A 55,748-nucleotide genomic window follows, 5' to 3' on the forward strand; every position below is an offset into this window, starting at 1 on the left:
CCTTTGCGAGCAAAAATGGACTGATACACAATGGCATGGGACGGCGAAAAGCCGTATTTGTCGGCCCGCTCGCTGGAAAAGGCCATGCCCTGCAGGACATCCAGCTCGCCCTCGGCCAGGGCCTGGCGCATGCGGTTCCAATCCCCCAGGCGAATGTCTACCTGCATGCCCATCACTTCCGCAATGGCGCGGGTCAGCTCTACGTTGTAGCCATCGGGCTCGCCGTCTTCATTGAGAAACTCATAGGGCGGGTAATCATGATCGCCACCCACCCGAATAACACCGTTTTTGTACGGCTCCGCCGCCATGGCGACGCCCAGGGCCAGCCCCCACAGCAACAGGCACGTCCAGAGCCGTTTCATGTTTTCGGCTCCGCCCGGCCATAATTTTGCTCACACACCTGCCAGAAGGCTTCGGCGGTGTCGGACAAGGGCCGACTGCAGCGATAGAGGCACACATTGAGCGGCAGCTGCCAGCTTACCCCGCCACAGATCACCAGAAAGCCCTGGCGCAGTTCCTCCCGAATGGCAAAGCTCGGCACCCAGGCAATGCCCATGCCCTGCATGGCCATCACCTTGAGGCTGTCGGCCAGGGGCGACTCAAACGCCTGGCGCAGGGTGACCCTGCGCGGCCGGCTGCGCAACAACCGCTCCACACAGCGACCGAGAAATATTTCCCCGGGGTAGCCCAGGTAAGGCAGGGTGGCCCCGTCGGCGGCGTCCAGGTTGAAAATGGCCCTGCCCTCTTCGTCTGCCCGGCACACCGGTACCAGCTGTTCGGTTTGCAGCTCAAAGCGGTGAAAGTGCGCCGGGGCCAGGGAGGGATCCTCAAAGGCCAGCAGAAAATCGCAAATGCCGTTTTTCAGGGCCTGCACGCTGTCATCCACGTTGGCCACCAGCTGGCGGGTGCTGATGCCCTCCAGCTCCTGACGAAATGACTGCAAAAAGGCGGGAAACAAGGACAGCGACAGGGTGTGAGACACGGCAAAGTCGATGGTGTGGGCGCCGCACTGTTTCATGGAGCGCAGGTGGCTGATGCTGTCGGCCAGCTGGGTGACCAGGTTCCGGGCCGTAATGCGAAACAGCCGCCCTTCATCGGTGAGTTGCACCGGCATGCTGGTCCTGTCGACCAGCTCGCAGCCCAGGGCGGCCTCCAGCGCCCGAATGCGCCGGCTGAAGGCGGGCTGGGTCATATGCCGCTCCTCGGCAGAACGGGAAAAGCTCTGGGTATGGGCCAGGGAGAGAAAGTCTTCCAGCCATTTTGTTTCTATGTTCATGCACCACCCTTGGCTCAGTCACCCGCAGCGTCGGTCATCATACTGACCGGTTCAGGCGGCATTATATCATTCGACGGCGGTGTTTCTCAGGGCAATATTGCGCCATGCCAACCCCGCACCGGGTATAACAAACCGGCATAACTGCGCCATCTCATTGATATTACAACCCCTGCTCAGCTGTTATGCAGGCCGGACATAGGGGGTACCCAAACGGCATTGTCGGTGCCATGCCCGACTGTTTTAGGCTGCGAAAAACAGCCTGGAGACCCCCTTATGAGTTCCCTTATCGGCATCCTTGGCGGCATGGGCCCGTTGGCCACCGTCGACTTCGTTACCAAAATCATCCACCAGACCCCTGCCACACGGGATCAGGATCACCTGCCCCTGCTGGTGCACTCGGTACCCCAGATCCCCGACCGTACCGCCTGCCTGATGGATAACAAGGAATCCCCCCTCGAGGCCCTGTTGCTGGGACTGAACACCCTGATCAGCGGCGGCGCCGGCTGCATTGCCATTCCCTGCAATACCGCCCATTACTGGTATGAGCCCCTGGCCCGCGCAAGCCGCGTTCCCATTTTGCACATTGCCCATGCCTGCGCCGAGGCACTGGCACGGGAGCAGGTCACCTCCGTTGGCCTGCTGGCCACCGACGGCACCCTGAAGGCCGGCTTTTATGCCCGACACCTGGCGGAGTTTGGTATTAGCATGACAATACCCGATGCGGCGCTGCAGCAACGGGTGATGGAAGGCATCTATCTGGTCAAGTCCGGCGCCGTGGATCGGGGCGCCCGCGTACTGGACGACTGCATGGCCGAAATGCTGCAACAGGGTGTGGAGCGGGTCATTCTGGGCTGCACCGAAATTCCCTTTGCGCTGGATGCCATCGGTTCGGCTCATGCCAGCCTTGGCATGGATGCCACCAAAGCCCTGGCGGCCGCCTGCGTGCAATGGCATGGCGCCCGGCAGATGGCGGTGGCGGCGTAAGGACAGGAAGATGGTTCGGAGCGGGCTGACAGCCCGCCCCGGCGTCAGTCTACGGAATATTTCTCCACTTCCCGACGCCAGCGGTTTTCCAGGCTGTCCAGCTGGGTCGCGCCATATATGGCACGGTCCGCGCCGGAATACCAGGCCCACAACTGATTGCCAAAATCGTAATGCCACCATTCGCTGGGCAGGTTGGTAAACCCGGCCGCCGTCATCACGCCATACAGCAGGCGACGGTTGTTAATGACCTCTATCTCCCTGACACCGGGGGCAGCAATCTCCTCGAAGGCATGGGTATGTGACCAGGCGCTGGCTTCATCAAACTGGGTCCCCATATCCAGCATCAGTCCCTGGCGGTCCACCAGGGTAACATCGACCGAACCGCCGGTAAGATGGGGGCTGGGCGCGTCCGCCCGGGTACTGGGCAGCGAGACAAACTCCCGGGTCATCTGTTCCAGCTCGGCTGCCCCCTTATTCGGCAGGCGGGTTTCGAGGGCATTATACAGGGTGTCATACAGATACTGTTGCACCCCATAAGGCCGCCAGCTGTCCAGCAGCAACAGCGATATGCCGGCGGGCAGTGCCTGGGCGGCCTGCAACAGCCGTTGGTAGACACCGGTGCGCACATGGCATTCGGGCACGGCATTCGGTATGCCCATCTTGTAGTAGGCCGGATATACCTGTAGCGGCGCCGGTGCCAGGCTGACCGGTACCAGCGGCTCCTGGCACTCTGCGATGGCTATCTTGATCACGTCCGGCCAAAAGGGATCCGGGGTCAGGGGTATCCGGGTCTTCATGCGTAACCTCCCAGGACTCCCGGCAACCACAGGGTCAGTGCCGGAAACAGGATCAACAGCAGCAGCACACCCAGGGCAAGCAGCACAAAGGGCCAGATGGTTTTAAACAGGGCGGTGATCTCGAGCTTGCTGACCGCCGCGGCCACAAACACGCAGGCGCCCATGGGCGGCGTGATCAATGCGATGGTGATATTCAGGGTAATCACCACGCCCAGGTGCACGGGGTCGATACCCGCGGCCATGGCGACCGGCACAAAAATAGGTGTCAGCAACATCAGCGCCGAGACTTCTTCCATAAACATGCCGGTGACAAAGGTGATGGCGCTCAACAGCAACAGTACCAGCACCGGCTGTTCGATAAAGGGTTCCAGCAAGGCCACGAATGTCTTGGGCACCTGGGCATAGGACAACAGCCAGCTGATGGCTGCAGAGGCCGCCATGATCAGGAAGATGGCGCTGGTCAGGCGGGCCGTTTCAACCAGAGCAGACCAAAAACGAGCCAGGGAAAGCTGACCCGCCACCAGACCGACCATTACCACGTAAAGCACCGTCAAGGCGCCGGACTCGGTCGGTGTTACCACCCCGAGCACGATGCCGCCCACGATGATTACCGGTGCGAGCAGCGCCGGCAGGGCGCCCCAGCCGGCTGACCACAGCCGGGCCAGGGTCGGCTTTTCACCCGATACGGGCAGCCCGGCTCGCCGGGCATAGACCCAGTTCATCATCATAAAGGCGCATCCCAGGATCACGCCGGGGACCACCCCCGCCAGAAACAGGGCGCCGACCGAGGTATTGGTCAGCGAGGCATAGAGGATCATGAAGATGCTGGGGGGAATAATGGGGCCTATCAGCGAGCTACCGGCGGTCAGCCCCGCCGCATAGGGTGCCGAATAGCCTTCTTTCTTCATCGCCGGCACCAGCAGGGAACCGAGTGCCGAGGTATCCGCCACCGCCGAGCCATTGACCCCGGCGAAGAACACGCTGGACACCACATTGACATAGCCCAGACCGCCACGCCAGTGGCCGACCAGGGTCCTGGCCAGGGTCATCAGCCGCTGGGTCAGGCCGGCGCTGTTCATCAGGTTACCCGCCAGGATGAACAGGGGAATCGCCATCAGGGAAAAGACATTGATGCCGCCAAAAAATTGCTGGGGCAGCATGCGCCCTATCATATCCGCATCGATAAAGAAAAAACCGACCACGGCGGTAAGCAGCAGTGTCAGGAACAGGGGCACACCCAGCAAGATATGCACGATAAAGGTGGCAAACATCGCCAGGGTCATAACTGCAAATCCTTTCTTTCGAACGGGCCACGCAAGATGGCGAACAGAAACAGCATAAGGAAACCAAGCGGCATGCTCAGCATCGGCCAGGTTCGGCTGATACCAAGTCCCATGGTGGTAAAGCGGCCGACGGAAAACGCGTAATGCCAGGAAAACCAGGCAAATGCGCCACTGATCACCACGGTAAGCAACCACTGGTAGAGTTTCAGCGCCGAGGCCCACTTCGACGGCAGCTTCTGTTCCAGCAGGTTGATGCGCATATGTTCATTACGAATCCACACCACACCGGCCGTCAGCAGCACAGTGCCGATAATCAGAAATCGGGAAAGCTCATCCATCCAGATGGGTGAGCGGCCTGCCAGGTATCTTGCGGCCACCCCATAGAGCAGCACCATGAGATTGCTGGCGATAAGCAGGCCTGCCAGGGTTTCCGACACGCGACTCAATACACGAAGGGTTTTTATGATCATAACAACAAGGCGGTGCCGGGCACCGCCACCTTATCGGAAGGTAATTAGTTGGATTTCACATCCTGCAGGGCCAGATCAATCCATTTCTGGTCGATATTCTGCTCCTGCAGCCAAGTGACATAGGAAGGCTTGGCCTTTTCCTGGAAGGCCGCCAGCTGTTCCGCCGTGGGACGGTAGACTTCCATGCCTTTGTCGGACAGGAACTGGACGCGCTCTTCAACCTTGGACTCGACCGACTGACGGTTAATCTGATTGGCTTCTTCTACCGCTTCGGTCAGCGCCGCCCTCTGCTCTTCGGTCAGCGAGGCCATCAGCTGATCATTGGCCACCAGGAACTGATCGGAATACTGGATGTTGGCCAGGGTCAGGTATTTTTGTACTTCCTGCAGGCTGCCCAGGATGATGTACATGGGCGGGTTCATCTGGCCATCGGCTACGCCCGTCTTCATCGCCATGTACACTTCGGTCCAGGGAATCGGAGTGCCGGATGCGCCAAAGGCTTCGTACAGTGCGACCTGGCTCTTGTCCATGGCCCGGAAGCGCAGTCCCTTGAAATCATCGGGGTGACGGATGGGCCTCTTGTTGTTGGTAAACGCCAGGAAGCCGCCTTCTTCGACTACTGCCAGCAGGCGGGTGCCGGTACGCTGGTAGAATTCTTCCTGAGCAGCCTTCCAATACTCACCCTGGTCAAAGAAACGGCGCGCCTCGTCAAAGTCCTTGAACAGGAAAGGGATGGCACTCACGTAGATTTCGGGAAACAGCGGCGATACGCCAGCAAAGGAAGCGATATTCAGGCTGGGCATGTTCATGACCTGCTCCATGCGCTGCTCCTCTTCACCCAGCATGCTGTTGGGATACAGCTTGAGCTCCAGCTCACCCTGGGTTTTTTCTTCCACCAGCTTTTTCAGGTTGGATGCAAACAGGTGCACCGCATTCTTGTCGGCATCGGGCGCACCATTATAAGACAGGTCAATGGTGGTTGCCGCTCCGGCCAGACCACTAATCAGCAAGGCGCCGGCTCCACATGCCGCGGACATCAATTTTGTTAACGGTTTGATTTTATAAGTCGGCATAGCCTCGATCTCCATATCCAGATTGGGTGTTGTAATACGACTCCGCCAGATTAGGCGTTGTTGTGTTGACTTTTCAATGCCAAAAGCATTGCAATAAAGTCAACGCGATATTTAACACCATAATTTATTCTAATTAAAGAATAACATCCCATCGTGGAGATGATTGATCAGGGTTTCGGCCGACACTGTCAGCTCGCGCCCCTTATGGCTGACGATATGCGCACTCGCACCCGACAAAACCGGATGTGGCACAGGAACACAGGCTATTCTTCCCTGCTTTGTCTCGCTGTTTACCGTCAGCCGCGGCATAAAGGCCACGCCCATACCGGATAGCACAAAATTCTTTAAAACTGCGACAGAATTGGTTCTTAATTGGGGTTCAAAACGGATATGTTCCAGCTCTTCGACCAGGCTGATCAGTTGCCCCATGCCGAATTGCTGATCGATAAGGGCCAGGGGATACCCTGATATTTGTCGGATGGACAGTGGCGATAGCCTGGTGAGGGGGTGCTTCGGGGGGGTTATCAGCTCCAGCGGCTGACGGGTGACGACATGGGAATACAGCTCGGCGTCGGGCGAAGGCGCATAGACCAACGCCAAATCTACCCGATCTTCCTTTACCAGCCTTGTTGCCTCGTTGGCACCCGCCATTTCCACACTGATCTGAATCCCCGGATAGCGCGCCATAAAGGCCTGTAATGGGGCGGAAATCAGATCGGCAATAAAACCTTCCCCAACGGCGAGACTGACACGTCCCCGTTTCAGGCTCTGCAGTGCCTCGATGCGCGACAGGGCAGCGTCCTCACTCGCCTTCTGCTGTCGAAACAGTGCGACCAGCTCTTCACCGACCTGAGTGAGCACAAACCCCTGCCCACTCCGTGTGCCAACGGCTGCCCCCAGCTCCTCCTCCAGCTGCGTCAGCTGGCGGCTAATGGCTGAAGCATCAACATTCAGATGGACGGCGACTTTACGCAATGAGCCGAAACGTGCGACTTCGTTGAGATATTTCAATGCCCGGGGATTAAGCTTCCACATATCAGGATTCCATGATGGCCTGTCTCTAATGGTGAATAGTCATATACAAGAAAAAGCGCCTGGTCCAGGCGCCGTCACCATATCCCGTCATGACAGGCAGGCCAAGCTCATTTACCTGGCATATCCAAGTCGCCATGGGTCGCCGCCGGTTATCCGCCCATAGGTTCCGTGCGAATATCACCCTGTTAACGACCGGAACTGAAAAATTTACTCCTGCTGCTGACCTGTATTCCGTCTTCCCTTGTCGCTCCCCTAACGGTGGCCACAAAGGTTAACTCCATAACGGGCGAATCGAGCTCATAGGGATCCACCGACAAACTGATCGGCAGGTGCTGTACTTCGCCCGCCGGCACGGTAATCTCGGTGGCACCAATCCATGTCAGCTCGTCCGGCCCCTGTACACGCAACAGGTAGCTCTGCTCCGTCTGAGTCTTGTTCGAAAGCTTGAGGGTATAGGTATTTTCTACCAAACCTTCACCTGTTTCCCGGTACAGCTGGTTGCGATCCCTGAGCACATCCAGTCCCACTGGCATGATATTGGCCGCCATGTAGACCAGCGCCACCAGCATCACGACCATCACGGCGCCATAACCGATAAGTTTGGGCCTGGCAGTGCGCGTCTGCCGATGCTGTAACGCCTGCTCGCTGGTGTAGCTGATCAGGCCTTTTTCGTAGCCCATATTGCCCATGGTTTGATCACAGGCGTCGATGCAGGCGCCGCAGTTGATGCATTCATACTGCAGGCCATCGCGGATATCTATGCCGGTTGGACACACCTGTACACACAGGTTGCAGTCGATGCAATCACCCAGCCCCTGCGCCTTGGGATCGGCCTTGCGGGGACGCGGACCCCGACTTTCTCCGCGCTGAGCATCATAACCAACGATAAAGGTATTTTGATCGAACATGGCCGATTGAAAGCGGGAGTAAGGACACATGTGAGTACACATTACGGTGCGCATCCAACCGGCGTTAAGATAGGTGCACAGGGCGAAAAACAGCACCCAGAAAACGGGCCAGAAGCCGGCCGAGAAGCTCAGCATGCCCAGGCCCAGTTCGGTGACCGGCACAAAGTAGGCGATAAAGGTAAAGCCGGTATACAAGGACACCAGCAGCCAGGCCAGATGTTTGCCGGTTTTTCGCCATAGTTTGTTGAACCCCCAGGGAGATTTGTCGAGCTGCCGACGCTTGTTGGCGCTGCCCTCGAATTTTTCCTCAAACCAGATAAACAGGAAGGTCCATACGGTCTGCGGGCACAGGTAGCCACACCAGACCCGCCCCAGAAATGCCGTCATAAAGAACAGGGCAAACGCCGCCACCGCAAACAGCAGCGCAAGCAAGGTCAGATCCTGCGGCCAGAGGGTGGTACCAAAGACATGAAAACGCTGTTGGACAACATCCAGCAATATGGCCTGCCGCCCCTGCCAGCTCAGCCAGGGCCCCACCAGAAACAGCGCCATGAAAAACCAGCCCAGTTGCTTGCGCAGACGCTGCCAGCGGCCCTGCTGGGCACGCACATAAACATGCCCCTGATCGATAGGCCTGACAGGTCGTTTTTCTGGCGTGATGTTTTTTATGTCGATCCGGAGAGGTTGTTGGCTCATTTTACTCACAATTCAGATGAACGGGCCGGGTAATGCGGCTTCGGCCAGTCGTTCGGGAATGAATGGGGGGGAGTAAAACACAGGGCGCAACCAGGCGGTATAAACAGTTGCCGTCAATTCAGCTATAACAGTTTGATTTGCCCGTGGTAGCGTCGGGTCGATATGGTGCTACGGGAAACTGTGACTCAATCACCGTCACCCTGAATAATCAGTTCGGCCAGCCTTTTGATGGCCGACTCGCTTCGACTGTCCCAGGGGCAGGACGCATTCAGGCGGAAACAGTGGCGATATTGCTCGCCGGCCGAAAACATTCTTCCCGGCGCAATGCTGATGCCATCCTCCAGGGCATGCCAATAAAGCCGGGTCGTACAGATGCCGCCCGGCAGCGTTATCCATAAAAAATAGCTGCCATCGGAATAATTCACCGCTGTGCCGGGGGGGAAATAGCGTCTTATCGCCTGATAAAACGCATTTTTCCGCTGTTCCAGAAGCCGCCGGACGGTACGCAGGTGTTTGTCATAGCTGCCGGTCATCAGGTAATCGGTCAGGGCCAGCTGCATGGGCGCACTGGTCGACAGGGTACTCATCAGTTGCAGTCGCTGTATGTGCTCGGCATGTTTGCCCGCCGCGACCCAGCCGATACGAAACCCCGTTGCCAGGGTTTTCGAAAACGACGAACAATGCAGTACGTTGCCGCCGCTATCCCATGCCTTGGCGGGGAGCGGCCGTTCCGCACCGAAGTACAGCTCGCTGTAGACGTCATCCTCGATGAGCCCTACCCGGTGCTGGGCCAGCAGCTTCACCAGCCTTTGTTTATTTTCCCGGGATAGGGTGCAGCCGAGCGGGTTCTGGAAGTTGGTCATCAACCAGCATGCCTTTATCGGATACTGAATGAGCGCCTGCTCCAGGGCATCCAGATCTATCCCCTGCTGCGGGTGTGTCGCAACGGCCACCGCCTTTAACCTGTTGTGTTCAATCGCCTGCAGGGCCCCATAGAAGGCAGGAGACTCAACCACCACCCAGTCACCCGGCCGGGTCAGTGACTGCAGGCTGAGATTGAGGGCTTCCAACGCCCCCGAGGTGATCACTATCTCGTCGGGCGAGATATCCATGCCCTGGGCTGCATAACGCTTGGCAATACTGCGGCGCAGGCGATCACTGCCCGGAGGCAGATTGACGATGGTACTGGCAGGCGTCATGTGACGGGCCACCCTGCTCAGTGAACGGGCCAGTTGGTGCTGAGGGAACAGCGCCGGATCGGGAAAGGCAGAACCAAAGGAAACAAACTCCGGCGACTTGCTGGTCTGCAGGACATTAAAAATAAACTCGTTGATATCGATGTCTTCCGCCAACAGCAGTTTTTGCTCGGGTTTTGTATAAGTGCCCGCTTCTTTTTGGGGGGCAACAAAATACCCCGATTGGGGCCGAGAGATGATCCAGCCCTGGCTTTCCAACAGCTGGTAGGCATTTAATACCGTCATCAGGCTGAATCCGGACTGCCGAGCCTTTTGCCTGAGCGACGGCAACTTTTCATCGACCTGCCATATGCCGGCCTGGATCTGCTCCCTAAGTTGCAGCGCCAGCTGTTCGTATTTCGCCATGCTGTTATATATAAATAAACATTAGATTCTTACTGTTATACATGCTTTTCCCGGGAAGCGACATGCCGCCCGACACATACCCGGGCCACCATCATTGGGCCAGCGACTGTACCAGGTGATCGAACTCTTCCTTGAGGGCAACCTGAAAATGCCGGCACAGCCGGGAGACCAGGTGGAATTTCGGCAACACTATGGCCACCTCGAATTCAACCTGGGGAGAAAAAGGCCGGAACACCACGGCATTGTCACTTCTTTTGCTGTATTCCATGGCGGTGACCGGATCGATCAGCGCATAGCCGACCCCTTCGTTGACCAGGGCAATCGCCGAAGGGAACAACTGGGTTTCGGCGACGGTGTTGAGCGGGCAATTGTGTTTGAGAGACAGGCTGCGCAGTTGCATGGTGGTCTGATGGGCATCCCCCAGGGTGATCACCGGCCGGCCCACCAGATCCTCGATGGTGATTTCCTGCCGGTCGGCCAGTTCCGAACCGGGTGGCAGCGCACAGAGCACCCTGAAGGTATAGGGAAAGATCTGCAGCTCGTTTATCGCCTGGGGCTTTTCCACTATACCCAGATCGAAATGACCGGCGGCAACCCACTCCTCCACCTTCCTGGAAGGGAAGGTCTGCAGGGACAGCTTGACCCCCGGGTTACTGCGCATAAAGCCGGCGGCAATCCGGGGGGCCACCACCGCCAGGCCGGGCATGCAGCCAATCTGCAGCTTGCCGACCCGGCCGTGCTTCAGATCCTCGGCCAGCTCCTCGAGGTTGTTCAGCGCATTGAGTACCCGCTCGACCCCTTCGGAGAAGGACTTGGCTTCTATGGTCATCTCGGTGCCGTAATGGTTCCGTTTGAACAGCATAAATCCCATGTCGCTTTCCAGGTTGGCAATGGCCGAACTGACCGCCGGTTGCGTCAGGCCCAGCCGGCGCGCCGCCTTGCTGATGCTACCGCTATTGATAACCTCTTGAAATATATACAGTTGTTTCGCATTTATCTTGGGGATCATGGGTAGCCTCGCCGGCAATCTCTATGACTGCATAGGGGTAAAGATTTCTCTTATACATTCATCAAAAAGTATTATTTGATGTTATACCCAGGCAATTAACATAATCAATACAAGCTCACCACAAACAAGGGACGTAGGAGAGAGTTATGCACTATCTGGATACCATGGGCCTGCTGGCCTACTTTATATTGCTGGGATACATAGGATACCGAAGCGTCAAGAAGGTAAACTCCAGCGCCGACTTTGCCGTTGCCGGCAACAAGATAACCTGGCCTATCCTGTTCGCCACCCTGGCGGCCTCCTTCCTCGGTGGCGGCGCTTCCATGGGCCGGGCCGGCCAGGCCTTCGATCATGGCTATGCCTTTATGTTCGCAGCCAGTGCCTTCCCGATTGCCACCGTGCTGGCGGGGATCTTCATTGCCCCCAAACTGAAGCGCTATATCGGCGCCCATACGGTGGGCGACATTATGGAACAGCAGTTCGGCCGTTATGCCCGGCTGATCACCGGTATCTTTTCGCTGATATTCTGCATCGGGATCCTGGGCGCCCAGGCGCTGGCAGTCGGCACCGTATTCAATGCCATCATGGGCATCGACATTACTACCGGCATCCTGATCGGCATGGGGGTGGTGCTGCTATATTCCACCATTGGCGGCATGTGGGCGGTGATCCAGACCGATGTGGTGCAGTTTCTGATGCTGGCCATCTTCATGCCCATCACCCTGCTGATCGGCATCAATGAAGTGGGTGGGGCAGAGCAGCTGATTGCCCGCTTGCCCGACAGCCATTTCAGCATCATGGGCGATTACGGCCCCGGCATGTTCCTGAGCCTGTTTATCGCCTTCCTGCTGGGTGAAACCCTGGTTCCACCCTATACCCAGCGCGCCCTGGCGGCACCGGATTCCCGCAATGCCAAAATCGGCTATACCATCTCTGGGTTATTCGGTTTCCTGTTCTATTTCGTCAGCTCGACCATTGGCCTGATTGCCCTGATCCTCTATCCGGATATCAGCCCGGATCTGGCCATGCCCGAGCTGATCAGAGCCGCCCTGCCCCTGGGCATCACCGGCCTGGTGCTCGCCTCCCTGCTCGCGGTGGTGATGTCGACCGCCGATTCCTATCTCAACTCGGCGTCGGTGATCTTCGTCAAGGATATCTACCAAGGCTTTATCAACCCCGATATCGGCGAAAAGCAGAAGCTGTGGATTGAACGCCTGGTGAACCTGGCGATCGGCATCGGCGCCGTGGTGTTCGCCCTGTACGCGACCTCGATAATCGATGCCCTGCTGATCAGTTATTCCCTGTGGGCACCAACCATACTGATCCCCTTTGTGCTGGGTGTGCTCTTTGACCTTAAATGCAGCAAGTCGGCTATCGGTGCCATCATCGCCGGCGCCCTGGTCACAATTGTGTGGAAATGGGGCCCCTGGGATCTGAGCGGCATGACCGGCCTGTCGGCGTTGGTCGCCGGGGTATTAGCCAACCTGCTGGTCTTCACCCTCATTTACCACAGCTTCAAGAACAGCCGGGCCACGCCGTTGGTCACCAAAAACAGCTAACAAGGAGTACCGTTATGCATTGGTTCGAACTCGTTATTTATGCCATTTCCGCCACCTGCATCCTGACGGCCCTGGCCATCGGCGTGATGTCTTACCGGTTCTACAAGGAAAACTAATGAGCAGGGGGGCGTCAGCCCCCTATCAGGGCCTGTTGTCCTGTTGCTGCCATTCACGCCAATCAGGTGGTCTTATTACCATGAAACATATCATCGTTGTCGGCGCCGGCATGGTCGGCCTGTCCGTGTCCGGGGCATTGCTGGAAAAGGGTTATCGGGTGACCCTGCTCGACGAAAATCAGCCCGGTTCGGGCACCTCGTCGGGCAATGCCGGCCTCATTGCCAACTACGCCACCACGCCGCTGGCCAACCCCGACAGCCTGCGCGCCTTGCTGACGGAGTTCACCCGCAGCAAGCGCGCGCTGTCGATCGATCCCCGTTACCTGCCCGCCCTGACCGGCTTTGGCCGCGCCTTCCTGCGCGCCACCGGCAGTGGCCCCTTTGCCGAAAACAAGCGGACTCTGGTCGAGCTGGTTGCCAGGGGAACCCTGCTGCAACAACAGTTGCTGGATAAACTGGGCTCGAATGAGCTCTATCAGACCCGAGGCTGCCTGCAGATCTATCGCCGGGATACCCCCATGGGCCCGCAGCTGGCCGAGCTGGCGGCCGCCAAACAGCGGGATGGGGTGCAGTGCGAAGCCCTTGATCGGGAGGCGCTGCTGAACCTGGAGCCGGGACTGAACCCCCAACAGCTGGCAGGGGGGCTCTGGTATCCCGACACCTGGTCACTGCGCCACCCCCGGCAGCTCTGCATACGGCTCCACCAGCAGCTGCTGGCGCAAGGACTGGATTACCGGCCGCTGGCGGCTGAAAGCGTCAGCGAGACCGGTGGCCGCGCCCTGATACGGGCAGGCGACCAGGAGCTGGCGGCCGATGCCGCGGTGCTCTGTGCCGGCATGGGCAACCAGCAGCTGCTGGCCCCCCAGGGCATCAGGCTGCCGGTGGTCAGCGAACGGGGCTATCACCTGATGCTGGACGACAGGGATCTGGTGCTGAACCGGCCCGTCGGCTGGCTCGACCGCTATTTTTATGCCACCCCAATGGCCGAGGGCATCCGCATCGCCGGTACCACTCAATTTGCCAGGCCGGGCGCGCCCGTGGCGGTCGATAGGCACCGGCATATGCAGGAATGGGCCGCAAGCCTGTTCGGCCGCCCGGTCACAGTGACCTCGCGCTGGATGGGGGTGCGCCACAGCACCCCGGACTCCCTGCCCGTTATCGGCGCCCTGCCGGAGCACAAACATGTGCTGCTGGCCTTTGGCCATGGCCATCTGGGCATGACCCTGGGGGCCATCACCGGCCAGCTGATCGTCGAGGCCCTGGCCGGCCGCCAAACCGACCGGCTGGCCAGGGCCCTGTCGCCGGCCCGCTTCCTCTGAATCACCGGCACTCCTGCTGCACAGGCAGTCTCGGCGCAGCTCCGTATTACCCCTGTGGCGCCGTCTGTACCATCGACTGCCGGGTACTGAACGCCTGATACCAGCCGGCCAGCTGCGGGTAATCGTCACGCCAGGCAAGTCCGGAGAAACGGAGGTCCAGGTAGCCGAGCGCGCAGGCCAGGCTGATGGTGCCGATATGCAACTGTTCGACAAATGCCGGAACCTGCTGTTCCAGTTGCGCCAGGGCACGGCTGATCTTGCCCATCTGACCTTGCTGCCACTGTTCCCAACGCAGTTCTGCCGGCCTGGTAACCTGCTCATAACGTGCCAGCAGGGCCGCATCCAGTATGCCGTCGGCCAGGGATTGCAGGGTCAAGGCCGGCCAACGCCCTGCATCCGCCGGGAACAAACCCGCCCCCTGCTGCGCATCCAGGTATTCGCAAATCACCCGGCTGTCATACAACGCCTGGCCGTCATCGGCGATGGCGGTTGGCACCAGCCCCAGCGGATTATGGGCGGCGATGACCATATCTGCCTGGATCGGGCTGGCCTGTCCGGCAAGCTGCTCCAGGCTGTCGAAACAGCCGGCCTCATGGGCGACCACCAGCACTTTGCGCACAAACGGAGAAGTCGTGGAGGAGTAAAGCTGCATCTTAATGTCCTTATTATTTATGGGGGCTGTTTGGAACTTCATTTAAGAGCTGCCGGCGGATAAGCGGCAAATGCTTTTCAACCCGATGACCGGGGCCTGCGGCGTGCTTGCCGCAGACTAGTTCATTTATCCTGCAAATCGTGCCCTGCGCTTACTCGGTTTTACCATAGTTGGGAGAGCGCGGACCATAGAGGATACCGTTGGGGCGGGCCGCAGAGAGCAGCCGGGCACTGGTGATACCCGCAACCTGGTGTCCCTTGTCGGTCAGGGTATTGGCTATCTGGGTTACGACCGCCTGCACCAGCAGGCCGACCAGGCCCCCGCCGGAGCTGGACTCCTGCTCGCTGCTGGAGGCGGTGGCGGTGCCTGCCCACAACAGCTGGCCGGTTCTTGAATCGACCAGTTTCGCCTCGGCGGTCACCCGGGTATCGCTGCTGATCACCATATAGGTAGTGCCATATTCGATCACATCGAGATAGAGGACCGCATCGGCACCAAAGATTTCATGCAGCTTGGCAACCGGCACCCCCTGGATTTCTTCCGGATTGACCAGGCCATTCTGGCGGAAGGTTTCGTCCACCACCGCCACCGGCAGCACATAATAGCCCGACTCCGCCAGCGGATAGGTGACCTGCGACAACAGGCTGTAGCTGGCCTTGATATCGGGCGATTGGTTGACCGGCGGCAATACCAATATCGATCTGGGCCGGCTCTGTTCGAAGGCGCTATAATCGTAGGGTTCCGGGGTCACGCAGCCGGCAAGCAGGGCTGTCAGCGCCACACCGGCCAGTCTTGAAATAGGCTTCATTGTGACCTCTCCTTACCCTGTTTCAGCAGGAAATCCATAAAAGGGGCTGACTCGGGGAACAGCGCTTTTTCGGTGGCGAACTGATTCAGGGCTTCTTCCTCTCGGCCGGTATTGGCATACAGCAGGCCGAGGTGGGCATGCAGCCCGGGCGGCACGCGGGTCCCCCTGGCCCTGGCCTGTTCGATATTCTCTTCCAGTGCCGCCACCTGCTCTTCAGGACCGATTTCGTCCTGTTGATAATACTGATACAGGACGGGTTGAAAATTATCCCATTGATAGAGGGTAGTCGGGCCGCTGCAGCCTACCAGTAGGCCGGCCGCCAGCAGCACGCTGCTTGTCTTGTTGCACAAGTTCATGGCCGATTCCATTGCTTATTGAACGGGTTGCCAGGCGCCGCTGTCGATGCCGGCCACCAGGTTGTTGACTGCCTCGCGCATGGCCAGATCCAGCACCTTGCCGTTCAGGGTGGAGTCATAACTGGCGGTACCGCCAAAGCCGATGATTTCCCGGTTAGACAGCTGGTACTCCCCCGCCCCCTGGGATGAAAAAACCACTTCTGAGGTTTGCACATTCACTACATTCAGATGAACCTTGGCATAGGCGATTTGCGACTTGCCACGGCCCAATATGCCAAACAGCTGATGATCGCCTACCGACTTGCGACCAAACTCGGTGATGTCACCGGTGACCACGTAATTCGCCCCCTTCAGGGTCTGGCGTTGCCCCTTGATGCCGGCCTCGGCCTGGATTTCAGCCATATTGGTGCGATCCAGCACATTAAAGCGATTACTCTGCTGCAGGTGGGTCACCAACGTGGTCTTGGCCTGATTACCCAGACGATCGACACCATCGGAGAAAATACCACGCTGGTAGCTGGAGCGATTATCGAATTTCCCCACCGAGATGGGGCTGCGCGGACCATGGTATTGGCTGCCGTAGCTGGCGACCTTTTCGATGCCCAGTGAACGGGAGGTTTCGGTGGCGCAACCACCGAGCAGGGCCACCGAGACCAGGGCTGAACAAAATACCGTTGTTTTTTTCATTATGGGTAACATTCTCCAGTCATGACATATTCGAATCGGTTGTGTTTTGCTAACAGCGGCCAAACATGGGGTACATCACTGGCCGGCCTCATGCAGAACACCAGGCGCTAGCATATCAATTTGGCCGGGGATTTAGGCATCATTATTGACCCAGGGCACCAGGGAAGATGGCCCATCCCTGTCCGCAGACGAGTATACTACCGCCATGACGACCGGCTATCCGCCGGGTAGGTCCGTCGGCTGCGGGGAAAGCATCGATGACGCCAGCAGGGTATCAAAGAGCGCCTGGGCGGCCACGGATAATTCGTGTTCCGTCCTGGTCAGTATGCCGACCTGCCTTTCGATCACCGGATCATGCAGCGGCACACAGCGCGCACCCAGCTCGTTCATCTGCCCGATGCACAGTGCCGGCACCACGCTAACTCCGAGCCCGGCGCCCACCATCCGACCGACTGTGGCCAACTGATGGCTTTCAAAGGCCACCGGTAATGTCAGATGCCATTCCTTAAGGTGCTGCTCCAGCATCAGCCGTACCGCCGACGGCCGTTGCAGGGTAATAAAGGGGTGCTCCAGCAGCTGCCGCCAGTCTAGCTCCTGCCGCCCGGCCAGTGCCGAATCCGCCGGCACCACGGCCACGAAGCGATCCAGGTACAGGGGGGTAAACTGCAGGCTGGTAGACGGCGCCGGTTCGAAGGCAATACCCAGCTCTACATAGCCATCCTGGACCATTTCGATCACCTGTTCGTTGATCACATCATTGACGGTCACATTGATATCCGGATAACGGTGGCGGAAATCCCTTAACAGCGCCGGCAGCAGGTTGCCGGCAAATGACGGCATGGCGGCCATGGCCACCCGTCCCTGCTGCAGGGTAAAACGCTGCCGCAGTTCATCCTCGACATTGTCCCAGTCGGCCATCAGTCGCCGCGCCAACGGCAGCAATGCCTCCCCTTCCGGCGTCAGACGCACATGGCGGGTGGTACGACTGAACAAGCGCCCACCCAGGCTGTCTTCCAGCGCCTTGATGGTCAGACTCAGTGCCGACTGAGACAGATGCACCCGCTCGCAGGCCTGGGCAAAACTCAGGGTTTGCGCCACCGCAATAAAGGCGCGGAGCTGCTTTGCCGTCATGGGATCGATTGCCTCCTGTTCGTTGGCGGCCGGGACAGCTGCCCAGCTCATCACCAGATTGTTTTAATAAACCAATTAATCAATGAAAAAAACAAACTTAACAAATTAATAACCCAGCCGGATACTCTTTTACAACAATCCGGTGTCCGGTAGTACATAAAAAGAGGAAATGGTATGGCAGGTTTCGATAAGCGAGTGAACTCCTACGCAGAAGCCCTTGCGGGCCTTGAGGATGGCATGACCCTTCTGGCCGGCGGTTTCGGCCTGTGCGGTATCCCCGAAAACCTGATAACCGAGATCAGGCGCAAGGGCACCCGGGATCTGACCGTGGTATCCAACAACTGCGGGGTAGACGGCTTTGGTCTGGGAATACTGCTGGAAGACCGGCAAATCCGCAAGATGATTGCCTCCTACGTCGGCGAAAACGCCTTGTTCGAACAGCAGCTGCTCAGCGGTGAACTGGAAGTAGAGCTGACGCCGCAAGGCACCTTGGCCGAAAAGATGCGGGCCGGCGGCGCCGGGATCCCCGCCTTCTATACCGCCACCGGTTACGGCACCACCATCGCCGAGGGCAAGGAAGTCCGCGAGTTCAACGGTCGCCCCCATATCCTCGAGCAGGCCATCACCGGCGACTTTGCCATCGTCAAGGGCTGGAAGGCGGACCATTTCGGCAATGTGGTCTACCGGCATACCGCCCAGAACTTCAATCCGTTGGCGGCCACCGCCGGCAAGGTAACCGTGGTCGAGGTCGAGGAAATCGTCGAACCCGGGGAACTGGAACCCAGCCAGATCCATACCCCCGGTATCTATGTGGATCGCATCATCTGCGGCCAGTTCGAAAAGCGTATCGAAAAGCGCACCCTGCGCGGCTGAGCCTGCAGGCCACCGGCACCCATCCATTGAATCAGTAAAAGAGGCAATATCATGGCACTTTCCCGCGAACAAATGGCCCAGCGCGTCGCCCGCGAATTGCAGGACGGTTTTTACGTTAACCTGGGGATCGGCATTCCCACCATGGTCGCCAACTATGTCCCGGACGGCATGGAGGTCATGCTCCAGTCAGAGAACGGCCTGCTCGGCATGGGCGCCTTCCCCACCGAGGAAGAGCTCGACGCCGACATGATCAACGCCGGCAAACAGACGGTCACCACCCGTGTCGGCGCCTCCATCTTCAACTCGGCGGAATCCTTCGCCATGATCCGCGGCGGCCATGTGGACTTGACCGTGCTCGGCGCCTTCGAGGTGGACGTCAACGGCAATATTGCCTCCTGGATGATCCCGGGCAAGCTGGTCAAGGGCATGGGCGGCGCCATGGATCTGGTAGCCGGTGCCGACAACATCATCGTCACCATGACCCACGCCTCGAAAAGCGGAGAATCCAAGCTGCTGCCCCACTGTACCCTGCCACTGACCGGAGCCGGTTGCATTAAACGCGTGCTCACCGACCTCGCCTACCTGGAGATCGAAAACGGCGCCTTTATCCTCAAGGAGCGGGCTCCCGGGGTCAGCGTGGAAGAGATCAAGGCCAAGACCGCCGGCAAACTGATCGTGCCCGATCTGGTACCGGAAATGACCTTCGCCGACTGACGTGACCCAAGGAGAAACCATGCAAGACGTTGTTATCGTTGCCGCCACCCGTACGGCTATCGGCAGTTTTCAGGGGGCCCTGGCCGACATCCCGGCCCATCAGCTGGGTGCCACCGTGATCCGCCACCTGCTCGAACAGACCGGGGTGAACCCGGCCGAGGTGGATGAAGTCATCCTCGGCCAGGTACTGACTGCCGGCGCCGGCCAGAATCCCGCCCGCCAGGCGGCCATCGCCGCCGGCCTGCCGGTTACCGTGCCGGCCATGACCCTGAACAAGGTGTGCGGCTCCGGTCTCAAGGCGCTGCAGCTGGCCACCCAGGCCATCCGTTGCGGCGATGCCGACATAGTGATCGCCGGCGGCCAGGAAAACATGAGCCTGGCCCCCTATGTACTGCCCAAGGCCAGGACCGGCCTGCGCATGGGCCATGCGCAACTGGTAGACAGCATGATCCAGGACGGTCTGTGGGATGCCTTCAACGATATCCACATGGGGATCACCGCCGAGAACCTGGTGGAACAATACCAGCTCAGCCGTGAGCAGCAGGATGCCTTTGCCGCCGCATCCCAGCAGAAAGCCATGGCCGCCATCGAGGCGGGCCGTTTCCGCCAGGAGATCTGTCCGGTTTCCATTCCCCGGCGCAAGGGCGAGCCACTGCAGTTCGATACCGACGAACAACCCCGCCCCGGCATCACCCCGGAATCGCTGGCCACGCTGCGGCCGGCCTTCCGCAAGGACGGCAGCGTCACCGCCGGCAATGCCTCCAGCCTGAATGACGGGGCTGCCGCCGTGCTGCTGATGAGCGCCAGCCGGGCCCGGGATCTGGGCCTGACCGTGCTGGCCCGAGTCAGTGCCTGCGCCAGCGCCGGCGTGGAACCGACCATCATGGGCATAGGTCCCGTTTCCGCCACCCGCCGCTGCCTGGAAAAAGCGGGCTGGACCCTGGAGCAGCTAGATTTGATTGAAGCCAACGAGGCCTTCGCCGCTCAAGCCCTTGCGGTGGGCAGTGAACTGGGTTGGGATCCGGAACGGGTCAACGTCAACGGCGGCGCCATCGCCCTCGGCCACCCCATCGGTGCCTCCGGCTGCCGGGTGCTGGTCACCCTGGTGCACGAGCTGGTCCGCCGCGATGCCCGACGGGGGCTGGCCACCCTGTGTATCGGCGGCGGTCAGGGCGTGGCCATGGCCATCGAGCGGCCTTGAAGCCAGGTTCCCGTACCCTACATTCATAGCGCTGAACTTGTGCCGCAACATCAAGAAGGCCAGCGGATATCACTGTCGGCGGCCAGTGAACTGAAGCTAAGCAGCTGCTGCCGGGCCAATGCCTGCCGGATCTCGCCGCCATCCCGGGGATAACCGGATGCTGGCGGTTGTAGTGGGGATTTAAGGCCGATCCAGCAATGACGGCCGCTCTGCTTGGCCGCATAGAGGGCCAGGTCGGCCACCTTGAACAGGGCCTGCCATCCGGGCAGCGATGGCCCCGCCGCACCCCACGGCAGGGTAAAGAAACCGATGGAGCAGGTCAGCGCGAGCGGAGCATGCTCAAGGCCGAAATGAAAGCGGGCTACCCGCTGGCGGATCCGTTCGGCCATGGCGCAGCCGATCTGCTCATCGACATTCTTGCAGATGAGTACGAACTCTTCGCCACCGTAGCGAACCAGGGTATCCTCCTGGTGACTCAGTTCCTGCAACAGGGCCGCCATCTGCCGCAGTACCAGATCGCCGATGTCATGGCCGTGCACATCATTGATTCGCTTGAAGTGATCCAGGTCCAGCGCCATCAGCAGCCAGCCGTGGGTATCTGCCGCTTGCATCCCACTTGCCAGGTACTGCTCCATGTAGCGCCGGTTTTTCAGCGACGTCAGGGCATCGGTCAGACTGGCATCCATAAATTGTTGCCGCTCCGTCTCCAGCTGCCCCACACTGGCTTCCAGCTTGCCCGCCATCTGGTAAAAGCTCCTGGACAGCTGACCCAATTCATCCTTCCGTTGCATCGGCCTGCATAAAGGTTCGCCATTGCCAAGGGCTTCGGCCTGCTGTTGCAGCTGTACTATCGGCCTGATCAGGGTCAACTGCAGGAAGCCATAGGCCACCAGCGCGACCAGGCAGCCGATGCCGAGGATGATGACAACGGCATAATTCATCAGCCGCAGCACCAGCCCATAGAAGGGCCGATCCTTGCGAATAATCAGGCACAGTTCCCGCTCCGGATTGTTGAGCAACGGCATAAATCCGTGGGCCAGGCTTTCCGTATCCGAAAGAAAGGTCACCCGCGACGCCCCGCTGCCGGCGGCCTCCACCCGGAATTCGAGTGGTAGCCGGATTTGCTCGACCAACGTCTGCCGGTAAACGGCATCGACAAATTTGCCGAAGAACAGGGTACCGCGGGAGCTGCCCTCGCCACCGGAAGGCAGGATCGGACTCGCCGCCAGTAGCAGGGGGCCGGCCGGGGTATCCAGGATCGCACTCCCGCCCTGACCCAGCACCCCGTTGAAGGGATGGTTCGCTAACAGTCGGGGCTGGTCCAGCAGCTTGCTGGCTGCCACCCGCTCCGCTGCCGCCGGCCCGGCCGACACCAGATTGAGGATCCGACCATCGCGGTGGCTGATCAGCAAGAGGTCTGCACCGATATTGTCCAGCTGGATACCTATCAGGTTCGACGCCGTGTAGGCGGAATTGAGATCCTGCACATAATGATAGGTGTCATCCCATACCCCCCAGTCGAGGGCAAAGCTCTGTAGCCGATTGAGATCACGCAGTATCGCCTGCTTGACGCGTTCCAGATCCTGATAGCGATACGTCACCTCGGTCGCTTCGATCTGAGGCAGGATAAACAGCCGAATGGTCAGCCAGATAGCCAGGGTAATACCGCATAACAGCAGTAGCAGCCCCAGGATCAATTTACTGTGGATTCGCATAAATAAATCCTCGTTTGGAACCCACATCATATCAATAAGCCGCCCACTGTTAAGCCGGATTGTCGAAAAATGAGCCATCAGCGGGAGCCGATGCCGACAAGGTGATATCCGGGTATACGGCGAGTCGGTGGAGCAGCGCCCTTTGTCCGAGGTTGGCATGGACATTAAAAAGATCGAATGTTTAGTTCGATAGGTATTATTGCCAACGTTCGAGGCAGCTTGTCGGAAACATCGGCGATGTATAAGGTAAAAAGCGACCATGTCGCCGGTAATGGCAATGATTGGTGTGACCCTGCTCGCAACGCCTGTCTTGCCGGCCGTTTCAAGGTGTGGAAATTGTCTTCATCATGGAACATTTAGGTTCCAGCCGACGAAGGTCGCCCTGGCAGGCCTTGCCAGGAGGCAACGCCTATATGGTCACCTGCCCTGACCGCCGGATAGCGTCCGAAACCCGGCGCACGGCGTATTTTTTATACATTTGCCAGCTTATAACCCCGGCCAGGAGGTTCCCCGCCATGGCCCCGAACAACAACCCGCGCAGGCCGTACAGCTCGGAGCCTATCCAGATCAGGGGCAGGTAGCAGCCTAGCAGGCGCAATGCCGAGATCGCCAGGGCCAGCCTGGGCATGCCCAAGGCGCTGCACACGGACACCATGATCATGCAGATCCCCAGGGCACCATAGCTGATCGGTACCCACCACAGGTATTCGGCGAGGACGGACGCCGTTATTCCGTCACTGGTCAGTACGCCACTCAGGGGAACAGATACGGCGCCAAGCAGGGTGGCCAGCGCCAGCTGCCACAGCAGCACAAATTTCACCGCCTTGCCGACCAGTTTCCGGATCTGTCCGAGATCCTGACTGCCGCGCAGCCTGCCGATCATCGGCGGCATCGCCATGGTCAATGCCAGGACGACAATGATGGAAAGCAGCTCGATACGGCTACCCAGCCCCCAGGCAGCCACCGCATGGTCGCCGTTCACGGCCACTATGGCCGTCGCCACCATGGCCGACAGGGGGGGGATCAGCTGGCTCAGCATGGCGGGTGCCATAAATGACATCAGACGCCTCAAGCCTGCGATGATACGGGCCGCATTGTTCGGCAGCCGGAGCAGTCGCCGGCGAACCATGCCGGCGAAGATGATGAGGCAACCCGCCCCGAACGCACAGCTGCTTGCCCAGGCCGCGCCGGCCAGGCCCATATCCAGGACGAAGATAAATACCGGATCCAGCACCACATTCAGCAGGCTGGTCAGCACCATTACCATACCCGGCAGCAGGGTTTCCCCGTGGGCCCGGAAGATGCTGTAGCCGAAATACAGCATGGCGCCCAGCCAGCAGCTGACCAGCCAGGGCAGCCAGTATTCCCGCACCAGGGGGAAGAGGGCTTCGCTGGCGCCCAACCTGAAGATGATCGCCTGTTGGCCGGCCCAGAGCAGCAGGCACAGCACCAGCACCATCCCCCCACCAGTTACCATCACCAAGCTGCCGAGTTGTCTGGCCTCGCCCTGCTTACAGGCCCCCAGGGCGGTCGAAATGATCGTCGTGGTGGCGATGCCCAACCCGACCTGTATGCCTATGATGAGCTGGTACACCGGGATGGTGAAGCCCACCGCAGCCAGTGGCCCTGTGCCCAGCTGGCCGATGTAGGCACTGTCCACCAGCTGACTGCTCATGATGGCCAGCACGCCAATCAGCATTGGCCATGTCATGCGGTATAACTGTCTGCCAAGAGACTCGCTGGATTGACGCATTATTTACCTGTTGCTCGGGGGCGGGAGTTACGAAACGGATCGGCTGTCTCTTCCGGTCGCCGACGCCAGAAAAAATGCACCGGTTAAGGTGCATTTTTCATATTTGGCTTGGGTGCCCGCTGTTAGTCGCGGGCTTCGCGCAGCTCGGCCAGGCGTTGTTCGAGGCGGTCGATGCCATCGTTGTCGCTTTGCAGGATCTGGCGGGCAGGATCCTGGCTGGACCGTAGTTCGGCGGCCTGGACGGCGCCGACGGCAAACAGGGACAACAGGGCAATGGCGGGCAGGATTTGATTACGCATAATGATTCTCTCTCAATGTTGTTAACAGGATTTGTTGCTACCCCTCCATGATATTCGGGGCTTGATGAACTTTTAATCAACATTACTTGATTAAAACCATCAATTATTTTGAACATCCTGTCCGGTACGATCAGCGGCCTTGCCGATGGTGTTGCCGCGCTCGCCGCGGCAAGATGAAACGTTATCGGGCTCCCGGCATTCCGGGTGCAAGATGTAAGGAGCGGGCCTGCTCAGGCCCAGGTGACCAGTTGCGCCAGCTCGCGGCGGGTCTTGGGGTGTGCCGGCGCGCCGGCGCGATAGCCGAAGGCAACCATCACCGCCGGTTGATAGATGGCCGGATCAATACCGAAATGCTGCTCCAGCACGGCGCTGGCCTTGTTCATTTCGAATCCTTCAATCGGGCAGGAGTCGATGCCCATCAGGGCGGCGGTGGTCATCATGTTGGCCAGCGCAATGTAGGCCTGGCGGGCCGACCAGTCGGTGATCTGGCGGTCGCCTTCGATGCCGAAATCCTGCTCCTGAAATTTCTGATAGGCGCCGTTGATAAAGCCGATCACCTCGTCCGGCAGCTGCTTGACCTCTTTCATGTGTCTTTGCAGGTAATCGGAGTGATGCTTCATGGTGGCGCCGGTATGGGCCAGGAAAATACCAAAATGACTGGCGGTGCCCAGCTGGCCGGCGGTTCCGTTGAAGGCGCCGTTGGCTCCCCAGGTGAAGTCGCGGAACAGCTCGCGCTTTTCCGGGTTCTGCACGATCAGCAACTGCCAGGGCTCCATGCCGAACGAGCTCGGTGACAGGCGGGCAGACTCGAGGATGGTGTTGAACTCGTCGTCGCCGATCTTGCGCTCGGGGTCGAAGACCTTGGTGGCATGGCGGAAATGGAAGGCCTGGAGGATCTGCTCCTGGATATCGGCGCTGGCGAACACGGTGTCTGTTTGGTCGGTCATGGTGTGGACTCCTTGGTTGATGGGCCACACAATAACAACTTCCTTTTTCCTGAACTATCGAGCAAAAACCAAAAACATTATCCCGTTTTTCAGAATAATGTGGCCGCGACCGCTTAGGCGCCCCCGCCTTCCTGATTGTCGATACAGATATTGCCGCTCTCGTCGAGCAGGCAGCCGTAACGGGAGCTATTGGTTTCCACGATGCGTTCTTCCATAAAATCCAGAAACGCCTTGACCCTGGCGGGCAGCAGGCGGCCGGGCGGGCGCACCGCCCAGATGTTCGCGTCGGGCCAGATCCGGAAGCCGGGCAGTATGGGAACCAGCCGACCCGCCTTGATGTCCTGCCCCGCATGCCACAGGGAAGTCAGCCCTATGCCCAGTCCCGCCAGGATCCACTCGCCAATGGCGTCCCCCAGATTGACCGATACTGGCCCGGAGACCCGGATCTCATGCAGGGTGCCCTCCTTGTCGACCAGCTTCCAACTGCGGTTTTCGCCCAGCGGCAGGCAGACATGCTCGGCCAGATCCTGCGGCGTTGCGGGGTGCCCTGCCCGGGCCAGATAGTCCGGTGACGCCACCAGTAGCAACGGATTGCTATCAACCTTGCGCGCCAACAGGCTGGACGGTGCCAGGGCGCCGATACGGAAGGCCAGATCGTAGCCCATCTCGACAATATTCACGACCGCGTCGGTCAAATGCAGATCCAGGCTTACGTCGGGATACAGGCGCAGAAATTCCGGCACAAAGGGCACGATATGGGAACGTCCGAAAGAGGCCGACGCCGTTACCCGCACCACGCCCGAGACAGACTTGGTGGTATGCGACAGCACATTGCGGGCATCTTCAACATCATCGAGGATGCGCCTGGCGTGCTCCAGCAGGATCTCGCCATCCGGTGTCAGGGATACGGCCCTTGTCGTCCGGTTGAGCAATTTGACCCCCAGCTCGGCTTCCAGGGCCTTGATCCGCTGGGTGGCATTGGTCGGAGACAGACTGAACTCGGCCCCCGCCCGACCGATGGCACCCAGGGTGGCCACGCGTACAAAGAGCTCCAGGCTTTTCAGATCAAAAGACAATGTTTCCCCCATTATCGAGCGGCATGCGTCGCCGTGATCCAGCTTCTGGTCGTGAACCGGGCTGTCCTGACGGCCTTTTTCGGGCACGAAATGCCATCCATTCCGCCTGGCCGGGATGCCCGGTGGTGCAATTTCACCCTGACCTTGGTGGCGGCCTTCGACCCATGATGCTATACAAGGTATCCCGAGCGGATCACCTGATAAGAGACAGGGTGGATAAATCCCCGCTCAGGCCGACGCCGCCTTCACCGGTTGCTTGATGATGACCATACAGGCACGCTAATGATCCCCCCGTCGCGGTAACCTGAGCGAAATGACGGTGGTGACCAGCAAAAAGAGCGCGGAGATCCACAGACAAGCCTGCAGCCCCTGGCTTCCCTGGCCGGCAAGCTGAAACACCCAGCCCGACAGCAGGGTGCCAACCAGCCGCCCCATGGCGTTGGACATGTAATAGAAGCCCACATCCAGCGAGACGCCGTCGTGACCGGCATAATTGACAATCAGGTAGCTGTGCAGTGACGAGTTCACGGCAAAGACGGCCCCGAACAGCAACAAGCCGCCGATCAGTACCCACGCCGGATCCAGCCCCCCCATCAGTCCCAAGGCAATAAGGGCGGGCAACAGGGTCAGCGCCGCAACCCAGGCCGTGGCGCTGCGGCCATCCGGCACCCCTCCGGCTGCACGGCCGGTAATGCGGGGGGCCAGGGCCTGCACCGCACCGTAACCCATCACCCACAGCGCCAGAAAGCCACCGGTCTGGCCGTGATCCCAGCCCAGCGTCTGGGACAGAAACACCGGCAGGGCCACCACAAACCAGACATCACGGGCGCCGAACAAAAACAGGCGCGCCGCAGACAGGATGTTGATGGCCCGGCTCTTGGAGAAGAGGTCACGGAATTTCGGCTTGTGCTTCGCCTTGCCCAGATCCTGCTTCAGCAATACCAGGCTGAGCAGCCAGACCAAGGACAGGGCCCCGGCCATGGCGCCCACGGCACCGGCAAAGCCAAGGGCCATCAGCAAGACGCCGCCCAGGAAGAAGCCCGCCCCCTTGAGGGCGTTCTTGGAGCCGGTCAGGATCGCCACCCATTTGTAGAGCGTGCCCTGGGCCTGCTCGGGCACCAGCATCTTGATCGCGCTTTTGGCGCTCATCTTGTTCAGATCTTTGGCGATGCCCGACACCGCCTGGGCGGCCATCACCCAGGGCACGGTCAGCCAGGCGGTTGGCACCAGCAGCATCGCCAGCGCCACCACCTGCAGCCCGAGGCCGATGTTCATGGTGCGGTTAAGCCCCAGATGCGCCCCCAGCCAGCCGCCCACCAGGTTGGTGATCACCCCGAAGATCTCGTAGAACAGGAACAGCAGGGCAATCTCCAGGGGGGCATACCCCAGACCATGAAAATGCAGCACCACCAGCATGCGCAGGGCGCCATCGGTCAGGGTAAAGGCCCAGTAGTTGCCGGTGACCACCAGATACTGGCGAATGGCGGGGGAAAGCCGGGTCAGCATTTACGCACGCCCCACCTTCAGCGCCAGCTCGGCGGTACGGTTGGCATAGCCCCATTCGTTGTCGTACCAGGCGTAGATTTTCACCTGGGTGCCGTTCACTACCATGGTGGACAGGGCATCTATGATGCTGGAACGGGGATCGGTCTGGTAATCAACCGACACCAGGGGGCGCTCCTCATAGCCCAGAATGCCGCTCAGATCGCCCTCGGCCGCCGCCTGCAGCAGGGCATTCACCTCTTCCGCCGTGGTTGCCCTCGCCACTTCAAACACGCAGTCGGTGATGGAGGCGTTGGTCAGAGGCACGCGAATGGCGTGGCCGTTCAGCTTGCCTTTCAGCTCGGGAAAAATATGGGTGATGGCGGTGGCCGAGCCGGTGGTGGTCGGGATCAGGCTGGTACCACAGGAACGCGCCCGGCGCAGATCCTGGTGAGGGGCGTCCAGAATCGTCTGGGTGTTGGTGATGCTGTGAATGGTGGTGATGGCACCATGCTTGATGCCCAGCTGCTCATGAATCACCTTGACGACGGGCGCCAGGCAGTTGGTGGTGCAGGATGCCGCCGTGACAATGGGGTGCTGCGCCGCGTCATACAGGTGGTCGTTCACCCCCATGACGATATTCAGCACGCCCTCTTCCTTGACCGGCGCCGTGACCACCACGCGCTTCACCCCCTGATCCAGGTAGGCCTGCAGCACCGCCTTGCTCTTCATTTTGCCCGAGGCTTCAATCACCAGATCACAGCCCGACCAGTCGGTCTCGGCAATGGTCTTGTTGCGGCTCACCGCAATGGACTGACCCTTGAGCACCATGGTCTCGCCGTCGGCGGCGGCCTGGTGGTGCCAGCGTCCGTGTACCGAATCAAAGTTGAGCAGGTGCGCCAGGGTCGCGGCATTCCCCGCCGGATCGTTGATTTGCACAAATTCAATGTCCGACTGTTCAAAAAGCACCCGCATGGTCAGGCGCCCCATGCGCCCAAAACCGTTGATTCCTACTTTAATGGTCATTATTACGCTCCTTGGGAAAGGCTGTATATGATACGGCAACAAGCAAATCGGGATTAAACCGGCTCAAACCAGGGCCGGGTTTTATTCACAAAATAAACCAGCGACAACATCACCGGCACTTCCACCAGCACCCCTACTACTGTGGCCAGGGCCGCGCCCGAGTGCAGCCCGAATAATGAAATGGCCACCGCCACCGCCAGCTCGAAAAAGTTGGAGGTGCCGATCATGCAGGCCGGGGCGGCCACATTGTGGGGCAGGCGCAACCAGCGGGCCGCTCCGTAGGCAATGATAAAGATGCCATAGGTCTGGATCAGCAGCGGAATGGCGATAAGGCCAATGGCTTCGGGCTGGGCCAGAATGGTCTCTGCCTGAAACCCGAACAGCAGCACCACGGTCGCCAGCAGCCCCAGCACCGACCAGGGCTTGAGCAGGCGCAAAAAGCGGTTGAGGCGGGCGCCGTCTCCCTTGCGCTCCAGCCGGTGGCGGGTCCAGGCGCCGGCCACCAGCGGCAGCATCACATAGAGCACCACCGACCACAGCAGGGTTTCCCAGGGAACCTGAATGTTGCTGACACCCAGCAAAAACGCGGCGATCGGCGCAAAGGCGAAGATCATGATGATGTCGTTGACCGACACCTGTACCAGGGTGTAGTTGGGATCCCCTTTGGTCAGCTGGCTCCAGACAAACACCATGGCGGTACAGGGCGCCACCCCCAGCAGTATCATGCCGGCGATATATTCACCGGCAGTGTTCGGATCCACCCAGTCGGCAAAGAACACCCGAAAAAACAGCCAGCCCAGCGCCGCCATGGTAAAGGGCTTGATCAACCAGTTGATGATCAGGGTGAGCAACAGCCCTTTGGGTTTTGTGCCCACCTCCCGAATGGCGCTGAAGTCTATCTGCACCATCATGGGGTAGATCATCACCCAAATAAGCACCGCCACCACCAGGTTAACGTGAGCCAGCTCCATGCCCGCAATGGCGCCGAACACGTCGGGAGCCAGACTGCCCAACACCACCCCCGACACAATACAAAGGGTCACCCACAGGGTCAGATAACGTTCAAATATTCCCATCTGTCCCGGGCTCCTTATAGGGCGCGCTGACTGACGCGCGCGGAAAGCTGCTCGGCGCTTTCCACCCGCTCGGAGTAGCGGTTCGTCAGATAATCGCTGCACCCCCGGGTCAGCAGAGTGAATTTCATCAGCTCCTCCATCACATCGACAATGCGGTTGTAATAGGAAGAGGGCTTCATGCGATCATTGTCGTCAAATTCCAGAAACGCCTTGGCCACGGAAGACTGATTGGGAATGGTGAGCATGCGCATCCAGCGTCCCAGAATGCGCATCTGGTTGACTGCATTGAAACTCTGGGAGCCGCCGCACACCTGCATCACGGCCAGGGTTTTACCCTGGGTCGGGCGCACCGCACCGATGCTGAGCGGAATCCAGTCAATCTGTGCCTTCATGACAGATGTCATGGCGCCGTGACGCTCCGGTGAACACCACACCATGCCCTCGCACCACTGCACCAGCTCGCGCAATTCCTGCACCTTGGGGTGGGTTTCGTCGGCATCATCCGGCAACGGCAGGCCACTGGGGTTGGAGGTGCGTGTTTCGGCCCCCATCGCCTGTAGCAGGCGGGCCGCCTCTTCCGTTACCAGGCGGCTGAAGGAACGCTGACGTAGGGAGCCGTACAACAACAGAATTTTGGGTGCCTGAATGGGCCCGCTCACGCCCAGGGCGTGCGGGTCCGGTACCAAAAACTGCTCGCCAACAAGGTTAGGCAGATCCTTTATGTCAGTGCTCATTAACAGGCTCCTCGTCACAGATATTGCCCTCTGCCGAAGGGCGGGAATTCATTTCGTTCAGGCGGACACGGGGTTGCTCCAGCAGATCTGGGCTGTGCTTCAGGGTCTCTTTGAGCATGTTGCGCATCCAGTCGCTCAACAGGGGGTGAATGCGATAGAACACCCAGTGGCCCTGACGCCTGTCCAGCAGCAGGCCATGCTTGCGCAGCTGGCTCAGGTGCCGGGAGATCTTGGGCTGGGGCAGTTCCAGTGCCTCCATCAACTCGCAGACGCACAGCTCCCCTTCCTGCTCTATCAGCAGCAGGCTGAGCAGGCGGGTTTCATCGGCCAGGGACTTGAAGAAGGTCAGCGGCGGCAATGCCGTGATCTCGGAGTCGACCTTTTTGCTGTTCACCAGCACAAAAAGCCGTAGCCGCTCGCCAATTTCCTGCATGGTGCGCGCAAACGCATTGGGATCGGGGCTGGTTTTGGGATCGGGAAAGTCCCAGGCAATCACCACGCCGCTGGAAGGCCAGTGCCGGCATTCCTGATGCGCCTTGTCGCACAGGCTGATGACATAGTCGAAATGCCGCTCTCCCAGGCTCTCGACCGACTTGGATACCAGCCCTTCGGCGTTGAGTCCGAAGCCTTTTATGGCGTCAAGGGTGCGGGGATCCACGCCGGAAGGCGCCGTACCGGCGCTGAAGACCTCGAACTGATCCCCCGCCAGATGGCGCAGCAGGGCTTCCGCTATCTGCGAGCGGGCCGAGTTGGCCGTGCAGACAAACAAGACTTTTTTCATCATAGGCTCCCTGTATCCGGCCACACAGTATATATGAAAAAACAGATATTCAATAAAAGAGATATTTAATTTCCCATATATTTGGATGGAAGTGGAAAACGACAATAAGCAATCCAGCTGAACCGAAGGGGGGCGGTGAGGCAGGGATAGATCAAATTAGGCCCCCGGAGCGGGGGCCTGGATGGGGCATTACCGGCAAGGCTCAGTACGCGCCTTGCAGAATTTCCCGGCTGATCTCGGGGGTCAGATCGCCGGTTTCCGAGAGCGCCACCATGCCGTGGGCGGTCAGGGCCTCAACAACCTCGTCAATCTGCTCGGCGCGAACCCCGTAGTCGGACAGCCGGGTTTTGACACCAAGGGACTCAAAGAATGACTGAGTGCGTTCAATGGCCAGCTCAATGCGCTGCTCGTCGCTGCCCTCGCGAATATCCCAGACCCGTTCGGCATATTGCAGCAGCTTGGCGCGCTTCTGCTCCTGGCGTACGCGCCACAGTGACGGCAGCACGATGGCCAGGGTCTGGGCATGATCGATACCAAACAGCGCGGTCAGCTCGTGGCCGATCATATGGGTGCTCCAGTCGTGGGGCACGCCGGCACCGATAAAGCCGTTGAGGGCGCAGGTGGCGCTCCACATCAGGTTGGCCCGGGCATCGTAGTCATTGGGGTTTGCCAGGGTTTGAGGACCCACCTCAATCAGGGCACGCAGAATGCCTTCGGCGGTGCGATCCTGAACTTGGGCGCCAACCGGAAAGGTCACATACTGCTCCACCACATGGACGAAGGCATCCACAATGCCATTGGCCACCTGGTGCGCGGGCAGGGTGAAGGTCAAGGTCGGATCCAGGAATGAAAACCGCGGGAACAGCAGCGGGCTCATTACCGGAAACTTGCCGCCTTCGTGGCTGACCACGGCACCCATGTTCATTTCCGAGCCGGTGGCCGGCAGGGTGGCCACGGTGGCCAGCGGCAGGGCTTCGCTGATCGGAATCGGGGTGAATCCGCTCTTCAGCAAATCGCTTTCCTCACCCGCATAGGGGGCCGCGGCGGCTACGAACTTGGTGCCGTCCATCACGGAGCCGCCACCGACCGCCAGCAGAAAATCCACGCCGTCACGGCGTACCACTTCCACCGCCTTCATCAGGGTGTCGAAACGCGGGTTCGGTTCAATGCCGGCAAACTCGGTGACGCGGCGCTGGCCCAGGCCCTGACGCACCTTTTCCAGGGTGCCGTTGCGCTGCACGCTGCCACCACCATAGAGCACCATGACGTGGGCGTCGGCAGGCACCAGCTTATCCAGCTCGGCCAGCCGGTCCTGTCCAAAAACAATGTGGGTCGGGTTGTGATAATCAAACTGTTGCATCAGAGGGCCTCCGTTGAGTGAACGACTGCCATTTTAAGGAGGTGGGCGAACTTATGAATGGGTATTACTGCCTTTATCTTGCCTAAAACTATCAACCCTGGCTTTTTTTGATATAGTAAAATACCTCGCTTTTTCTACTGCATACGAGCGTACCATTGATGAACGAACTGGCCCGTCTACTGGATACCCTCTCCCCTCGGGAAGGGTTCAACACCACAACGCTGGAAGGCGTTGGCGTATACCGTGCCAGCCGGTCAGTGCCGAGAGAGCCCATGTGCTACACCCAGGGCATCATCCTGGTGGCGCAAGGGGCCAAGCGGGTTCATGTCGACGGCCGGAGCTATGACTACAACGCCAACAACTACCTGGTGATGACCCTGCCCATTCCTGCCGAGTGTGAAACCCTGGTCACCTCGGGCGAGCCCCTGCTGGCCCTGATGCTCGACATTCGCATGGACATGCTGCAACCGCTGATCCGGCTGCTGGATGAGCACAACCGCCTGCCGCCGCAAGCTGACAGCACTTCACCGCAACCCGGGCTTTATGTCAGCCAGGTCACAGAGCGGCTTTCCGCCGCGGCCATTCGGCTATGTCAATGTCTCGGCTCCGCCCTGACCGCAACCGCCCTGGGGGAAGGGGCGCTGCGCGAAATCCTGTACCTGATCCTCACCGGTGAGCACGCCGCTCCCCTGTTCGATCTGGCCCGTTACAATACCCAGCTGGCGAGAATGGAACGGGTGCTGAAGCATATGCACGACCATTTCCGGGAAAGCCTGGAAGTGGAGCGGCTCGCGGCGCTGGCCGGCATGAGCACCTCCTCGTTTCACCGCCACTTTCGCCAGGCCACCGGCTCCCCGCCCCTGCAGTATCTGAAGAAACTGCGCCTGACCCGGGCCCGGGAGCTGCTGCAGGACAAGGACGTCAAGGTCAAGCAGGCGGCCGCCGAAGTGGGCTATGAAAGCCCCACCCAGTTCAGCCGCGAATTCAAGCGCTACTTTGGCGTTCCTCCCCAATGCAGCGCCGGGGTCTCACCGCCGGTTTGAAGCGAAAAAAAGCCCGCCATAACGGCGGGCAAGGCACAGTCCATAACCGGACTTACAAAACATTGCTCCAGCGACCCGGAAAGGCCCGCTGCAACTCGCTAAAGGCTTCCAGCAACCGGCTGTTAGCGTCGATGACCCCGGCTTCGGAGGTCAACAGATCCCGCTGGGCATCCAGGAAGTCCAGATAGGGGATCATGCCTTCTTCATATCTGGACTCGGCCTGCTCATAGGCGCTGCGGGCATATTCCTGCCGGCCCTGGCGATCAGCTGGCACAACTCAAGGGTTACAGACCGGCATTCAATCACTCGATGCATCATGAAAAACGGGAGCCGAAGCTCCCGCGCGGTTAACAGGCTTCCACCAGCGCTTCCAGGGTGGGGTAATCGTTATAGCCCTCGGCCCCCGGGACATAGAAGGTGGCGGGATCGGGTTCATTGAGTTCGGCACCGGCCTTAAGGCGTGCCACCAGATCCGGGTTGGCAATAAAGGGCACCCCAAAGGCAATGGCCTCTGCCTGACCGGACTGAACGACGGCATTAGCCTCCTCGCCGTCGTAACCCATGTTCAGGATCAGGTTACCCCGATAGTGCTCACGGGCGGGCGTCACCACATCGCCTTGCTGCTCGCCGAGCACATCGCCGCGCATCAGGTGCAGATAGGCCAGGTTGTAGTCATTCAGGCGCTGCGCCATCCAGGTGGTGAGCCCCACCGGATCGCTGTCTTTCATGCTGTTGTAACTATTCAGCGGCGACAGGCGCACGCCCACCCGATCACTGCCCCAGACGCCCACCACGGCATCCAGCACTTCCAGCAGCAGCCGGGCACGATTTTGTATCGGACCGCCATAAGGGCCGGTGCGCTGATTGCCACCGTCACGCAGGAACTGATCCAGCAAATATCCATTGGCGCCGTGCACCTCCACACCGTAGAAACCGGCGCGTTTGGCATTTTCGGCGGCGGTCTTGAAGCCCTCGACAATGGCCGGGATCTCGTCATCGCGCAATTCACGGGGCACCGTGTAGGCCTTCTTCCCTTCCGGGGTATGGACTTCATCATTGGTAATGGCCACCGCACTGGGCGCCACCGGCACACGGCCGTTGTTCAGCAGTGGGTGACAGGCACGACCACCGTGCCAGAGCTGCAGGAAGATCTTGCCGCCCCGGGCATGCACGGCCTCGGTGACCTTCTTCCAGCCGGCCACCTGGGCCTCCGAGTAGATACCCGGCTCGCGCCAGAACGCCGAGTGACCTTCCATCACCATGGTCGCTTCGGCAATGAGCAGGCCGGCGGAGGCGCGCTGGGCATAATGCTCAACGATAAGATCGGTAGGAACATGGTCGGCATCGGCCCGGATACGTGTCAGCGGTGCCATCAGCACCCGGTTGTTCAATTCGACGGCGCCGAGCCGAAGCGGTGTAAAGAGATCTGTCATTTCAATCCTCACTATCGTTACAGGCAGGGCCTGCCCATTAACAGCACGGGTCTATTGCGCCAGAACCTGCCCCGACTGTGTAGCCATGATGGCTTTGGAACTGTTGTGAGTAAAAGTTGAAACTGAACAGGCATCACGCCCGATATCAGGATGAAAACCGGCTCCCATCTGTCCGGAAGGGTTCCCCCCTTCCCCGTCCGCCCCTTTGGTTTCAACTATTGATTGAAACCATATTAAACGGACAGCGACTACACTCTCCTTTGCCATTTGCCTTATGGTGCTTCCATAACCTGGAGACAACGCCATGAATATCTTAATTGTCTATTGGCACCCGGAGCCGGCCAGTTTCAATGCCGCCATGCTCCGCACCGCCAGCCGGGTGCTGAGGGCCCAGGGGTATGAGGTGCGGATTTCCGATCTGCACGAGCTGGCATTCAATCCGGTGTCGGGCCGCCATAACTTCACCACTACCGCCAACCCGGAGTACTTCAAGCAGCAGGACGAAGAAGCCCATGCCACCAGGCATGATGGTTTCGCAGAAGACATTCACACCGAGCGGCAAAAGCTCGCATGGTGCCATCTGCTGATTTTTCAGTTCCCACTGTGGTGGTCTGGCATGCCCGCCATCATGAAGGGCTGGGTCGACCGGGTGTTTACCTGCCAGCACGACGATGAAACCAAATACCCTTGCGATGCCGCGCCCTTCAGGGATAAGCGCGCCATGCTGTCTTTAACCACCGGCGGACCGGAGTCGCAGTACCTCGCCGGCGGCCCCCTCGGAACCATGTCGGACATACTCCATCCCATACACAGTGGTATGCTTGCCCTGGCCGGCTTTCAGGTACTGGCGCCCTTCGTCGCCTATCAGCCGGCCTGCCTGTGTGAGCATGGCCGCATCGCCTTGCTTGAGCAGTACGCATGCCGGTTGCGAGGGCTCGAACAGGAAGCAGCCACCCCCTTTCCCTCTATCTGTGATTGAACCATCAGGAGACTGCGATGATGACTACCCCCTATACTCCGCCCAGAGTCTGGACCTGGGACCAAGCCAATGGCGGCGAATTTGCCCATATCAACCGCCCGGTGGCCGGTGCCACCCACGAGAAAGCCCTGCCGGTGGGCAAGCACCCGCTGCAGCTGTATTCCCTGGCCACGCCCAACGGCGTCAAGGTCACCATCATGCTGGAAGAGCTGCTGGCCCTGGGCCACAGCGGCGCCGAATACGACGCCTGGCTTATTCGCATCGGTGAGGGGGATCAGTTTTCGTCCGGCTTTGTGGCAGTGAACCCCAACTCCAAGATACCGGCACTGGTGGATAACAGCACCGACAGCCCGGTGCGGGTCTTTGAGTCCGGCTCCATCCTGCTGTACCTCGCCGAAAAGTTCGGCGCCCTGCTGCCCGAAGACAGGGCCGCCAGAACAGAGGTGATGAACTGGCTGTTCTGGCAGATGGGCTCTGCACCCTATCTGGGCGGCGGCTTTGGCCATTTTTACGCCTATGCGCCGGAAAAGCTGGAATATCCGATAAACCGCTTTAGCATGGAAGCCAAGCGTCAGCTGGATGTGCTCGAGCGTCAGCTGGCCGACCGGCCCTTTATCGCCGGCGACAGCTACAGCATTGCGGATATCGCCATCTGGCCCTGGTATGGTGCCCTGGTGCTGGGTCGACTGTACGACGCAGCAGAATTCCTGTCGGTATCCGACTATCCCAATGTATTGCGCTGGGCCAACGCTATCGATGCGCGTCCTGCCGTGCAGCGCGGCCGCCGGGTTAACCGGACCTGGGGCGAGGAATCCGAGCAACTGGCCGAGCGCCACAGTGCAGACGACTTCAACCCCGCCTGACACCACACCTAGTGCTCTGCCGCTGGCAGGGCCTTCATCAACCGGAGACCACACAGCCAGCCATGATACCCAACCAGCTCAACATCTTTCTTGCGGTGGTCAAAAGCGGTAACTTTTCCTCCGCGGCCAGGCACCTGGGGGTGACCTCCGCGGCCGTCAGCAAGGCCGTGGCCCAGCTGGAAAAATCGCTGGAATTGCGGCTGTTTCACCGCACCACGCACTCGCTCACCCTGACCGAAGATGGCCATGAACTCTACAAGAGAACCGAGCCTTTGGTTGAGCAGTTGGAAGATCAGATCCGGCGCAGCAAGGACAAGAAAAAGCAGCCCCACGGCCGGCTGAAAATCAACCTGCCCGACAGCTTCGGGCGCATGGTGGTGCTGCCCCTACTGCCCGCCTTTCTCGAAAAATACCCGGACATCGAGCTGGATCTGCAGTTCGATGACCGCATCGGCGATCTGGTCAAGGAAGGCGCGGATGTCGGCATTGGCATCATGATCAACCAGGACAGCCGCCTGATCGCCCGCGACTTCTACAAGCTGCAGCCGGTCTTGGTGGCCAGCAGTGACTACATTGAACAATTCGGTGAGCCCAAAACACCGGACGAACTGGCCCGGCACAACTGCATTGCCTACCGCTCTTCCACCACCAGCCGCAAAAAGACCTGGGACTTTCGCGTGGATGGCGAGCTTATTCATCGTGAGCCCCAGGGCAACCTGACGGTCAACAGCCTGTCGGCCGCCATCAAGGCCGTGGAAATGGGCGTGGGCATTGCGGCCGTAGGCATAGGTCATGCCAAATCCTGTATTGAGCATGGCTGCTTTCGCCGCGTATTGCGTGACTACGAGGCCGATCCCATACAGGTTAAGATTTACTACTCGTCCCGCAACTACCTGCCGGCGAAAACCCGGCTGTTTATCGACCATATGATGGAACATGTTCATGATGAAAGGACGGTCGATCTGGACGAGATGATCCACGAGCTGTGACCCGCCATTCTGCCGTGACGGAGTGCTAAACGCACCGCGTTTGAAAACTAAGGGGCGCAGCACCGGCTTCATCCAACAAGTCCGGCGCAGCCAAAATGAAAAAACCCCAGCATTGCTGCTGGGGTTTTGAATGTGGCGGAGCGGACGGGACTCGAACCCGCGACCCCCGGCGTGACAGGCCGGTATTCTAACCAACTGAACTACCGCTCCGGTGCTTGAACTTGCTGCATCAAGTGGGGTGAATAATAATTTTCCCCTCTCCCCTGGTCAAGAGGGAATCTTATACTTTTGATTCGTTAGGTTACTTTTTGGCTAATAGTGCGTAAAACGATGAATTATGCATCGCGCCACAGGCAGCTGCCGCCTTTTTTCAGCACCAGATCCAGGCGGGCTTCGTGGGCGCTGAGCTCCGGCTCGCTGGCGCGGATCACCTTCAGGGCGGGCCTGTCAGCCGCCAGCCGGCGCAGGCCGCCGGCATTCGCATCGTCCTGCTGCTGGCTGTCACTGCTCAAGTTCAGTTTGGTCTGGCCCCCGGTCATCAGCAGATAAACATCGGCCAGGATCTCGGCATCCAGCAAGGCGCCGTGCAATGAGCGGTGGCTGTTGTCTATGCCGTAGCGCTCGCAGAGCACATCCAGGTTATTGCGCTTGCCGGGGTATAGCTTACGCGCCATCGCCAGGGTGTCGGTCACCTTGCACAGGGCCGCCATCCGCTCGGGTCGGCCCAGCAGCTGCATTTCGTAATCGAGGAAGCCAACGTCGAAGGGCGCGTTATGGGCAACCAGCTCGGCACCCTTGATAAACTCGAGAAACTCGCCGACCTTGTCGGCAAAAGACGGCTTATCGGCGAGAAACTCGTCGGTAATACCGTGCACCTGAATAGCCTCTTCATCGACCTTACGATCGGGTTTGAGATAGACATGGAAATGGCGGCCGGTCAGTCGCCGATTGATCACCTCAACGGCGCCGATCTCGATCACCCTGTGGCCCAGATAGTGGGGACCCGTGTCCATGTTCATACCCGTGGTTTCGGTATCGAGCACGATTTGACGCGTCTGGTTGCTCTGAGTCATGAAAGTTCCTCCGTTCTGGACCCGGCACAGTATATCCGGTCACGGCCGCCGGAATAAAGGCAGATACCCTCAAACCGGCCCGCCGCCGGCTGGCCTGTGAGTCAAGCCTATGGCAGACTTGCCGTTTATTCTCGGACACATGCATTTTTATGAAAAAGGTTCAGCTCTATACCGACGGCTCCTGCCTGGGCAACCCCGGCCCCGGCGGATACGGCGCCGTGCTGGTCTATAACCAGCATCGCAAGGAACTCAGCCAGGGTTTTATCCTGACCACCAATAATCGCATGGAGATGCTGGCCGCCATCAAGGGCCTGGCGACCCTGACCAGCCCTTGTACCGTGGAGCTGACCACCGACAGCCAGTATGTGCGCCAGGGCATCACCCAGTGGATCCACGGCTGGAAACGCAATAACTGGAAGACCTCGGCAAAACAGCCGGTCAAGAATGCCGACTTGTGGCAGCAGCTGGATGCCCTCTGTCAAAAGCACCAGGTTAACTGGCACTGGGTCAAGGGCCACTCGGGTCACCCGGAAAACGAACGCTGTGACCAGCTGGCCCGGGAAGCGGCTACCCATCAGGCCATCCATGAGGACAGCGGCTATTTCAGCTGACGAGCCATCCCCGGCTGAGACAGGGCATGCTTGACCGGCTGCAGTTCACGGATCGGCGTCAATGGAAAACGGCGCTTGCGGGCCAGGAAAATATACACGGCAGCCAGAGAAGGGCAGTAATTGGGGCACAGCTGTTGCCGCCAGTAGGCCAGCCTGGGCATATAGCCCAGGGCCGAAAAGCCGAAATAATCCCGCTCGATCACCTCGAAACCCAACAACTTCAGCCAGTCTTCCAACCGGTTGGGGCTGAGCATCTGCCGCCAGCGCGGCAGCCGCCGCTGGACGCCCGGCAGCAGGCAAGACAACCCCGCCAGGCTGTAGGGATTGAAACCGGTCAGGATCAACCAGCCATCGTCGCGCAGGGCCAGCTCGGTCTGCCGTAGTATGGCATGGGGGTGGGCGCTGTAATCCAGCACATGGGCCAACAGGCAGGCATCCAGGCTGCCGGCGGCAAACGGCATGGCGGTGGCATCCGCCTGCAGATCCATGCCGTCAACGGGAAACTGGGCCATGATCACCCCCTGGCGCAGCCGGCTCTGCTCCAATGACAGGGCGGCGCTGAGCGGGTCAACCTTCAGCAGGGTAAAACCAAACAGCCGGGACGACCAATCATCCAGCCGCTGTTGCAGCTGCTCGGCTATATAGCCGCCCCTGGGCAAAGACTGCCAGGCCAGCGGCGGTGTCGGTTGGCTGGTTGATCTCATGGTACCTCTGTTAAGCTAACAATAGAGATGACAACTAGGACAGAGTGATGCGTCAAATTTGCCCGATTCCTGCTTTTAACGATAACTATATCTGGCTGATAAGCAAAGATAATCAGGCGGTGGTTGTCGACCCGGGTGATGCGGCTCCGGTGATGGCCACCCTGGCCGAACGCAACCTGGAGCTGGCGGCAATCCTGATCACCCATCACCACCGGGATCACACCGGTGGCGTCGAACGGCTGCTGGCACACTGGCCCCGGGCCGAAGTCTATGCCCCCGCCGCCGAACAACTGCCCGCCGCCGGCGCGACGGCCCTGCAGGATGGCGACCAGGTCACCCTGGATGCCCTGGACCTGACCCTGCAGGTATTGGCGGTTCCCGGCCACACCCTGGGACATATCGCCTATTATGGCGAGGAGTTGCTGTTTTGCGGCGATACCCTGTTTTCGGGGGGATGTGGCCGGCTGTTCGAGGGCAGTCCCGAGCAGATGCATGCTTCGCTTTCCCGCCTGGCCGCCCTGCCCGACAGCACCCGGGTATACTGCACCCATGAGTATACCCAGGCTAACCTGGCCTTTTGCCATGCCGTGGAACCAAATAACCCCGAACTGCAGGATTACCTGAAAAAAGTCGCCAAGCTGCGCCAGCAGGGTATCCCTACCTTGCCCAGCAATATCGCCCTGGAAAAGGCCGTCAATGTGTTCCTCAGGCCCCATATTCCTGCTGTCAGAGCCGCTGCCCAGCACCATGCCATGCTGGAGTTAAATGAAGACTCCCAGGTATTCGCCGCACTTAGGCGCTGGAAGGATGCTTTTTAGCAAACTTGATTAAATTGCGTACAACGCATAAACTGGCCGCCATTTTTTGAGAAAGCGGCCACCATGAGAAGACTCTGTATCATATCCAGTGCCTTGCTCCTGGCGGGCTGTCAGGCGCAGGGGTCAGCCCCCTACCCCTACAGCCATCAGGATCCCAAAGGCGGGAGCACGAGCACGGCAAGCCATCAGCTCTACCCCCAGGCGACGGATTTTCCCTCGCTGACTATCAGCAGCAGCCCGACAGATCCATCCAGTCGAACGCGGCTGAAGGCAAACAGCGGTAGTCGCCTCTACTCAAGCTCAGTATCACGGACTTCACTGAGCTCGCGTAGCGGCAAACAGGCTGTAGCCGGTCAGGAACAAGAGAATTTGTGGCTCCAGCTGGCGGATCAGATGGAACTGTCGATCCCCGCGGATCATCCTCGGGTGGTCGCCCAGCGTAAATGGTTCCTCAAGCACCCGGAGCATATGCGTTCCGTGGCCGAGCGGGCAAAGCCGTTTCTGTATCTCATCAAGGAAGAGATAGAAAAGCGGGATATGCCGATGGAATTGGTGTTGCTGCCGGTTGTTGAAAGCACTTTCAACCCCAAAGCCTATTCCCGCAGTCATGCGGCCGGTCTGTGGCAAATGTTGCAGGGCACCGGCAAAAACTTTGGCCTGCATTACGACAGCTGGTACGACGGCCGTTACGATGTCATGGCCGCGACTCATGCCGCGCTGGATTATCTGGAATATCTGAACAACTTCTTCGACGGCAACTGGACCCATGCGCTGGCCGCCTATAACTCAGGCGAAGGCCGGGTACAGAGGGCGATTCGTTCCAATCGCAAGCAGGGTAAGCCCACCGATTACTGGGCCTTGTCCCTGCCGAAAGAAACCCAGAATTATGTGCCCAAGCTGATGGCGCTGGCCGATATTCTGAAACACCCGAACCATTATGGCCTGGATATTCCCGCCATCCCCAACCGTCCCCAGGTCAAGGTGGTACAGGTTGAGGGCCAGGTGGACCTGAATATGGCTGCCGATCTGGCAGGGGTAAACCGGAAGCAGATGAAGCATCTGAATCCGGCCTTCAAGCGGGCGGCAACCTCGCCGACGCGCACCGCCAACCTGCTGGTGCCGGTGAAAAACGCCCAGGGCCTGGAGCTGGCCATAGCCGACCTGCCGCAGCAGGAACGCAAGGAATTCCGCCGCTATCAGGTGCGTCGCGGCGATACCCTGGGGGTGATCGCCAGAAATCATAACACCAGCATCAACGCCATCAAGCGTTCCAATAACCTGCGCTCCAACACCATCCGTACCGGGCAGACCCTGATGCTGCCAACGGCAGGCAAAACGGCACCGGCGGACGGCCTGTATCAGGTAAAAAGTGGCGACTCTCTGTATGCCATTGCCAGCCGCTTCAGCGTGTCCATTACCGATTTGCTGCGCTGGAACCGGCTGCGTAAACATGAATACCTGCGCCCGGGTCAGCAGCTGATTGTGGCCATCAACACCGCCGGTTGATGCCGGACTCTGGTTAACAGAAAAAAAGGAAGCCTCGGCTTCCTTTTTTGTTATGGCAACGGCAACCAGCGGATAATGCTCCATGCTGGTGAAGAATAAAGGGGGCAGGCTCATGCCTGCCCTCTTTCGTTCTCCCCAGGCTCCCCGGCCCCCGCCTGGCACATCAGCCAACCGGCGCTGATCCCGAGCAGCAGGATACGCAGTACATGATGGAAGATAACCCAGGACGGCTCCAGCCCGGTGACCAGCGCCAGATAAATCATCGCCTCCACCGCGCCCGGCGCATACGCCAGCCACACCTGAAACACCGGCACCTCCAGCCACCAGGCCACCACAACCGCCCAGGCCAGGGCGATCACCGAGTTCAGCAAACTAACCAACAGGCCAATTAATAACAGGCCGGCCATGTCCCTGGCCGGCAACGGCCTGAGCCGGCAGCCCACCAGGGCCCCCAGTAACATCATACTCAGCGGGATTAACCCAGGTACCGGCACCGATGGCATCCCCAGCCAGCCGGCATAGGCGCCGGCGGTCAACACACCGGCCAGGATGTGGCTGGCCGGCACACGCAGCCAGGCGCCCCCTTTTCCCACCACACAGGCCGCCAGCACCAGCAGCAGGGTTTCGAGCAGCGACAGCTCGCGCGTGGCCGGGGCCTGCACCACCGGCACCCACTCCAGCAGCATGGCGGTGCTGACCGTGGCCACCAGGGCAATTACCCGCACCGTCTGCGACAGGATCACCCGTATCGGGTTATCCAGTCGGGTCGCCAGGGCTGCCATTACCGACAGCGCCCCAGGTGAAGCCCCCATCATGGCTTCCTGCCGGGACCAACCGCAACGGCGCAGCAGAAACTGGCTCAGCGGGATCTGGGTGGCCAGACACAGCAAAAGCCCCGCTACGCTGAACAACAGCGAAGCAGGGCCAGGGAAGCTGAATTCCAGCCGTAAACCGACTGCCACACCAAGACAGGCCTGGATAGACGGCAACAGCCCCCTGGGCAGGCCAAGCTCAACCCCCAAGATGGCGGCGAGGGCCACCAACAGCATGGCCCCCAGTAACCAGCTGGACGGAAAGCCGGCCCAATGGGCCAGCCCTCCTCCCGCCGCACCCAACACACAGGTGCGGAGCCAGAGCCTCATGCCTGTGCCGCCTCCTGTTTCTGCAGGGCCGCACGGCGGCGACGCCGACGGTTCATCAGCAAGGGCACAACCAGTACCAGGATGCTGAACCCCCACAGGCTCAGAGTCACACCGTTGTTGAATAAGATGCTCCAGTCACCGGCACTGATCGACAGCGCCCGCCGCAGGTTGTCTTCCAGCACCTCGCCCAGTACCAGCCCGAGGATCACCGGCGCCAGCGAGAAGTCCAGCTTGCGCAGGATAAAGCCGAATATCCCCAGCACTATCATAAAGAACAGATCGAAGCTGGCACCGTGAATGGAGTAGATGCCCACAAAGGTCAGCATTACGATCACCGGCACCAGGTAGGCCTGACGCACACTGAGCATACGCACGAAGATACCCACCAGCGGCAGGTTCATCACCAACAGGGCGATGTTACCCACGAACATGGAGGCGATCAGACCCCAGGCAATATCCGGCTTCTGGCTGAACAGCAGCGGCCCCGGAGTCACATCGAACAGCAACAGGGCACCGAGCAAAATGGCGGTGGTGCCGGAGCCGGGAATGCCCAGGGTCAGCATGGGTACCATGGAGCCCACCGCCGCCGAGTTATTGGCCGCCTCGGGCGCCGCCAGGCCACGCACGTCGCCCTGGCCAAACTCGTTATTTTCACCGGCCATGCGCTTTTCGGTGCCATAGGCCACGGCACTGGCTACGGAGGCGCCGGTGCCGGGCAGCACGCCGATCACAAAACCGACCAGGGTGGAGCGCAGCACTGTCCAGCGCACCTTCACCAGATCCGCCGCCTTGACGAAGGACTTGCCGACCTTGTCCACCTTGCCGTTGCCGCCGTAGTGGTGTTCCACCAGCAGCAGGATCTCGCTGATAGCGAACATGCCGATCACCACCACCAGGAAGTCGATACCATCAAACAGGCTGGTGAGGCCAAAGGTAAAGCGCAGCACACCGGTGCCGGAGTCCACCCCCACCGTGGCCATGGCCAGGCCGATCAGGGCACCGATCACGGTTTTTACCGGACGGGACCCCACCATGGAAGCCAGGCAGCACAGGGCAAACACCATCAGCGCCACAAACTCGGCCGGGCCGAAGGTCACCGCCAGCCGGGTCAGCAGCGGGGTGAAGATCACCAGCAGGATCAGCGCGCCCATGGAGCCGGCAAAGGACGACACCGCCGACAGCGCCAGCGCCCGGCCGCCCTCGCCCCGCTTGGCCATGGGATGGCCATCGAGGGTGGTCATGATGGCGCCTGCATCGCCGGGCACATTCAGCAGGATGCTGGAGATACGACCGCCGTATTCGGCCCCGTAATAGACCCCGGCCAGCAGTATGATGGCCGACGCCGGCTCCAGGCCCATGGAATAGGCCAGCGGCAGCAAAATAGCGATGCCGTTGATGGGGCCTATGCCCGGCAGGGCGCCCATCAGGGTGCCGAAAAAGCACCCCGCCAGCACCAGCGCCAGGTTCATCGGCGTCAGGGCCACGGCAAAGCCGCCGGCCAGGGTAGACAAGACATCCATCATATAATTAACCTCCAAACACGGCGCCAACCGGCACATTCAGTTCCAGCAACCCGCTCAGCAGCACATAACCCACACCGCCGAGGGCGGCGGAATAGATAGCGGCCTTGCCCCAGCCCAGCCCGAAGAGCCGGGCAAAGATGGTACCGACCAGCACGGTGGATACCATGAAACCCAGTACTTCAAAGCTCCAGGCATAAACCAGCAGCCCCAGCACCACCAGCAGGTGACGACCGAACATGCTGCTGCCGTATTTCTCCTTCAGGCAACCGGGTTTGACTGCCAGCCAGGCGGTGCATGCAAACAACAGGACGGCCAGGATCAGGGGAATGGCCTTGGGGCCCACGGGTTCATATTGAAACGGCACCTCGAGTTGCCAGGCGGCGGCCCCCAGGGCCACCGCCGCCAACATCAGTACCAGAGAAAAAACACGATCCGCCATGCGGCCACCTCTTACTTGAGCAGTCCCATCTCGCGGGACAGATTCTGGAACTTGCCGACTTCAGCCTTGATGTAGGCTTCAAATTCGTCACCGGCCATGGACAGCGGGAACAGGCCCTGATTGTTGCGCACCTGGGTAAAGGTCTCGGTCTGATACAACTCATTGAACTGCTCTACCCAGTAGCCATACGCCTCGTCAGATGCCTCGGGCGCCATGTAGAAGCCACGCATGATGGGCCATTCCATATCGAAGCCCTGCTCCTGCGCGGTCGGAACATCGGCAAAATCGCCATCCAGCCGCTCCGGTGACAGCACCGCCAGCACCCGGACTATGCCTGCGTCCATCTGCCCCTTAATCTCGGACATATCGCCCGGATACACCTGAATATGGTTACCCAGCACCGCCGCCATGGCATCGCCACCGCCTTCATAGGCCACATAACGCATGGTACGCGGGTCCAGCCCCAGGCTCTGGTACAGGAAGGCCGCCTTCATCCAGTCCTGGCTGCCCACGGTGCCGCCGGCGCCGAATACCAGCTTGTCCGGGTTGGCTTTCAGATCCGCCGCCAGCTCTTCCAGGCTTTGCCAGGGGGCGTCGGCCTTGACGATAATGGCGCCGTAGTCGGTACCTATGGCACCAATCCAGCGGGCATCATCCACATCCAGATCCTTGCCAAACTTGCTCAGGGCCAGGTTGAGGGAGGAGCCGGAGCTGAACGCCACCACGGCATTGTTGTCGGTACGGCGGTTGCTGTTCATATGGGTATAGGCCACCGCCCCCACGCCGCCCGGCATGAAGGTCACCCGCATCGGCTCTTCCAGCAGGCCGGACTGATCCAGGCTGGAGGTGAGAATACGGCAGGTGAGATCAAAACCACCACCCGGCTTGGCCGGTGCGATACACTCGGGTTTGTCCGGGGCAAAACCGGCTTGGGCCACGGCGGCACTCATCAGCAGGCCGGCGCCCAGCAGGGCATGGGTCAGGGGATGAAATTTCATAATGCTTCTCCTTGATAAAGGTTCCATGGCACACTTCCGCCATCTTGCGCAGCGCCCTTGCCAACGGCCGGGGCAAAAGAGTTAACAACCTCTTTACGTCATGCGCATACTAATGCCACAAGCTGTCACCAAACTGTCACGAAACCGAGGAGCTCGAACAATGCGGATTCTTGTGATCGAGGACACAGTTGTCCTGGGGGAAGCCATTTCCGACAGGCTGCAGAAACTGGGCCACGGTACCGACCTGATCACTAACGGCCGTCAAGCCGCCGACTGGTTGCGCCATCAGCAGGTGGACTTGATCATCCTGGACCTCAACCTGCCCGGCCTCGGCGGCGAGGGGGTACTGGCCGAGCTTCGCCAACGCAAAAGCACCACGCCGGTGCTGATCCTCACCGCCCGGGATCAGATTGATGACCGCATCAAGCTGCTGGATCTGGGCGCCGACGATTACCTGACCAAACCCTTCGACTTTGGCGAGCTCGAAGCCCGGGTACGGGCCCTGTTGCGACGCCAGCAAGGCTATGCCTCCAATATCAGCGAACACGGCAACCTGGTCTTCAACCGTGACGCCAAGACCGTCACCATCGACGGCCGCCCCTGCGCCCTGGTCAACCGGGAGTTTCGTCTGCTGGAAATCTTTCTGAGCGGACTGGAACGGGTGATGAGCAAAGAAGAACTGACCGACAAGCTGTTCAACGCCGACGAATCCCCCTCCCCCAATGCCATCGAACTCTATGTGGCAAGGCTGCGCAAAAAGCTGGCCGGCAGCTCGGTGCACATCCAGACCCTGCGCGGTCTGGGTTATGTGGCCCGAGTAGTGCTACCGTGACCCACCACCCAGCCCTGCGCCGCCGCCTGCTGTCCCTGAGCGGCACTGTGCTGGCCGCCCTGGCGCTGCTCGCGCTGATCCTGATGCACGGCTATGCCCGGCAGACCGCCGACCGCAGCTACGACATGATGCTCGGCAGTGCCGTGCTGCAACTGGCCAATGTGGTGCGCCATGAGGAACAGGGCTTTACCGTGGATCTGCCGGTGTCGGCCTTCGCCACCCTTGCCCAGGCCCCCCAGGACAGGGTGTTTTACCGCATCAGTGTCAACGGCGACTTTCTCACCGGCTACCCGGACCTGCCCGCCCCCCCGCCCAGGCTCTCGCCCGGCCAGGCGCTGACTCAGGAGCAGGCGGACTTTTACAATGCCGACTACCGGGGCGAGCAGATCCGGGTCGCCCGGCTGCTCCGTCTCAATACGGAGCGACTGCCGCAGGATGAAATCGTCATCGAGCTGGCCCAGACCCGGCTGGCCCGGGAGCAGCTGGCCGAGCAAATGATGCACCCGGCCCGGGAGCTGATCCTGGCCGTGCTGGCCGTGGCCCTGCTGCTGCTTTGGCTCGGCATCTATTACGCCCTGCGCCCGTTCAGCCAGTTGGCCCGGGCCCTGTCCCGCCGCTCCCCCAAGGATCTGACGCCGCTGTCACTGCCGGTGCCCAAAGAAACCCTGCCCCTGCTCGATACCATCAACCACTTTATTGCCCGCCAACAGACGCTGCTGGAACGGGTAGAATCCTATACCTCGGTGGCCGCCCACCAGCTGCGCACACCGCTGACGACCCTGCATGCACTGTGCGAAAACGCCCGGGACGAAACCGACGAACCGCGCCGGCACCGGCTGCTGATACAATTGGTGGAACAATGTGATCAGCTTTCCCTGACGGTGCGTCACCTGCTGAACCAGGCGGTGCTGGATCACCGCTTTCACAGCCAGGAACCGCAACCGGTCGCGCTGAACGCCCTGGTGAGAGAAGTATGCGTCGACCTGGCGGTCCAGGCCCTGCACCGCCGGGTCGAGCTGGCATTCGAGCCGGCCGACCACGAGCTGCAGATCAACGGTGACGCCTTTGCCCTCACCCAGATGCTGACCAACCTGATCGAAAACGCCGTGGCCCACAGCCCGCCGAACGGCCTGGTGGAAATTCGGGTCAGCGCCGTGCCCGCTCCCTGCATCAGCATCCGGGATCAGGGGCCGGGCATCGCCGACGAGGAAAAACAAAAGGTGTTCGAGCGCTTTTACCGGGGGGCGGCCAGCCGCCATCATGGCAGCGGCATGGGCATGGCCATCGCCCGGGATGTGGCAGAGCATCATCACGCCCGTATTTGGCTCACCGACAATGTCCCCCACGGCCTGACGGTGACCATCTGTTTTGATCGGGAGGGCCATTGATGAGATGGCTGCTCTGGCCGCTACTGTGCCTGCTGCCCGTGGCTTGGGCGGAGGAACGGATACGACTGCCCGCCACCGGGGTGGAGCAAACACAGCTGGTGCTCTATAGCGCCACCGACTACCAGCACCTGGTGCCCCTGCTGCAGGCCTTTCAGCGCCGCCGGCCAGACGTTGCCATTCTCCTGGTTGACTTCAACTCCCAACAGCTGCATCAACGCTTCCTGCAAGAAGGCGCGAGCTCACCGGCAGATCTGCTGCTGAGTTCGGCCATGGATCTGCAACTGAAACTGGTCAACGACGGTCATGCGCGGCCCTGGCGTTCCGAGCGCACCGAGGTGTTGCCCCCCGGCATTCACTGGCGCCACGAACTGTTCGCCTTTACCGTAGAGCCGGTGGTGATGGTGTTCAACCGCACCCTGCTGGGCCCGCATTCCCTGCCCCGCAGCCGCCAGGAGCTGCTGGCCCTGCTGCGCCGGGATCCGGCCCGCTTTCAGGGACGCATTCACACCTACGACATTACTCAGAGCGGCGTGGGTTACCTGCTGGCCACCCAGGACAGCCTGCAGGGGGAAAGTTACGGCCGGCTGCTGGAGGCCTTTGGCGGCCTATCGGTACGCCTGAACGAAAGCAGCAACCAGACACTGGATGAGTTGGCCGAAGGCCGGGCCATACTGGGCTACAACCTGCTGGGATCCTACGTGGCCGCCGCCGTGGAAAAACACCCGCAGCTGGCGGCGGTGGCGCCCCGAGACTACAGCCTGATGCTGATGCGGCTGGCACTGATCTCCCGCTACGCCCGCCATCCGCAACTGGCAGGCGAGCTGCTCGACTTTATGCTGTCGCCCGCAGGCCAGGCGGCGCTGGCCGAAGGCGGCCTGCTGCCCCTGCTCACCCCCGAGGCCGGACTGACCGTACGCCCCGAGGGCCCGGTTACCCCCATCCCCCTCACCCCGGCGCTGCTGCCGGCGCTGGACCGGCTCGACAAACAAGGCTTTATTCGGGCCTGGGAAAGCTCCATCCGGCCCTGAGGCTATTCGCTACCGGCGCTGAAGGTTGCCACTATGGGGCCGTGGTCCGAGGCGCTGGAAGTCATGCTGCTGGCCTGCTGCAGCCGCAGTCCACGGTAATAGACCCGGTCCAGGGGATAACCGAATACCCGGCTGCGGTGATCCGCCTCCAGGCCGACTTCCTGCAGCCGGGCCGCCTCGGCCCATTGCTGCAATATGGTTACCCGCCTGGCATTCCAGCTGTTGAAATCCCCGGCCACGATCACCGGGCCGCTGTAATCCGCCATATAGTCGGCGATGCGTTCGAGCTGAGCCCGATAGCTGCGGCCGCTCAGGGAAAAGTTTACCCCGTGCAGATTCACCACCAACAACTGTTCGTCGGCTCCTTCCAGGTGATAACGGCTGAACAGTTGGGACTTGGGGATGCGACTGATGGGTTCGATGATGCGTTGGCCACACACCTGGGTCGCCGAGGCCTGCGCCGCCGTCATCACCCCGGCGGGCACATCACGCCAGCTGAAGGCCGCGACCTGCTCCCAGCGATAGTTCCGTTGTGCCAGCCAGGCATGCAGACTTGCCTTGCCGGTGGCCTCCTGCAGCGCCAGCAGCTCCACATCCTCGGCCCAGGGGGCCAGCTCCGCTCGCCAGTCACCCTGCTGCTTGTAGATATTCCAGCTGAGCAGGGTAAACTCCGAAGGTAAGGGCCGACTATGCGCTAACGACGGATAGAAACAGTCGGCCGCTATCGGTCGGTGGCTATCACTCAACAACATCTCGTCGGGTATTTTCAGGCAACCGGTCAGCGACAGGCCGACCGCCGCCGCCAGCAACCAGCGGCACTTAATCATGGGACGGCACGGCCCTGGGGCGCCCCTTGTCGTCGATGGCCACATAGATGAACAGGGCTTCGGTCACACAATAACGGTGGTTGTTTTCCGGCTCCAGTACCGGCTTGACCCAGACCTCCAGCTTGACGGCGATGGAGCTCGACCCCACCCGCTGCAGCTCGCCATAGCAACAGACCACATCTCCCACCTGCACGGGGCGATGAAAGGTCATGCCTTCTACCGCGACGGTACATACCCGGCCACGGGCCAGCTCGTTGGCCAGGATGCTGCCACCCAGATCCATCTGGGACATGATCCAGCCACCGAAGATATCGCCATTGGCATTGGTATCGGCAGGCATGGCGACGGTACGTAACAGCAACTCCCCTCGGGGGCTACGTTCTTCTGTCATCTTGTTTCCTCAAATCCCGATTTTTGCTGGCATAATAGTGCTCTTGATCCATGCTCGCAATTGCTTGTCCCCGGAATGAATTATGAAGATTATCATCGCTTCACAGAACCCAGCCAAGATCGCTGCGGCACAACAGGCGCTGGACAGACTGTTCCCGGCAGTCAGCACCAGCATCACCGGCGTCGCCGTTCCCTCAGGGGTATCGGCGCAGCCCTTTAGCGATGAAGAAACCCGGCTGGGAGCCTGCAACCGGGCCAGGGCCGCGCAACAGGCCTGTCCCGATGCGGATCTGTGGATTGGCATGGAAGGGGGCGTGGCGCGCCTGCACCGGCAACTACAGACCTTTGCCTGGATCCAGGTCCTTGGCCAGGGGCTGGATAACGGTGCACGCAGCGCCAGCCTGACCCTGCCGTCTTTTGTGGCCGACGCGCTGGAGCAAGGTGAAGAGCTGGGCGACGCCATGGACAGGTTATTCCGGCTCACCAACTGCAAGCAGGCCGGCGGGGCCATCGGTGTCCTGACCCAAAATGCCCTGAGCCGAACCCAGGTTTACAGAGATACCCTGATCCTGGCACTGGCGCCCCTGCTCAATCCTGCGCCCTACGCTGTTCCAGCCAGGCAAACCAATCCTGGACCCGGTAATCCAGCCTGAGCCAGCGGGTCAAGGCGCTACCATCGATGCGCTTGCCCTCGCCGCCGCCCTCGAACTCCGGAGGCGGCAGGCCCCGATTGAGAGCGGCCCGGGTATAGAAAGCCTGCCGGCTGGGATGATGGGGTGCACAGGCATTGAGGCAGGACGGCCAGTCGTCACGCGCCAGTATGGCCGGGATTATCTGCAGCAGGTCCTCCTGCGCCACCAGGTTGACCGGCTCTTCCCCACCGGGAAAACGGCGCCCGGCCAGAAACCGGCCTGGCTCCCGGCTGCCTCCCACCAGCCCCGCCAGGCGCAGACAGAGTACCTGGGGCACGCCTGCCTGCCGCACCGCCTGCTCGGCCGCCAGCATGCGCTCGCCCCGCGCCGAGTCGGGAGCCGCCTGTTGTTCCGTTTTATCGCCGAGGCCGCCATAGACGGAAGTGGCGCTGGTAAACAGCAGCCGTTGCACCCTGCCGGCCGCCGCCAACGAGGCCAGCCGGCCCAGGGTAGACGCATAGTCGTTCACCTTGCCCGGCGGCACACAGAGGATCAGGGTATCGGCCCCGAGCTCACCGGGCCAGCGCTCGGGTAAGGGGTCGTTGATATCCCACAGCCGCACCCTCAGCCCGCCGGCGCGCAGGCGCTCGGCCTTGTCGGCGTCGGTGGTGGTGCCGGCAACCCGGTAGCCCAGGGCCCGCAGGGTTTCGGCCAGAGGCTCCCCCAGCCAGCCCAGCCCCACTATGGCCACCGATGGCACCTTAGTAGCCATAAATCACCTCCACCGGCCTTAACAGACTCTTAGGCTGACCCAATATATCCTGATAAATCACCGCAAATGCCAGCACATTCTGCACATAGCCCCGGGTTTCACGGAACGGAATGTTCTCGACCCAAACATCGAAGGGACGACTGCCGCTGTCTTTCAGCCAGCCGTTGATCCGCCCAGGTCCGGCATTATAGGCGGCGATGGCGAGGATACGGTTGTTGTCGTATCTGTTCAGCAATTCCCTGAAGTAGGCCGAGCCCAGCTGCACATTGATGTCGGGATGATAGACGTCGTTGGCACTGCCGAAGGGGATGCCATGTTTGCGGGCGGTTTCCCGGGCGGTGCCCGGCATCAGCTGCATCAGGCCTCCGGCTCCGGCCGGTGATCTGGCCTGCTCGAAAAAGGCGCTTTCCTGACGGGCGATGGCAAACAGGGTGGCCTCCTCGATCTTCAGGCGCTGGGCCTGTCGACGAAAGGAATCCCGGTAGACCACGGGGAAACGCAGATCCAGCTGATCCCAGGCCCTGGCCTGGATGCTGGCCAGGATGGACTTGTCGTACCAATGGCGGGACAGCGCCAGGCTGCCCAGTTCGCTCTGGCTGTCGGCGTCCAGCTTACTCAGCAGATGATTCCACTCGATCCTGGCATTCGACTTGTGGCTCCTGGCCATCCATTCATCCACCCTTCGCAAGGCCGGCCATTTGGCCGCGGCCCTGTCCCAGGCGGGGGCCGGCCTGATTGGCTGTTTCTGCAGGGCAAGCGGACGATTGCTCTGATGGGCGGCAAGAAAGCCGTAGTAGTCCCGGGCCTGGGCCGCCTCATGCCAAACAGCATCGGCCTGAACCGGCTGACGGAGGCCCGACAGGGCTCGACCCCGCCAGTATAGCCAACGGCTGTCCTGCTGGGATTCAGGCGGGAGCCGGTCAATCCAGCCGGGCAGCTGCTGCCAGTCCTGCTCCCAGATGGCCAGCCGGGCCCGCAACTCGAGCAGGCCGACATCGTTCAGTTCGGGCAACCGGCTGTCCAGCCATTCCCGATGTTCGCGGGTACGGTTGAACATCAGCCGCTGTGCAAGCTTGCGCTCGATGCGGGCAACATGCTCGCGGGACAGTCCCAAGCGCTTTTGATATTGCGGATACAACCGCAGCGCCAGGTTCGGCTCCGTATCGGCCAGCTTCGCCAGCCCATGGCTGACCGCCGACTGGTATTGGGGACCGGTACCGGTGAAGGCGCCCATGTTGGCCAGGCGTTCCGGCTGTTTATCCAGCTCCACCAGCAGCTCTCCGGCAGCGCGCGTCGAAGGACCCAGCTCCCGGCTCAGATAGCTAACAATACCGCTTTCGCCGAGCTCGAAGGCCAGCTCCATCCGCGCCCACACATGGTGGTCGGTACGTCCGCCAACACTGCGCCAGCTGTCAAACAAGGGGGTGCAGGCGCCCGGCAGGGAACGGCCGTTAAGCCACAACCTTTCGGCGCCGGCCAGGGCCGTTGCCCTGTCACCAAGGGCCCACTTGGCTCGATAGTGGGCGCACTGCAGCTCGGTGCTGTTGGGCAGATTGGGATACAGGGATAAAAATTCCTGCCAGCGCTGCTCCTGGGCCAGACGTACCAGGAAGGCCCGCTCCAGGCGGTCGGCCTGCAGGGAGTCCGGGTACTTGCGCATAAAGGCCTGTACCTCCCCCAGGGACAGCTGATTGAGGCGCCTGGAAAGCAGTTCATAATCCAGATAGACGGTCAGGGGATAGCTGTCCAGCCCCTGCCTGAGTTGCTGAAAACGTGTCAACTCGTTGCGTTTCAACGCCTGCTCGGCCGCGTCATAACGCTCCCGCAGGGACGATGTCTGGGCGGAAACTCCCAGGCTAAACACCAATAACCCAATCCCCAGCCAGCTCTTCACTCCACACCCCTAATAGACGCTTGATAAGCGTATCCTAAGGAAACTGTTCCACACTGCCAATGGGGGGCGAAAAATTAACTTTTTATTTGGCGACTGAGGGCACCGGGCTCACCTGGCCGCGCCGAAAGTGATCGCCATGGATTAAAAAAAACAATAAAAATCAGATGGATAAAAAGTAAAACAAGAAACTTATCCAGTCGAGTCTGCCCTGCCCCTTTTCGGCTGGCAAGACTTTTTTGTCATTTGTCATCAGGGGATCACAAATCCGATGGGGTTGAGGACACGTTCAGCAAAAACTTGATTTACATCACAAAACGAAAGCCTGTCTGGAGTAACCTGAACTCGAACACCAAACGATGAAACAGCAAGGGGGTCATTATGTCTATTGCGATTACCAGCCAGGTTGTCGAGCTGACCAATGCCATCAGGGCACGGATCGAAAGCCGCTTCGACAAGCTCAACCGGCGTAATATCGTACTTATCAACCCCCATGTGGTCATTCAGAAAGAGGGGCTGAATTACCTGGTTGAAGCCAAGGCAGGCGTGCCTAACGACACCCTGTTTGCCCAGGCCGAACACGAAGACCTGTACGCCGCCATCAACGATCTGGGCCATAAGCTGGAGCGCCAGCTGTCCCGTTATGCGGAAAAACCCCTGTCTCAAAGAACAACCGCAACGCCAGCCGTTACCACCGAGGAGGAATAGCGAATAGATCCTGTCAACCGGGAATTTCAGGCCTGCCCCCGGCGGGCCTGTTTGCTCCGAGTGGAAAACCGGATTCCGGCAAGCCCCTGCTCCGCAAGTAGCCATATTTCCCCTTTAACGACCCAATTCTACAAAATAACCGGAAAATGCTTGCCAGCACCGTCGCTTTTCAGTATTTCTAGGAGGGTGTATAACCCATTTGCCTGGCCATCATGATTCAGTCACTGTTTTTCTTTCGCTTCTTTTTTGCACCCTGACCCGGGAGGCATTCTGTTTGGCAAGAAATAAGCGAAAGACGAACAGCAAAGCCTCCCTCAGGGAGGCTTTTTTATTTACCGCAGACTGGCGACAAAGGAAGCCGT

At 60.1% G+C, this 55,748-nt stretch carries 56 protein-coding genes, 1 tRNA gene and 1 other annotated feature (1 of these 58 running past the window's edge); of the genes, 18 read left to right on the top strand and 39 right to left on the bottom strand.

All coding sequences use genetic code 11. The features are described from left to right. Together DCS96_RS09070 and DCS96_RS09075 are read right to left on the bottom strand one after the other, a co-directional pair. Nucleotides 1–362, bottom strand: partial view of a transporter substrate-binding domain-containing protein gene (locus tag DCS96_RS09070; protein ID WP_232818212.1) — the beginning only. The gene continues 1,315 nt to the left of window position 1, outside the view; 362 of the gene's 1,677 nt are visible here — the first part of the coding sequence; the start codon lies at nt 360–362; the stop codon falls past the left edge of the window. After that, a complete protein-coding gene (locus DCS96_RS09075; RefSeq protein ID WP_116473961.1) occupies nt 359–1,276 on the bottom strand; it encodes a LysR substrate-binding domain-containing protein in 918 nt (305 codons plus the stop codon). Before DCS96_RS09075 ends, DCS96_RS09070 begins: the two co-directional genes overlap by 4 nt. A gap of 273 nt (nt 1,277–1,549) precedes the next feature. Here DCS96_RS09075 and cuyB point away from each other — a divergent pair, with 273 nt between their 5' ends. After that, the gene (cuyB, locus tag DCS96_RS09080; protein ID WP_116473962.1) at nt 1,550–2,260 is read left to right on the top strand and encodes a cysteate racemase; all 711 of its coding nucleotides are present in this window, start codon (nt 1,550–1,552) and stop codon (nt 2,258–2,260) included. A gap of 44 nt (nt 2,261–2,304) precedes the next feature. Here the strand turns inward: cuyB and DCS96_RS09085 are convergent, their stop codons facing one another. From DCS96_RS09085 to DCS96_RS09120, 8 genes are all read right to left on the bottom strand, one after another. Next, nucleotides 2,305–3,057 carry a M15 family metallopeptidase gene (locus tag DCS96_RS09085; RefSeq protein WP_116473963.1) on the bottom strand — a complete coding sequence of 251 codons (753 nt, stop codon included), beginning with the start codon at nt 3,055–3,057 and terminating at the stop codon, nt 2,305–2,307. After that, entirely contained in the window at nt 3,054–4,340 is a 1,287-nt protein-coding gene (locus DCS96_RS09090) for a TRAP transporter large permease (protein WP_116473964.1), read from the bottom strand. The genes DCS96_RS09085 and DCS96_RS09090 overlap by 4 nt, the downstream gene beginning before the upstream one ends. Next, the gene (locus DCS96_RS09095) at nt 4,337–4,777 is read right to left on the bottom strand and encodes a TRAP transporter small permease (RefSeq protein ID WP_198649972.1); all 441 of its coding nucleotides are present in this window, start codon (nt 4,775–4,777) and stop codon (nt 4,337–4,339) included. The genes DCS96_RS09090 and DCS96_RS09095 overlap by 4 nt, the downstream gene beginning before the upstream one ends. 77 nt (nt 4,778–4,854) lie before the next feature. Then, nucleotides 4,855–5,820, bottom strand: a complete 966-nt coding sequence (locus tag DCS96_RS09100) for a TRAP transporter substrate-binding protein (RefSeq protein WP_198649973.1) — start codon at nt 5,818–5,820, stop codon at nt 4,855–4,857. 192 nt (nt 5,821–6,012) lie between these two features. Next, entirely contained in the window at nt 6,013–6,894 is an 882-nt protein-coding gene (locus DCS96_RS09105) for a LysR family transcriptional regulator (RefSeq protein WP_198649974.1), read from the bottom strand. A gap of 209 nt (nt 6,895–7,103) precedes the next feature. Next, a complete protein-coding gene (gene ccoG / locus DCS96_RS09110; protein WP_116473968.1) occupies nt 7,104–8,522 on the bottom strand; it encodes a cytochrome c oxidase accessory protein CcoG in 1,419 nt (472 codons plus the stop codon). A gap of 185 nt (nt 8,523–8,707) precedes the next feature. After that, a complete protein-coding gene (locus tag DCS96_RS09115) occupies nt 8,708–10,123 on the bottom strand; it encodes an aminotransferase-like domain-containing protein (RefSeq protein ID WP_116473969.1) in 1,416 nt (471 codons plus the stop codon). A gap of 91 nt (nt 10,124–10,214) precedes the next feature. Further along, entirely contained in the window at nt 10,215–11,132 is a 918-nt protein-coding gene (locus DCS96_RS09120) for a LysR family transcriptional regulator (protein ID WP_116473970.1), read from the bottom strand. Nucleotides 11,133–11,278: 146 nt separating this feature from the next. Here DCS96_RS09120 and DCS96_RS09125 point away from each other — a divergent pair, with 146 nt between their 5' ends. Together DCS96_RS09125 and DCS96_RS09130 are read left to right on the top strand one after the other, a co-directional pair. Next, on the top strand, nt 11,279–12,691 hold the full coding sequence (locus DCS96_RS09125) for a sodium:solute symporter family protein (RefSeq protein ID WP_116473971.1): 1,413 nt from the start codon (nt 11,279–11,281) through the stop codon (nt 12,689–12,691). Nucleotides 12,692–12,887: 196 nt separating this feature from the next. Further along, nucleotides 12,888–14,126 (top strand): NAD(P)/FAD-dependent oxidoreductase, encoded by a 1,239-nt coding sequence (locus tag DCS96_RS09130; protein WP_157953610.1) that lies wholly within the window; start codon nt 12,888–12,890, stop codon nt 14,124–14,126. A 46-nt stretch (nt 14,127–14,172) separates the two neighbouring features. On the opposite strand, the gene DCS96_RS09135 is transcribed toward DCS96_RS09130, so the two are convergent. The 5 genes from DCS96_RS09135 to DCS96_RS09155 all read right to left on the bottom strand — a co-directional run bounded on the left by DCS96_RS09135 (nt 14,173) and on the right by DCS96_RS09155 (nt 17,811). Further along, on the bottom strand, nt 14,173–14,778 hold the full coding sequence (locus DCS96_RS09135; RefSeq protein WP_116473973.1) for a glutathione S-transferase family protein: 606 nt from the start codon (nt 14,776–14,778) through the stop codon (nt 14,173–14,175). Nucleotides 14,779–14,929: 151 nt separating this feature from the next. After that, nucleotides 14,930–15,586: a DUF799 domain-containing protein gene (locus DCS96_RS09140; protein ID WP_116473974.1), complete on the bottom strand. Its 657-nt coding sequence runs from the start codon at nt 15,584–15,586 to the stop codon at nt 14,930–14,932. Further along, nucleotides 15,583–15,942, bottom strand: coding sequence for a DUF4810 domain-containing protein (locus DCS96_RS09145; protein WP_116473975.1), 360 nt, complete (start codon nt 15,940–15,942; stop codon nt 15,583–15,585). The genes DCS96_RS09140 and DCS96_RS09145 overlap by 4 nt, the downstream gene beginning before the upstream one ends. Nucleotides 15,943–15,957: 15 nt before the next feature. Next, the gene (locus DCS96_RS09150; RefSeq protein WP_116473976.1) at nt 15,958–16,629 is read right to left on the bottom strand and encodes a CsgG/HfaB family protein; all 672 of its coding nucleotides are present in this window, start codon (nt 16,627–16,629) and stop codon (nt 15,958–15,960) included. Nucleotides 16,630–16,845: 216 nt separating this feature from the next. Continuing rightward, the gene (locus tag DCS96_RS09155) at nt 16,846–17,811 is read right to left on the bottom strand and encodes a LysR family transcriptional regulator (protein ID WP_198649975.1); all 966 of its coding nucleotides are present in this window, start codon (nt 17,809–17,811) and stop codon (nt 16,846–16,848) included. A gap of 123 nt (nt 17,812–17,934) precedes the next feature. On the opposite strand from DCS96_RS09155, the gene DCS96_RS09160 reads away from it, so the two are divergent. From DCS96_RS09160 to DCS96_RS09170, 3 genes are read left to right on the top strand one after another with little or no spacing between them, the layout of a single operon-like run. After that, complete coding sequence (locus DCS96_RS09160) at nt 17,935–18,633, top strand: CoA transferase subunit A (RefSeq protein WP_116473977.1); 699 nt, start codon at nt 17,935–17,937, stop codon at nt 18,631–18,633. A 51-nt stretch (nt 18,634–18,684) separates the two neighbouring features. After that, entirely contained in the window at nt 18,685–19,347 is a 663-nt protein-coding gene (locus DCS96_RS09165) for a CoA transferase subunit B (protein WP_116473978.1), read from the top strand. Between the two features lie 19 nt (nt 19,348–19,366). After that, nucleotides 19,367–20,548, top strand: coding sequence for an acetyl-CoA C-acetyltransferase (locus DCS96_RS09170; RefSeq protein WP_116473979.1), 1,182 nt, complete (start codon nt 19,367–19,369; stop codon nt 20,546–20,548). A gap of 50 nt (nt 20,549–20,598) precedes the next feature. Here DCS96_RS09170 and DCS96_RS09175 read toward each other — a convergent pair whose 3' ends face one another. The 11 genes from DCS96_RS09175 to DCS96_RS09220 all read right to left on the bottom strand — a co-directional run bounded on the left by DCS96_RS09175 (nt 20,599) and on the right by DCS96_RS09220 (nt 32,797). Beyond that, entirely contained in the window at nt 20,599–22,263 is a 1,665-nt protein-coding gene (locus DCS96_RS09175; protein WP_198649976.1) for a sensor domain-containing diguanylate cyclase, read from the bottom strand. A 409-nt stretch (nt 22,264–22,672) separates the two neighbouring features. Then, a complete protein-coding gene (locus DCS96_RS09180) occupies nt 22,673–23,974 on the bottom strand; it encodes an MATE family efflux transporter (RefSeq protein ID WP_232818213.1) in 1,302 nt (433 codons plus the stop codon). Nucleotides 23,975–24,138: 164 nt separating this feature from the next. After that, nucleotides 24,139–24,315, bottom strand: a complete 177-nt coding sequence (locus DCS96_RS18580) for a hypothetical protein (protein WP_157953611.1) — start codon at nt 24,313–24,315, stop codon at nt 24,139–24,141. Between the two features lie 230 nt (nt 24,316–24,545). Next, nucleotides 24,546–25,262: an NAD(P)H-dependent oxidoreductase gene (locus DCS96_RS09185; protein ID WP_116473982.1), complete on the bottom strand. Its 717-nt coding sequence runs from the start codon at nt 25,260–25,262 to the stop codon at nt 24,546–24,548. Between the two features lie 113 nt (nt 25,263–25,375). Beyond that, nucleotides 25,376–26,425 (bottom strand): LysR family transcriptional regulator, encoded by a 1,050-nt coding sequence (locus tag DCS96_RS09190; protein ID WP_198649977.1) that lies wholly within the window; start codon nt 26,423–26,425, stop codon nt 25,376–25,378. A gap of 192 nt (nt 26,426–26,617) precedes the next feature. Then, nucleotides 26,618–27,844 (bottom strand): organoarsenical effux MFS transporter ArsJ, encoded by a 1,227-nt coding sequence (gene arsJ, locus DCS96_RS09195; protein ID WP_116473983.1) that lies wholly within the window; start codon nt 27,842–27,844, stop codon nt 26,618–26,620. Beyond that, complete coding sequence (locus DCS96_RS09200) at nt 27,845–28,846, bottom strand: ArsJ-associated glyceraldehyde-3-phosphate dehydrogenase (RefSeq protein ID WP_116473984.1); 1,002 nt, start codon at nt 28,844–28,846, stop codon at nt 27,845–27,847. Between the two features lie 53 nt (nt 28,847–28,899). After that, nucleotides 28,900–29,922, bottom strand: coding sequence for an ACR3 family arsenite efflux transporter (gene arsB, locus DCS96_RS09205; RefSeq protein ID WP_116473985.1), 1,023 nt, complete (start codon nt 29,920–29,922; stop codon nt 28,900–28,902). A 14-nt stretch (nt 29,923–29,936) separates the two neighbouring features. Beyond that, nucleotides 29,937–30,656 (bottom strand): arsenical resistance protein ArsH, encoded by a 720-nt coding sequence (arsH, locus tag DCS96_RS09210; RefSeq protein WP_116473986.1) that lies wholly within the window; start codon nt 30,654–30,656, stop codon nt 29,937–29,939. Continuing rightward, nucleotides 30,646–31,437, bottom strand: coding sequence for a metalloregulator ArsR/SmtB family transcription factor (locus DCS96_RS18940; protein ID WP_116473987.1), 792 nt, complete (start codon nt 31,435–31,437; stop codon nt 30,646–30,648). Before DCS96_RS18940 ends, arsH begins: the two co-directional genes overlap by 11 nt. Nucleotides 31,438–31,639: 202 nt before the next feature. Further along, nucleotides 31,640–32,797 carry an iron-containing alcohol dehydrogenase gene (locus tag DCS96_RS09220; RefSeq protein WP_116473988.1) on the bottom strand — a complete coding sequence of 386 codons (1,158 nt, stop codon included), beginning with the start codon at nt 32,795–32,797 and terminating at the stop codon, nt 31,640–31,642. 158 nt (nt 32,798–32,955) lie between these two features. Here DCS96_RS09220 and DCS96_RS09225 point away from each other — a divergent pair, with 158 nt between their 5' ends. Continuing rightward, complete coding sequence (locus tag DCS96_RS09225) at nt 32,956–33,840, top strand: AraC family transcriptional regulator (protein ID WP_116473989.1); 885 nt, start codon at nt 32,956–32,958, stop codon at nt 33,838–33,840. A gap of 52 nt (nt 33,841–33,892) precedes the next feature. On the opposite strand, the gene DCS96_RS09230 is transcribed toward DCS96_RS09225, so the two are convergent. Further along, complete coding sequence (locus tag DCS96_RS09230) at nt 33,893–34,114, bottom strand: TolC family protein (RefSeq protein WP_116473990.1); 222 nt, start codon at nt 34,112–34,114, stop codon at nt 33,893–33,895. A 73-nt stretch (nt 34,115–34,187) separates the two neighbouring features. Continuing rightward, complete coding sequence (locus tag DCS96_RS09235) at nt 34,188–35,273, bottom strand: alkene reductase (protein ID WP_116473991.1); 1,086 nt, start codon at nt 35,271–35,273, stop codon at nt 34,188–34,190. A 304-nt stretch (nt 35,274–35,577) separates the two neighbouring features. Here DCS96_RS09235 and DCS96_RS09240 point away from each other — a divergent pair, with 304 nt between their 5' ends. From DCS96_RS09240 to DCS96_RS09250, 3 genes are all read left to right on the top strand, one after another. Then, on the top strand, nt 35,578–36,252 hold the full coding sequence (locus DCS96_RS09240; protein ID WP_116473992.1) for an NAD(P)H-dependent oxidoreductase: 675 nt from the start codon (nt 35,578–35,580) through the stop codon (nt 36,250–36,252). 17 nt (nt 36,253–36,269) lie between these two features. Then, nucleotides 36,270–37,115 carry a glutathione-dependent disulfide-bond oxidoreductase gene (gene yghU, locus DCS96_RS09245; protein WP_116473993.1) on the top strand — a complete coding sequence of 282 codons (846 nt, stop codon included), beginning with the start codon at nt 36,270–36,272 and terminating at the stop codon, nt 37,113–37,115. A 62-nt stretch (nt 37,116–37,177) separates the two neighbouring features. Further along, nucleotides 37,178–38,104, top strand: a complete 927-nt coding sequence (locus DCS96_RS09250; protein WP_116473994.1) for a LysR family transcriptional regulator — start codon at nt 37,178–37,180, stop codon at nt 38,102–38,104. 133 nt (nt 38,105–38,237) lie between these two features. Here the strand turns inward: DCS96_RS09250 and DCS96_RS09255 are convergent. Next, nucleotides 38,238–38,314, bottom strand: a tRNA-Asp gene (locus tag DCS96_RS09255). Between the two features lie 125 nt (nt 38,315–38,439). Next, the gene (gene dnaQ / locus DCS96_RS09260) at nt 38,440–39,177 is read right to left on the bottom strand and encodes a DNA polymerase III subunit epsilon (RefSeq protein ID WP_116473995.1); all 738 of its coding nucleotides are present in this window, start codon (nt 39,175–39,177) and stop codon (nt 38,440–38,442) included. Between the two features lie 149 nt (nt 39,178–39,326). Here dnaQ and rnhA point away from each other — a divergent pair, with 149 nt between their 5' ends. Then, the gene (gene rnhA / locus DCS96_RS09265; protein ID WP_116473996.1) at nt 39,327–39,788 is read left to right on the top strand and encodes a ribonuclease HI; all 462 of its coding nucleotides are present in this window, start codon (nt 39,327–39,329) and stop codon (nt 39,786–39,788) included. Here the strand turns inward: rnhA and DCS96_RS09270 are convergent. Beyond that, a complete protein-coding gene (locus DCS96_RS09270) occupies nt 39,776–40,492 on the bottom strand; it encodes a class I SAM-dependent methyltransferase (RefSeq protein ID WP_116473997.1) in 717 nt (238 codons plus the stop codon). The genes rnhA and DCS96_RS09270 overlap by 13 nt on opposite strands. A gap of 47 nt (nt 40,493–40,539) precedes the next feature. Between DCS96_RS09270 and gloB the strand changes: the two genes are divergently transcribed. Then, a complete protein-coding gene (gene gloB / locus DCS96_RS09275) occupies nt 40,540–41,310 on the top strand; it encodes a hydroxyacylglutathione hydrolase (protein ID WP_116473998.1) in 771 nt (256 codons plus the stop codon). A 393-nt stretch (nt 41,311–41,703) separates the two neighbouring features. After that, nucleotides 41,704–42,816, top strand: coding sequence for a LysM peptidoglycan-binding domain-containing protein (locus DCS96_RS09280; protein WP_232818214.1), 1,113 nt, complete (start codon nt 41,704–41,706; stop codon nt 42,814–42,816). 110 nt (nt 42,817–42,926) lie between these two features. On the opposite strand, the gene DCS96_RS09285 is transcribed toward DCS96_RS09280, so the two are convergent. The 4 genes from DCS96_RS09285 to DCS96_RS09300 are packed head-to-tail and all read right to left on the bottom strand — an operon-like array spanning nt 42,927 to nt 46,918. Beyond that, on the bottom strand, nt 42,927–43,958 hold the full coding sequence (locus tag DCS96_RS09285) for an AbrB family transcriptional regulator (RefSeq protein WP_116474000.1): 1,032 nt from the start codon (nt 43,956–43,958) through the stop codon (nt 42,927–42,929). Beyond that, nucleotides 43,955–45,481, bottom strand: coding sequence for a tripartite tricarboxylate transporter permease (locus DCS96_RS09290; RefSeq protein ID WP_232818215.1), 1,527 nt, complete (start codon nt 45,479–45,481; stop codon nt 43,955–43,957). The genes DCS96_RS09285 and DCS96_RS09290 overlap by 4 nt, the downstream gene beginning before the upstream one ends. Before the next feature lie 4 nt (nt 45,482–45,485). After that, nucleotides 45,486–45,920, bottom strand: coding sequence for a tripartite tricarboxylate transporter TctB family protein (locus tag DCS96_RS09295; RefSeq protein WP_116474001.1), 435 nt, complete (start codon nt 45,918–45,920; stop codon nt 45,486–45,488). An 11-nt stretch (nt 45,921–45,931) separates the two neighbouring features. Continuing rightward, the gene (locus DCS96_RS09300; protein WP_116474002.1) at nt 45,932–46,918 is read right to left on the bottom strand and encodes a Bug family tripartite tricarboxylate transporter substrate binding protein; all 987 of its coding nucleotides are present in this window, start codon (nt 46,916–46,918) and stop codon (nt 45,932–45,934) included. A gap of 160 nt (nt 46,919–47,078) precedes the next feature. On the opposite strand from DCS96_RS09300, the gene DCS96_RS09305 reads away from it, so the two are divergent. The 3 genes from DCS96_RS09305 to DCS96_RS09315 are packed head-to-tail and all read left to right on the top strand — an operon-like array spanning nt 47,079 to nt 50,166. Further along, entirely contained in the window at nt 47,079–47,750 is a 672-nt protein-coding gene (locus DCS96_RS09305; protein WP_116474003.1) for a response regulator transcription factor, read from the top strand. Beyond that, nucleotides 47,747–49,138 (top strand): sensor histidine kinase, encoded by a 1,392-nt coding sequence (locus tag DCS96_RS09310; protein WP_116474004.1) that lies wholly within the window; start codon nt 47,747–47,749, stop codon nt 49,136–49,138. The genes DCS96_RS09305 and DCS96_RS09310 overlap by 4 nt, the downstream gene beginning before the upstream one ends. Beyond that, on the top strand, nt 49,138–50,166 hold the full coding sequence (locus DCS96_RS09315) for an ABC transporter substrate-binding protein (protein WP_116474005.1): 1,029 nt from the start codon (nt 49,138–49,140) through the stop codon (nt 50,164–50,166). Before DCS96_RS09310 ends, DCS96_RS09315 begins: the two co-directional genes overlap by 1 nt. Nucleotides 50,167–50,168: 2 nt before the next feature. On the opposite strand, the gene DCS96_RS09320 is transcribed toward DCS96_RS09315, so the two are convergent. After that, nucleotides 50,169–50,993 (bottom strand): endonuclease/exonuclease/phosphatase family protein, encoded by an 825-nt coding sequence (locus tag DCS96_RS09320; RefSeq protein ID WP_157953612.1) that lies wholly within the window; start codon nt 50,991–50,993, stop codon nt 50,169–50,171. Beyond that, nucleotides 50,986–51,384 (bottom strand): acyl-CoA thioester hydrolase YciA, encoded by a 399-nt coding sequence (gene yciA / locus DCS96_RS09325; RefSeq protein ID WP_116474007.1) that lies wholly within the window; start codon nt 51,382–51,384, stop codon nt 50,986–50,988. Before yciA ends, DCS96_RS09320 begins: the two co-directional genes overlap by 8 nt. Before the next feature lie 82 nt (nt 51,385–51,466). On the opposite strand from yciA, the gene yjjX reads away from it, so the two are divergent. Beyond that, the gene (gene yjjX / locus DCS96_RS09330) at nt 51,467–52,036 is read left to right on the top strand and encodes an inosine/xanthosine triphosphatase (protein ID WP_116474008.1); all 570 of its coding nucleotides are present in this window, start codon (nt 51,467–51,469) and stop codon (nt 52,034–52,036) included. On the opposite strand, the gene DCS96_RS09335 is transcribed toward yjjX, so the two are convergent. Both DCS96_RS09335 and DCS96_RS09340 read right to left on the bottom strand, forming a co-directional pair. Continuing rightward, a complete protein-coding gene (locus tag DCS96_RS09335; RefSeq protein ID WP_116474009.1) occupies nt 51,972–52,787 on the bottom strand; it encodes a Rossmann-fold NAD(P)-binding domain-containing protein in 816 nt (271 codons plus the stop codon). The two genes, yjjX and DCS96_RS09335, sit on opposite strands and share 65 nt — an antisense overlap. Then, a complete protein-coding gene (locus tag DCS96_RS09340) occupies nt 52,777–54,681 on the bottom strand; it encodes a transglycosylase SLT domain-containing protein (protein WP_232818216.1) in 1,905 nt (634 codons plus the stop codon). The genes DCS96_RS09335 and DCS96_RS09340 overlap by 11 nt, the downstream gene beginning before the upstream one ends. A 378-nt stretch (nt 54,682–55,059) precedes the next feature. On the opposite strand from DCS96_RS09340, the gene hpf reads away from it, so the two are divergent. Continuing rightward, the gene (hpf, locus tag DCS96_RS09345) at nt 55,060–55,386 is read left to right on the top strand and encodes a ribosome hibernation-promoting factor, HPF/YfiA family (RefSeq protein ID WP_116474010.1); all 327 of its coding nucleotides are present in this window, start codon (nt 55,060–55,062) and stop codon (nt 55,384–55,386) included. A gap of 211 nt (nt 55,387–55,597) precedes the next feature. Continuing rightward, nucleotides 55,598–55,719, top strand: a sequence feature (Phe leader region). Nucleotides 55,720–55,748 lie beyond the last annotated feature (29 nt).

The organism is Zobellella maritima (assembly GCF_003075035.1).
GTDB lineage: Bacteria > Pseudomonadota > Gammaproteobacteria > Enterobacterales > Aeromonadaceae > Oceanimonas > Oceanimonas maritima.

Bases quoted from the DNA above. Each gene is read 5' to 3' on its own strand.
- rnhA (WP_116473996.1), top strand. From the start codon at position 39,327: ATGAAAAAGGTTCAGCTCTATACCGACGGCTCCTGCCTGGGCAACCCC.
- DCS96_RS09305 (WP_116474003.1), top strand. From the start codon at position 47,079: ATGCGGATTCTTGTGATCGAGGACACAGTTGTCCTGGGGGAAGCCATT.
- DCS96_RS18940 (WP_116473987.1), bottom strand. From the start codon at position 31,437: ATGAAAAAAGTCTTGTTTGTCTGCACGGCCAACTCGGCCCGCTCGCAG.
- dnaQ (WP_116473995.1), bottom strand. From the start codon at position 39,177: ATGACTCAGAGCAACCAGACGCGTCAAATCGTGCTCGATACCGAAACC.
- DCS96_RS09200 (WP_116473984.1), bottom strand. From the start codon at position 28,846: ATGACCATTAAAGTAGGAATCAACGGTTTTGGGCGCATGGGGCGCCTG.
- DCS96_RS09085 (WP_116473963.1), bottom strand. From the start codon at position 3,057: ATGAAGACCCGGATACCCCTGACCCCGGATCCCTTTTGGCCGGACGTG.
- DCS96_RS09335 (WP_116474009.1), bottom strand. From the start codon at position 52,787: ATGGCTACTAAGGTGCCATCGGTGGCCATAGTGGGGCTGGGCTGGCTG.
- DCS96_RS09280 (WP_232818214.1), top strand. From the start codon at position 41,704: ATGGAACTGTCGATCCCCGCGGATCATCCTCGGGTGGTCGCCCAGCGT.
- DCS96_RS09140 (WP_116473974.1), bottom strand. From the start codon at position 15,586: ATGAAGCCTATTTCAAGACTGGCCGGTGTGGCGCTGACAGCCCTGCTT.
- DCS96_RS09150 (WP_116473976.1), bottom strand. From the start codon at position 16,629: ATGAAAAAAACAACGGTATTTTGTTCAGCCCTGGTCTCGGTGGCCCTG.
- DCS96_RS09295 (WP_116474001.1), bottom strand. From the start codon at position 45,920: ATGGCGGATCGTGTTTTTTCTCTGGTACTGATGTTGGCGGCGGTGGCC.
- DCS96_RS09300 (WP_116474002.1), bottom strand. From the start codon at position 46,918: ATGAAATTTCATCCCCTGACCCATGCCCTGCTGGGCGCCGGCCTGCTG.
- DCS96_RS09240 (WP_116473992.1), top strand. From the start codon at position 35,578: ATGAATATCTTAATTGTCTATTGGCACCCGGAGCCGGCCAGTTTCAAT.
- DCS96_RS09170 (WP_116473979.1), top strand. From the start codon at position 19,367: ATGCAAGACGTTGTTATCGTTGCCGCCACCCGTACGGCTATCGGCAGT.
- DCS96_RS09120 (WP_116473970.1), bottom strand. From the start codon at position 11,132: ATGATCCCCAAGATAAATGCGAAACAACTGTATATATTTCAAGAGGTT.
- DCS96_RS09220 (WP_116473988.1), bottom strand. From the start codon at position 32,797: ATGCAACAGTTTGATTATCACAACCCGACCCACATTGTTTTTGGACAG.
- yciA (WP_116474007.1), bottom strand. From the start codon at position 51,384: ATGACAGAAGAACGTAGCCCCCGAGGGGAGTTGCTGTTACGTACCGTC.
- DCS96_RS09125 (WP_116473971.1), top strand. From the start codon at position 11,279: ATGCACTATCTGGATACCATGGGCCTGCTGGCCTACTTTATATTGCTG.
- DCS96_RS09145 (WP_116473975.1), bottom strand. From the start codon at position 15,942: ATGAACTTGTGCAACAAGACAAGCAGCGTGCTGCTGGCGGCCGGCCTA.
- DCS96_RS09175 (WP_198649976.1), bottom strand. From the start codon at position 22,263: ATGCGAATCCACAGTAAATTGATCCTGGGGCTGCTACTGCTGTTATGC.
- DCS96_RS09250 (WP_116473994.1), top strand. From the start codon at position 37,178: ATGATACCCAACCAGCTCAACATCTTTCTTGCGGTGGTCAAAAGCGGT.
- DCS96_RS09185 (WP_116473982.1), bottom strand. From the start codon at position 25,262: ATGACCGACCAAACAGACACCGTGTTCGCCAGCGCCGATATCCAGGAG.
- DCS96_RS09225 (WP_116473989.1), top strand. From the start codon at position 32,956: ATGAACGAACTGGCCCGTCTACTGGATACCCTCTCCCCTCGGGAAGGG.
- yjjX (WP_116474008.1), top strand. From the start codon at position 51,467: ATGAAGATTATCATCGCTTCACAGAACCCAGCCAAGATCGCTGCGGCA.
- arsB (WP_116473985.1), bottom strand. From the start codon at position 29,922: ATGGGAATATTTGAACGTTATCTGACCCTGTGGGTGACCCTTTGTATT.
- DCS96_RS09075 (WP_116473961.1), bottom strand. From the start codon at position 1,276: ATGAACATAGAAACAAAATGGCTGGAAGACTTTCTCTCCCTGGCCCAT.
- DCS96_RS09180 (WP_232818213.1), bottom strand. From the start codon at position 23,974: ATGACATGGCCAATGCTGATTGGCGTGCTGGCCATCATGAGCAGTCAG.
- DCS96_RS09135 (WP_116473973.1), bottom strand. From the start codon at position 14,778: ATGCAGCTTTACTCCTCCACGACTTCTCCGTTTGTGCGCAAAGTGCTG.
- gloB (WP_116473998.1), top strand. From the start codon at position 40,540: ATGCGTCAAATTTGCCCGATTCCTGCTTTTAACGATAACTATATCTGG.
- ccoG (WP_116473968.1), bottom strand. From the start codon at position 8,522: ATGAGCCAACAACCTCTCCGGATCGACATAAAAAACATCACGCCAGAA.
- DCS96_RS18580 (WP_157953611.1), bottom strand. From the start codon at position 24,315: ATGCGTAATCAAATCCTGCCCGCCATTGCCCTGTTGTCCCTGTTTGCC.
- yghU (WP_116473993.1), top strand. From the start codon at position 36,270: ATGATGACTACCCCCTATACTCCGCCCAGAGTCTGGACCTGGGACCAA.
- DCS96_RS09160 (WP_116473977.1), top strand. From the start codon at position 17,935: ATGGCAGGTTTCGATAAGCGAGTGAACTCCTACGCAGAAGCCCTTGCG.
- DCS96_RS09285 (WP_116474000.1), bottom strand. From the start codon at position 43,958: ATGAGGCTCTGGCTCCGCACCTGTGTGTTGGGTGCGGCGGGAGGAGGG.
- DCS96_RS09320 (WP_157953612.1), bottom strand. From the start codon at position 50,993: ATGATTAAGTGCCGCTGGTTGCTGGCGGCGGCGGTCGGCCTGTCGCTG.
- DCS96_RS09165 (WP_116473978.1), top strand. From the start codon at position 18,685: ATGGCACTTTCCCGCGAACAAATGGCCCAGCGCGTCGCCCGCGAATTG.
- hpf (WP_116474010.1), top strand. From the start codon at position 55,060: ATGTCTATTGCGATTACCAGCCAGGTTGTCGAGCTGACCAATGCCATC.
- DCS96_RS09270 (WP_116473997.1), bottom strand. From the start codon at position 40,492: ATGAGATCAACCAGCCAACCGACACCGCCGCTGGCCTGGCAGTCTTTG.
- DCS96_RS09290 (WP_232818215.1), bottom strand. From the start codon at position 45,481: ATGATGGATGTCTTGTCTACCCTGGCCGGCGGCTTTGCCGTGGCCCTG.
- DCS96_RS09155 (WP_198649975.1), bottom strand. From the start codon at position 17,811: ATGAGCTGGGCAGCTGTCCCGGCCGCCAACGAACAGGAGGCAATCGAT.
- DCS96_RS09130 (WP_157953610.1), top strand. From the start codon at position 12,888: ATGAAACATATCATCGTTGTCGGCGCCGGCATGGTCGGCCTGTCCGTG.
- arsH (WP_116473986.1), bottom strand. From the start codon at position 30,656: ATGAGCACTGACATAAAGGATCTGCCTAACCTTGTTGGCGAGCAGTTT.
- DCS96_RS09090 (WP_116473964.1), bottom strand. From the start codon at position 4,340: ATGACCCTGGCGATGTTTGCCACCTTTATCGTGCATATCTTGCTGGGT.
- cuyB (WP_116473962.1), top strand. From the start codon at position 1,550: ATGAGTTCCCTTATCGGCATCCTTGGCGGCATGGGCCCGTTGGCCACC.
- DCS96_RS09235 (WP_116473991.1), bottom strand. From the start codon at position 35,273: ATGACAGATCTCTTTACACCGCTTCGGCTCGGCGCCGTCGAATTGAAC.
- arsJ (WP_116473983.1), bottom strand. From the start codon at position 27,844: ATGCTGACCCGGCTTTCCCCCGCCATTCGCCAGTATCTGGTGGTCACC.
- DCS96_RS09315 (WP_116474005.1), top strand. From the start codon at position 49,138: ATGAGATGGCTGCTCTGGCCGCTACTGTGCCTGCTGCCCGTGGCTTGG.
- DCS96_RS09115 (WP_116473969.1), bottom strand. From the start codon at position 10,123: ATGGCGAAATACGAACAGCTGGCGCTGCAACTTAGGGAGCAGATCCAG.